Genomic DNA, 55655 nt, shown 5'->3' on the forward strand with positions numbered 1-55655 from the left:
CGCCCAACCCGAAGGCGACGGTGGCGCTGCTGCGCCGGGTGGAGGACGTGCTGGACATCGCGGTGCCGCTCGGCGACCTACCCGCCCAAGCCGAGGCGTGGGAGCGAGAGATCACCGAAATGACAGCCGACGACGAGGAACTCGCTGACTACGTGCAATCGCTGGAACAACATGGCGACGCCGCGCTGGACGTGAACGAGGTGATGGGCAAGATCGACGGCGACGCACTGGCTGCCGAATTCGAGCGCTACCTACGCCGCCGTCCGGGTTTCGGGCGCTAGCGGCGCAGACGAGTGCGCGCCCTACTGCGTGGGCGGTGCGGGTGCCACGGTGGAATAGCCAGGCGCCGGGGACGATGGGGATCCCTGTGCGCAGCCCGCCGCCAGTACGGCGAACGCCGCGATTACCACCGCGCCGAGCGTACGGACCGTCTTCGTTCGCTTGCTTCTGTTTGGACCCATCGGTCGCGCCTTTCCGTTGCCCGTCGTTGGGCTGGCGTACCTGCGCATGCTAACCCCGAACTAGCTCCCCGAACTATCAAATTCCGGCGACCCGCTGCGCAGCATTGCGATCACGGCGGTGGGTTCTCCGATCAACCGCGCATTGATGCGTCGCCTGACCATGGGCAGCCCCGCCAGCCGCAGCGCCGTTCGACGGGTCCACTGCTGCGACGACGATGCGGGGAGAAACAGTTTGGCGGCGTCGCGGCCGGCTTCCTGTTTTTCTTCGACCACCGGACGCCACAGCCGCTCGTAGAAGTCGAGGGCGCGTTCCAGCGACGACGTTCTGCGCAGTTGTTCGGCCAGCACGTAGGCGCCGCCGACCGCGAGCGAAGCGCCCTGCCCGGCGATCAGGGATACCGCCCCGCAGGCGTCGCCGATCAGCACGACTCGTCCCTTGCGCCAGTGGGGCATCTCGACCTGCGCGACCTGGTCGTAGAAGATGTCCGCCGACGGCGGGCACCGTTCGAGCGCCTCGGGCACCAACCAGCCCATGCCCGCGTATCGGTCTTGGATGGCCGCGCGAGCATCCTGCGGCAGCTCCGGATCCGGCGTGCGGTGCACCGCGAACACCGCGACCCGCCCGTCGCGCAGTGCATAGAAGCCCATCTGGCGGTCGATGGTGTCGGTGAGAACGAAACGATCGGCGGCCGCATCGCGGATGCCCGCAGCGGCGAATACGTAAGCGGCGGAATGGAAACCGAGGTAACGCAGATACTGCGACTCGGCGCCGAATACCAACGCACGCACCGTCGAGTGGATCCCGTCGGCGCCAACCAGCAGATCCACGTCAAGTTGCGCACCGCCGTCCAGGGTGACCGTCACCCCATCTTCTCGGTGCGACACGTCGGCGACCGATGTACCGAAGCGCAGGTCCACGTCGCCGGGAAGGTTGTCGCGCAACACCTTTTCCAGGTCGGGCCGCATCAGGCTGCATATTCGGCCATCCAGTGCCTTCGCGATCTGTGTATAGCGCAGACCGGCTCGGCGGCGCCCGCTTTCGTCGACCAGGCTGGCTTCGGTTATGCGATGGGAGACCTTTTCGATTGCGGGCAGGACACCGATCGCTTCGGCGGCGTCGTAGCCGGCGCCGAAGAAGTCGATCATGTAGCCCTGCGCCCGCGGACCCGATGAGCGTTCCAGTAGTACTACCTCGGCGCCCAGCGCCGACAGTCGCTCCGCCAGCGCCAGCCCGGCGATGCCGGCGCCGCAGATGGCTACCTTCACGGGCTAGGACTTCTCCAGGGTCTTGTTGTAGGCGCTGGTGGAACGACCGAGCGCGGCAACCTCGTCGTCCATCTGGGGCACCAGCTGGGCGGCGGCTCGGCGCACGGGCAGTTCGCCGATCCGCAGCGACAGAACCGGCTTCAGCCAGCGAGCCAGGCCCACCCACTCCGGGCAGAACACCCTCGACTTGCGGCCCTCGATGCCGGCGACAAATGCCGCCGCGCATTTGTTCACCGACGTCGTCTTGTTCAACGGCCAGGGCAGCCGGGTTAGGAGTTCGTTGAATGCCGGCACGTCGGCCCTGGTGTCACGGATCAGGGCGGTGTCGATCCAGGACATGTGCGCAGACCCGACGTCGACTCCGTGGTGGGCGACCTCCAAGCGCAGCGCGTTGGCGAAGATTTCGACTCCGGCCTTTGTCGCGTTGTAGGGCGCCAGGCCGGGACATGCGGCGTATGCGGCCAGTGAGGAGACGATCAGCACATAGCCGCGGCGCTCGATCACCGCCGGCATGGTGGCTCGGACGGTGTGGAAGACGCCGAGCACGTTGACGTCGAGCACCCGCTTGAAGGCTTCCGGATCGACTTGCAGCACCGAGCCGTAGCTGGCGATGCCGGCGTTGGCCACCACCACGTCGATGCCGCCGAATCGTGCGACGGCCTGGTCGGCCGCAGCTTGCATGGCGGGTAGATTACGCACGTCGGCAACCACTGTGAGCAAGCGGTCGTCGCCGTCGAGCTCGGCGGCAATCGCGTCCAGCTCGGCCTTGCCCAGATCGGTGAGCACGAGTTTGGCGCCTTTGTTGTGTAGCCGCCGGGCGACCTCAGCGCCGATTCCGCGGGCACCTCCGGTGATGAAGACGACCTTGTCCTGCAGCGATGTCATGGCCGAAACGTACCACCGCGCGCTTACAGGACCACCCCGAGCAAGGCGTCGATCGCGGCGGCCACGGACTTCGGCGCGTACTCGTCATGGCCGCCGTACTCCAGCGCATCGTTGGTCCAACCATCAAGTGCGGCAATAGCTTTGGGCGTATCGAGATCATCTGCCAGGTAGCGGCGCACCCGAGCGATCGCGTCGGCGGCGTCCGGGCCGGCCGGCAGCGCGGTCGCGGTACGCCAACGGTGCAGCCGCTGGGTCGCCTCGTCGAGAACCTGCTGGCTCCAGAAGCGGTCGGCCCGGTAATGGCCGGCAAGTAGACCCAGCCGGACGGCCGACGGCTCGACCCCCTGGGCGCGCAGCGCAGAAACGAGCACCAGATTGCCGCGGCTCTTGGACATCTTGTGGCCCTCCCAGCCGATCATCCCGGCGTGGACGTAGTGGCGGGCGAATCTCCTTTCGCCGCTGACACATTCGGCGTGCGCAGCGGTGAACTCATGATGCGGAAAGATCAGGTCGCTGCCGCCGCCCTGGATGTCCAAGTCGCTGCCGATACGGCTGAGTGCGATTGCCGCGCACTCGATGTGCCAGCCGGGCCGGCCCGGCCCGAACGGCGAAGGCCAGGTGGGTTCTCCGGGTCTTTCGGCGCGCCACAGCAGCGCGTCCAGCTCGTCGGTCTTGCCGGGGCGGTCGGGGTCCCCGCCGCGCTGCTCGGAGAGGCGCAGCATGGTCTCGCGGTCGTAGCCGGACTCGTAGCCGAACTGCAGGGTGGCGTCAGCCCGGTAATAGACGTCCGGGTACTCCCCCACTTCGGGGTCGATGGTGTACGCGGCGCCGGAAGCCAGCACCTTTTCAACCAGCTCCACCATTTCGGCGATTGCCTCGGTAGCGCCGACATAGTCGTGCGGCGGTAGTACCCGCAGTGCCGCCATGTCCTGTCGAAAGAGGGCGGTTTCGCGCTGGGCGAGATCGCGCCAGTCGATGCCGTCGCGATCGGCACGCTCGAACAACGGATCGTCGACGTCGGTGACATTCTGGACGTAGTGCACGTCGTGACCGAGGTCGAGCCACAGCCGATGGATCAGGTCGAAGGCCAAGTAGGTCGCGGCGTGGCCCAGGTGCGTTGCGTCGTACGGCGTGATCCCGCAGACGTACATGGTGGCTTTGGCGCCCGGCGTTACCGGGCGGATCTGCCGGTCGGCAGTGTCGTACAGCCGCAGCTCCGGACCGCGTCCGGGTAGCGCCGGAACCGCGAGGGCAGGCCACGATTTCATGTGCTCGACTTTAGGCGTGGCGACGATGCAGCCCGCGCAGCGGGCTGAGAAGGAGCCGCGCAATCAAGCCCCAGCGTGGCGACGATGCAGCCCGCGCAGCGGGCTGCGGTAAGCAGAACCACGGCAGTGCACACGAGTCACAGCAGTACTGCGAGGGAGCTCCATACCCGACCCGCAAACGCGATACCGCCGGCGGTATCGCGTTTCAAGGTGCATCATGGTCGCTCAAGCTCGCAGGCTTGCAGGCTCACACACTCAGCGCCACGCCCGCCTGATGGCGTCAAGCAGGATCGGCGCCAACTCCGCACGACACATCACGAAGTCGGGTAGATACGGGTCGAGCTGGTTGTAGCGCAGCGGCGAGCCGTCCAGCCGCGACGCGTGCATGCCCGCGGCCAGCACCACCCCGGCCGGCGCGGCCGAGTCCCACTCCCATTGGCCACCGGCGTGCAGGTAGGCGTCGACCTCGCCGTCGATCAACGCCATTGCTTTGGCGCCGGCCGACCCGATTGCCACGGGTTGAATGGCCAGCATCTGCCGGATTCGGTGCAGCACCGCCGGCGGGCGGGTGGCGCTTACCGCGATTCGCAGTGTGCTGGGGATGCCGACTCGCGCTGCGTCGGCAGTAACCGTGTCACTGCGGTAGATCATGTTTCCGCGCGCCGGCAACGCCACCGCGGCGTCGGTGATCTCCGGCCGGCCGTCGCCCCGGCGCTGCCACAGCGCAACGTGCACCGCCCAGTCATCGCGCCCCTGCGTAGAGAATTCGCGGGTCCCGTCCAGCGGGTCGATGATCCACACCCGGTCGGACTGCAGCCGCATCAGGTCGTCGTGGGCCTCTTCGCTCAGCACCGCATCGCCGGGACGTTCGGCGCGCAACCGCCGCAGTATCAGCTCGTTTGCCTGGAAGTCACCCGCGTCTCCGAGCGCCCATGGGTAGCCGAAACCGATCTCTTCGCGAACCTTGAGCAGCAACTCGCCGGCGTCCGCGGCGAGGTCGGCTGCCAGCGCGGCGTCTGTCACGTCGTCGGCGGCCGGGCTCACCGCTTCAGTATCGCGGACGTCAAATTCCCGCCTGGCAGGCCGGCCCTAGAAGGCCGGCCACGGTATGGGACGGTGCCGGTTGGGTCCGGGCATCACCGGATTGTCCAGCAGCGCGACTGCGCGCCCGCGTAGCGCGGCGATTTCGGCCCTGGTGATCTGACCCGTCAACTCGTCAACGAACGGTCCGCGCAGCGCGTCGGCCAACCCCGCGACGTCTGCCAAAGTCTGGTCGTCGACCGGCTTGCCGGCCCAGCCCCACAGCACGGTGCGCAGTTTGTCCTGGACATGTAGACAAACCCCGTGGTCCACCCCGTAGACCTGGCCGTCGAGGGCGCACAGGATGTGTCCGCCTTTACGGTCGGCGTTGTTGACCAGCACATCGAATACCGCCATCCGCCGCAATCGGACATCGTCGGCGTGCATGAGGATGACCTCGTCACCGGCGTAGTCGTAGGCGCGCAGCACCGCGAGATAACCGGGATGAGGCTTACTTTCGGGAAACAGGTCCACGAGGTCGGGCCCGGGCAGGGGATCGGAATCGACGGCGTCACCCGGTTGCTGCACCCACAGCTGCAGCATCCCGGGTCCGGCGGGCCCGTCCCGAATAATGGTGTAGGGCACAATGTTCCAGCCCAACTGTGTTGAAACCAGATACGCACCGCGCTCGCGGCCGGCCAGCGTTCCATCCGGAAAGTCCCACAGCGGCTGCTCCCCCGACACCGGCTTGTAGACGCAGTGCACGCTGCTGTCACCCAGCGTCGCCTCGCACAGAAACGTGGCATTACTGGCCGAGCGAATGCGTCCGAGAACGGTCAGCGCGCCGTCACGCAGCACCTGACGGTCGTCATTCCTCGGCGTCATCGTTGGACCCGAGCAGCGCATCGCGCCGGTACCCGTTGGTGCGTGCGCAGATGTGCCCTTCGGGGTCCAGCGGTTCATCGCACAGCGGGCACGGCGGTCGTCCTGCCGAGATGACGCGGTTGGACCGGGTAGCGAACTGGCGTGCCGACTCCGGCGTCAGAAACACCCGCACCGCGTCGGGACCTTCCTCGGTGTCGTCGAGGACCACGGAGGCATCGAACTCCGCGTCGGTGACGGCCAGCAATTCGACGACGACGGTCTGCGCCTCGGAATCCCAGCCCAATCCCATGGTGCCAACCCGAAACTCGGCATCCACCGGCATGATCAGCGGGTTGAGGTCGTCGACCTCGGTGGGTTCCGGAGGAACCGGGGTACCGAAGCGGCGATTGACCTCGAGCAGCAGCGCTCCAATGCGCTCAGCGAGCACCGCCACCTGCTGCTTCTCCAGGACCACCGAAACGACCCGGGAATCGTGTGCGGCCTGAATGTAAAAGGTGCGATTTCCGGGCTGCCCGACCGTCCCGGCCACGAAGCGGTCGGGTGTGCGGAAGACGTGGATTGCGCGGGCCATGGCACTTCCAAAATACCGTGCGGACGCCATCGCCGTGCGATTGCTAGTTGGTGGAACCGCCGACCACCGCGTCGCTGGACGGCACTTGGTCCTTCGACTCGTCCTTTGATTCCGGCTTCGGCGGCGCGGCGCGCAACCCGGCGGATAACCCTGTGCCGGTGTGATTGACGTGCAGCACGAAAGGGCGCAAGGGCGTGTAGCGAACCACGCTCACCGAGCCGGGATCGGCGGTGACCCGCTGGAAGCTGTCCAGGTGCATGCCGTACGCGTCGGCGATCACCGCCTTGATCACGTCGCCGTGAGTGCAAGCCACCCACAGGGCGTCGCCGCCGTGCTGCTCGGCCAGCCGACCGTCGTGTTCGCGCACCGCCGTCACCGCACGGGCCTGCACCTGGGCCAAACCCTCGCCGCCGGGGAACACCGCCGCGCTGGGATGGCCCTGCACGACCTTCCACAACGGCTCGTTGACCAATTCGGCGATCTTGCGGCCAGTCCATTCGCCGTAGTCGACTTCGGCGATCCGGTCCTCGATGACGGGCGCCAAACACAGCGCCTCGGCCAGCGGTTGGACGGTGTTGCGGCACCGCAACAGCGGCGAACTCACTACCGCCCGGATCGGCAGGGTGCCGATCCGGTCGATCAGGCCCGCCGCTTGCTCGCGCCCTTTGTCGTCGAGGTCGACGCCCTCGGAACGACCGGCCAGGATTCCGGCCGTGTTCGAGCTGGACCGGCCGTGCCGCAGCAGGATTACCGTCACGTCGCCGCCACCGTTCCCGTCGCCAACAGGATCAACACCGCGGCGCCCGCCGCAACCCGATAGCCGACGAACCAATACATGTTGTGCCGCACCAGGAAACGCAGGAACCAGGCAACCGCGGACAAGCCGATGACGAACGCGATCAGGGTGGCCACCAGCAGCTGCGGCCCGGTGGCGCTCATGCCCTCGGTTACCGGATGGAATGCGTCGGGCAGCGAGAACAACCCCGACGCGAATACCGCTGGGATGGCCAGCAGAAAGCCGAATCGGGCGGCCAGTTCGCGTTCGAGTCCGAGGAAAAGTCCGGCGCTGATCGTCGACCCGGAGCGCGAGACGCCGGGAACCAGAGCCAGACACTGAGCGACGCCGACCACCACGGCATCGCGCCAGTTGAGGTGCTCGATGTCGCGGGTCTGTCGACCGAGGTACTCGGCCAGGGCGATCACCCCGGAGAACACCACCAAAGCGGTTGCCACCACCCAAAGATTGCGCACTCCCGAGCGGATCTCGTCTTTGAACAACAAGCCCAGAATGCAGATCGGGATGGTCCCGATGATGACGTACCACCCGAGCCGGTAGTCGGCATTGCGATGCGAGGCGACGAACAGGCCGTTGAACCAGGCTCTAAGGATGCGCACGATGTCGCGCGCGAAGTACACCAGCACGGCGGCCTCGGTGCCCAACTGGGTGACCGCGGTGAACGAGGCCCCGGCATCAGCGCTGAAGAAGACCCGCGACACGATCGCCAGGTGTCCCGAGGACGACACCGGCAGGAACTCGGTCAAACCCTGCACCACAGCGAGCACAATGACTTGCCACCAGGACATGGGCGAGACGGCAGACACGACGACGACCGTACCTAATCGCAGACGGCCGCCACCCAGTGCGACCGGCGCTGTGACTAGCGCGACACCGGAACGGCGCACGCGACCGCATCGCGCACTGCGGCAGTTAGGCTGCGCTCGTCGGTGAGGTCGATGTCGACGAGGCTGCGGACCGCCTTCGCGACGACGTCTTCAGCCTGCGGAACTGGCCCGGCCAGCCGCGGCCGGTAAATTTCAACGACGAGCGAACGGTGCTCGATGTGGAAGGAGAAACTGCGTCCATCACCGACTTGTCCATATCCGCTGGCGCAAATCCCCGCAATCATGTCTTCGACAGCAAACTCGTGGTCTGCGGTAGGACGGTCAGCGGTGACGGTCATGCGGGGAGAATACCTCTCCAGTACCGCGCGACGGAGGCAACATGACCATATTGGGTGCGACAGCGTGCCTTAGAGTTTGATTTGTATATTCTATGTTCGAGGGTTGTCCCGTTGCTGAATCTGCATAAATTGCCAGTACACCACCGGTTTTCCGGGCTATTCGTTTTGCTGACTCTGGCGTTGTCGGCCACGGCATGTTCGTCGATGTCGGTCAACGTTGCACCCCCGACGATCGATCCGGCGCAGCCGGCCGTGTCGCCGCCGGTGTCGCAGCAACCGGCCGGCGCGGTGCGTCCTCTGCCGGGCCACCCCCAGGCGGCGTTCTTCGACGGCCGCACGCACCAGCTGGCGGTGCTCAGCCCGGGCGCCGACCCGGCCGCACCGGCCAGCCTCAGCCTGTTCGGCGCCGGCCAAGCGCCGCCACGCGTCATCACGCTGCCGGTGGCTGCGGCCGCTTTGACCTGCGACGATCGCGGCACCGCCGACCTGGCCACGCGTGGCGGCTACCTCACGGTCGACCTGTCCTCCGGCCACGTCGCCCAGGTGAAGGTGGCCGACGCCGGGCAGACCGACTTCACCGCGATCGCGCGTCGCGCGGACGGCAAGCTGGTGCTGGGCAGCGCCGATGGCGCGGTGTACACGCTGGCCTCCGATGCCGCCTCCGAAGCGAGAGTGGCCAACCGGAATAAGATCTTTGCGCGGGTGGATGCCCTTGCGACACAAGGGAACACCACCGTCGTGCTGGATCGCGGCCAGACTTCGGTGACGACGATCGGCGCCGACGGCAGAGCACAGCAGGCCCTGCGTGCCGGTCAGGGCGCGACAACCCTGGCTGCCGATCCGCTGAACCGGGTGCTGGTCGCCGACACGCGCGGTGGGCAGCTACTGGTTTACGGGATCGATCCGCTGATCCTGCGCCAGGCGTATCCGGTGCGCGGGGCACCGTACGGGCTAGCCGGTTCGCACACGCTTGCCTGGGTATCCCAAACCGCGTCGAACATCGTTATTGGTTACGATCTGTCCACCGGAATACCCGTGGAAAAGGTGCGTTACCCAACTGTGCAGCAACCCAACTCGCTGGCCTTCGACGAAACGACGGACACCTTGTACGTGGTGTCGGGGACCGGCGCCGGGGTGCAGGTAATCGAGCACGCGGCGGGTCGTCCGTGAGTGCGCCGAGGTGGAGCCGGCTGCCCGCGGGCTGGGACACCGACATGTCCGACGAGTACGAGTGGGTGCCGTTGCGCCTACCGCCGGAGGTCACCCGGCTCAGCGCATCCACCCGGTTGTCCATCGAAGCCGAGTACCGGGGCTGGGAGCTGACGCGGGTACGTCTCTACACCGACGGCAGCAGGCGAGTTTTGTTGCGCCGCAAGAAGTCTCGGTTGGAGGACCGGCGGCCAGATCAGCCGGAACTGTGACGGCCCTTGGGCAGTCGGGCCAACACCGTTGGTACGGTCTGCTGCGACGGCTGCTGTTCTTGGTCCCGCCCGAGCGCGTCCACACGTTGGTGTTCGCCGGGCTGCGCGGGGCCACCGCCGGGGCTCCGGTGCGCCGGCGGCTGCGACGAGCGCTCGGGCCGAGGGATCCCGTGCTGGCCAGCACGGTGTTCGGGGTGCGCTTCCCCGCCCCGCTCGGGCTGGCCGCGGGATTCGACAAGGACGGCATCGGACTGGCCACCTGGGGTGCACTGGGTTTCGGCTATGCCGAGATCGGCACCGTCACCGCGCATCCGCAGCCGGGCAACCCGCCGCCGCGCATGTTCCGGCTGGCCGCCGATCGCGCGCTGTTGAACCGGATGGGGTTTAACAACCATGGCGCCGGCGAACTGGCCATCCGGCTCGCGCGGCACACCCCCGACATCCCGATCGGGGTGAACATCGGCAAAACCAAGGCGACCCCGGCCGCGGCGGCGGTCGACGACTACCGGGCCAGCGCCCGGCTGCTCGGTCCGCTGGCGTCGTATCTGGTGGTCAATGTCAGTTCGCCGAACACGCCCGGGCTGCGGGACTTGCAAGCGGTCGAGTCGCTGCGGCCCATTCTGTCGGCGGTCCTGCAGGAGACCTCGACACCGGTGCTGGTTAAGATCGCACCGGATCTCTCTGATGCCGAAGTCGACGAAATCGCAGACCTGGCAGTCGAATTGGGCCTGGCCGGAATCGTCGCCACCAATACCACGGTATCGCGCGACGGGCTGGTCACACCGGGCGTCGACGCGTTGGGCGCCGGCGGCATTTCAGGCCCGCCGGTGGCTCGACGCGCGCTGGAAGTGCTGCGCCGACTGTATGCCCGGGTCGGTGACCGGCTGGTGCTGATCAGCGTGGGCGGTATCGAAACCGTCGACGACGCCTGGGAACGCATAACCGCGGGCGCCTCGCTGCTGCAGGGTTACACCGGCTTCATTTACGGCGGCGGCCTGTGGGCCAAGGACATTCACGACGGCATCGCCCGCCGATTGCATGCCGGCGGTTTCGCGTCGCTGAGCCAGGCGGTCGGTTCAGGGGTCAATCGCTGAATTCGCTGCATCTGTGCCCGGCCATTTGGCACCATGGTCGCGTCGTGGGTCCGACGTTGGTCGGGGGTCTTGAGGGGGCCATGTCATGTCGTTTGTGATCACCGCGCCGGACGCGGTGGGTACCGCGGCCGGGAGTGTCGCGGGTATCGGCTCGACTCTGGCGGAGGCGACGTTGGCGGCCGCGGGCCCGACCACCAGCGTTACGGCCGCGGCCGCCGATGAAGTGTCGACCGCGCTCGCACGCCTTTTCGGCGCGTACGGCCGGGAATTTCAGGCGTTGAGCGCCCACGCGTGGGCCTTTCACGACCAATTCGCCGATTTGATGAAGGCCGGCGCGGCGGCCTATCTCGACACCGAGGTCGCCAATGTCGCCCAAGCCGCCGCCACCGACTCACTTTTGGGCGGCCCCGTCGGCGGCGGTACCCCTACCGGGATCCTCAACGGCGGCGGCCAGCAAATCGGGTCAGTCATTTCCTCACTCATTGGCGGCAACCCCGGCTCGATACTGCCGGGGCTGTTCGGCCCCAGCCCGACCGGCGGTTCGGCGCCTGTCGTCGGCCCGTACCAAGCCCTCTTCGCCAACACCGGCGCCAATCTGCAGACCGTCGTCGGCAACTGGGCCGCGCATCCCTTCCCGGCGCTGCAGCAGGTCATCAGCAACCAGCAGGGCTACGCGCAACAGGTTGCCGCGGCGATGGCAGAGGGTATCGCGACCTTTCCCGCCGGATTGCAAGCTTTGCCGTCGCAAATCCAGGCCGCCATCGACGGCTTCCATCCGGCCGAGGCCGCGCAGTGGTACATCGGCAGACAGTTCGGGTACGGCCAGACTATCGCCGCGTCGCTGGCTAACGCGGCCTATGACCTGCAGAACAACCTGCCCGGGTTGCAGTCCGACTTGGGTATGACCGGCCAAGCAGCGTTGACCGGCGATTATCACGGCGCCGTGGATGGGATGCCGCGCGCCTTGGCGCATCTGTTCCTCGACGGCGTCGAACTGCGCAACGCGTCGAACGTGATGATCCACGGGCCGGCGGGAGACCTGCTGCCGATCATGGATGTCGTTGGTCAGCAGGAGCAGGATCTGCTCAGCCTGTTGCCGCAGGGCACCATTCCTCGACATATGGCGCAGAACCTGTTCAACGCCGTCGGTACGGTCGGGCCCTCGTTGGGCGTTGCGCTCATCGGGCCGCCGATCGCCACCCTAGACGGGTTGGCTACGGGCCTGACGGCATTCGGAACGGCAGTGCAGACCGGCGACGCGATCGGTGCGGTAACCGCAATCGTCGGCATGCCGGCCTACGTGGCAAACGGCTTCCTGAATGGCCAAACCGTTGTCGATCTGACGATTCCGGTGACCGAGACAGTAGTTATTCCACCGCTTCCCACTATCGCCGCAAACACACCGGTCGTGGTCCATCTGCCCTTCTACGGGATTCTTGCTGGGCCACAACCGATTTCAGCGACGATCCACATCCCCGCCGGGTTGACCACGCTCCCGGTCACGCTCAGCTTCGGGGGAACGCAATTCGGCGGCATCGTCCCTGAATTGCTGACCTACATTCCCGAGCAAGTCGCCTCAGCAATCTCGCCCAAGTAGTCGGCGCTCGGCCGGGCGCAAGAATTTCGCAAGAGTTTCGCGACGATCTCGCACGCGGTCTGCGGGAGCATTCCAGAAGATGGGCTTGGTGATCTCGCAGAAGGAATGTCGATGAAAATCACCGCGACGGTTGCGAGGGGATGCTGGGCCTGGCGATCATCAAGCTGGCTAACATCCTCCGCAGACAGCTCAGCCGGTAGGCTTTCAAGTCTCCGAATACCTGGCGGACAGTAAATACTCCGACACGAAATCAGTTGTGAGACAGTGCCATGCGCGCCATCGGCGCAACATGTAATGTCCGGCACCGTCCAGGCCCACCCATTGCGCATCCAGACCGCGAGCGCGAGCACGAAAGGTTTGGCTGCGTGAATCAGCAGGATCTGTCCACGTATCGGCGGTGCCGTGCAGAACCAGCAGTCGGGTACCCACCGGGATCCGGTCGCCAGCTCCTCCACCCCACCACGGGGCCAGCGCAACGATGGCACCCACGTCGCTGCGCGCCGCCAACCGCGCCGCGACCCGGCCGCCCATCGAATGGCCAACCAGGACAACGCTTTCCGGTGCACACCGCCGGCGGAGTTGGTCGAGAACATGTTCGGCGTCGCGGACGGCATCCAATCCGGGACTGTTCCATCCGCGGCGGCGGTACTGCACCCGCCGCACATAGACATGGCGGCCCAGCCGTCGGCGCAGCGCGCGGGCGACGAACATCATCCGCAGGTTGGCCAGCTGCCACCAGTGCGACGCCGCATCGCTTCGCACCTTGCCGCCCGGCAGGACGAGTACACACCCCTGGTTGCGTGGCGCCACGATTGTGATTCGGAGCCGACGGCGGTGCGGTTAGGTCTGCTCGTAGGTTCCGTGAAGGACCGCGCGGGCGATCGCGTGCTGGAACAGGTTGAACCCCAGGAAGGCGGGGCTGGCGTCTTCGGTGAGGTCGAGCTTTTCCACCTTCACCGCATGCACCGCAACGTAGTAGCGGTGTGGTCCGTGGCCCGCCGGCGGCGCGGCCCCCACATAGCGGCGCATGCCTGCGTCGTTGACGAGAGTGAGCGCGCGTCCCGGCAACTCGCCGCCGTCGCCGGCGCCCTCGGGCAATTCGGTGACGTCGGCGGGCAGGTTGGCGACCGCCCAGTGCCAGAAGCCGGACAGCGTCGGCGCGTCCGGGTCATAGACGGTGACCGCGAAACTGCGGGTCTCGGCGGGGAATCCCGACCAGCTCAGCTGCGGGCTGACGTCTTCGCCGCCGGCGCCCATGATTCCGCTGATTTGCGGAGTGGCCAGCGGTTGCCCATCGGTGATCGAGTTGGAGGTCAACGTGAAAGACGGCAGCTTGGGCAGTGCGTCATACGGGTCGGACGGCGATGCCATGGACAGTCCTCTCGGGTAATCGGGCGAAATCTCTAGCAGTTTGTCAGGAAGTGCGCCAGCACGTCGGTGCCGAACCGCAACGCGTCGATGGGTACCCGCTCATCGACGCCGTGGAACAGCGACGAGAAATCCAGATCCGGCGGCAGCCGCAGCGGACTGAAGCCAAAACAGCGAATACCCAAGCGCGCGAACGCTTTTGCGTCAGTACCGCCGGAAAGCATGTACGGAACCGTGCGGCCGTCCGGGTCGATCGCCAGCACGGCGGCGTTCATCGCATCGACCAGCTCGCCGTCGAAACTCGTCTCGTACGACGGCAGATCCCTGACCCATTCCCGGGCCACGTCCGGACCGATCAGCGCATCGATCTCGGCTTCGAACGCCGCCTTACGACCGGGCAGGATGCGACAGTCCACCACCGCTTCGGCTACTGCGGGAACGACGTTGGCCTTGTAGCCGGCCTTGAGCATCGTCGGGTTGGCCGTATCGTGCAGGACGGCCTTGAGCATGCGAGCCATGGGACCGAGCTTTTCGATCAGTCCGTCCAGATCGGGTGATTCGATGTCGAACGGGAGGCCGGTCTCTTCGCTCAGAGCGGCGAGGAAGTTGACCACGGTGTCGGTGCGCACCAGCGGAAACTGATGGCGACCGATCCGGGCGACGGCCTCCGCGACGGCGGTGACCGCGTTGTGGTCATGCACCATCGAGCCGTGGCCGGCCCGGCCCCGCGCGGTCAGCCGCATCCAATTGATGCCCTTCTCGGCCGTCTCGATCAGGTACAACCGGCGCTCGCCCCCGTCGCGGCGCGGCACCGTGAGGGAGAAGCCGCCGACTTCACCGATTGCCTCGGTAATGCCGTCGAAAAGGTCGGGCCGGTGGTCGACCAGCCACTGCGCACCGTAGGTACCGCCGTGCTCCTCGTCGGCGACGAATCCGAACACCAAGTCGCGGGGCGGCACGATGCCCTCGCGGCGAAAGTGGCGGGCCAGCACGACCATCATGCCGACCATGTCCTTCATGTCGACCGCGCCGCGGCCCCACACATACCCGTCTTCGATCGCACCGGCGAAGGGGTGGACGCTCCAATCGGCCGCTTCGGCGGGCACCACGTCGAGGTGGCCGTGGATCAGCAGGGCGCCCCGCGAGCGATCGGCCCCCTCGAGGCGGGCGAACACATTGCCCCGGCCCGGCGCGCCGGACTCGATGTATTCGGTCTGATAACCGACCTCGGCGAGCTGCTCAGCGATCCACTGCGCACACTCGGCTTCTCCCTTGGTCGTCTCGAGTTCACCCGTATTGGAGGTATCGAACCGGATCAGCCTGCTGACAACCTCGGCAACGTCATCGGCGGGGCGGGCTGGCGCCTCTGTCTCACGGGTCACAGTCACCTTTCCTACCACTTGATAGCGGTGCTGGTGTGACCGATGATGATCGCCGAGCCGGGTTGGGCGTGCGCAGGCCCATCCGATAGCCTTAGCTGCCAACTCATGTGGTTGCTTTGTCCGAGTGGCGGAATGGCAGACGCGCTAGCTTGAGGTGCTAGTGCCCTACTAATGGGCGTGGGGGTTCAAGTCCCCCCTCGGACACATCCGGCGACACGACTTAAGTCGGCTGTCGCCTTGACTTGTCGCAGATGCGGATCGTAATCAAGACGCAGTCCGAGGGTCGCGTATACCTGGGCACGCTCCGCCCCGGTGGCCTCACCCAACACCGCTGAAAGCCCGCCCAGTTGCTCAACCAACTCGCTGATCTCTGCCGCAGACATAACCTGGGGCCGCTCCGTGCGCTCAAGACGTGCCCTCAGCTCGTCACGCTCGGCCGTGCGACGACGCAACGCAGCAGCCAAATCCTCAACGGCCACACCGGACTCCACCGCAGCGACCAGGGCGGCGATCTTGCCATTCACCTCGCTGAGCTCACGCTGCAAGGCGGCATATCCATTTCCAGCTGCCGGGTCCACGTCCTGCCCTCGCGCGAGGTCTTCCGGATCGGCCAAGGTGGCGATCCATTTGTCCAGTCGCGCGGTCACCTCGTCTTCCCGGAGATACACCGTCCGCGGGTGATCACTCAGGTCGACCGGTACCGAACGCGACTTGCCGAGCTCGCATCGGTAGAGGATGCGCGTTGTCTGCTTCCCTGGTCGGGCAGCCCCCTGCATCCGCCGGCCACATGCGGCGCAGTACAGCAGCCCACGAAGCGCATAGGGCACGGCCGATTCTCTACTGCAGACGAGCCCGGGCCCTCTGCGCGCCTGTGTCCGAAGACGAACGGCCTGCGCCAGCTCGGCTGTGATCAGCGCTTCGTGGGTACGGCGGTCCGGTGCAATCCAGTCGGCCTCATCCCGCCACCGCATGCGGGTTTCATACCCCGCTGCGACATCGTCGGGGTTGACCAAGACCTCGTACTTCTCCTGTTTGCCCCAAACGCGGACGCCTTGGTATGCCGGGTTGTCGAGGATTGCGCGGACCGCCGAATGAGACCATCCCCGCGGGTCACGGTGTCGATTCCGGGTGGGGTCATATTGGCTAGGTGACGGCACACCATCATCGGTGAGTTGTTGCGCGATGTAGCGGAGGCCGGCGCCTTCGGCATACATACGGTAAATCCGTTCAACGGTTGGAGACGTCGCTGGGTCGGGGTCGAGGCGGTGCAACCGCTGCCCGAGATTTGCCTTGGCAAGGTTTGGGTGCGGTCCGGCATCGACCAGCCGGTAACCGTACGGTGGTCGACCACCGAGATATCTCGTTGTGTCCTGCGCGAGCGCCGACATCGCGGTACGGACTCGCATCTGGATTCGCGCACGCTCGCCCTTGCTCATTCCGCCAAAGAGCGTCATCACAAGGTCGTGCGCCTCGGAGCCAGGGTCGACCGCTCCACCGACCTCAGGTACCCACAAACTAACTCCGTAGTGCGTCAACACAGGGAAAGTAAGCGCGAACTGCGGCCCATAGAACGCGCGGGCGGGCTCCCCGATAACAACGGCATCAAAGCCACGGTCCCGAGAAGCGACATCAGCAAGGAGGCGTGATGCCTCCGGCCTGCGCTTCCACGGCAGCGAACGGCTCTGTCCCACATCGAAGTAGTCAGCGGCGATGACTCCGCCGTGCGGGGCGATCAGGTCCATGGCACGCCGCTTCTGCCAGCTGCGGCTCGCCTCCGGGTCTTGAGCGTCCTCAGTGCTCACTCGGCCATAGAAGGCAAACCTCAGGCTCACGCCACTCCCCTCCCTGATCCGAGCATCCGGTCCCGCACAGCCATTATCACGTGTACCAGCGCGCTGTTGGCCTCGCGCGGAAGTCGATAGTGGTCGGGCACGTCAATTTCAACATCCCCCTCTGACATCGTCGGCGCATCGATTCGAGCGTCGCGCTCGGACCGGGCATGTGCTGTTCGGGGGCTGTCAGCCATCGCTGCCCCCTGGCGAATCCCGTCGTTGGTTGCGAGCTCGGCCACGGACTTCCATCAGTCCGATCCGGCGGGTTTCCATGCCTCGGAGAGCCGCGGAGTTCACGAGCGTGCGGTCGCCGAGGCTGGTGAGGCCGGCACGGTCAAAATCCCACACCACCAGATCATCGTCATCGGTGGAGTTGAAGCCGAAACCATGTTGGTGTGCAGTACTTTTCAGACGCTGTTCACGTGTCCAGGTGGCGCGATGTTCGCGTAGCGCGGTCATCGTCGTGGAGTAGCGGCGGGATTTGCTGGTGATGTGGCCCCGGTAGCCCAAGGTGTGCAGCCACCGGCCGACACCGGCCATTCCCCTATCGGCGAGTTGGCTGATGGTGGTCAGGATCGCCCGGACGTGATCGGACACATCCAGGTCGGCAATGGCTTCGGTGGAGATGCGTCGCGCGCTGATCCCGACGTCAGCTAGGGATTTGGTGACGTATTTCGCGAGGTAGCGAGCTACGCGGCGGCCTGGCAGCACCCGGCCGTGTGGTGAATCCTCCTGCACAGCAAGGCTGTCCGTGCCAGCGTGCCGGTTCTCGATGGGCTGGGTGTCGACTTGTGTGCCGAACCTGATGACGCGTGTCGCGGTATCTGAGGATGAATCGGTGACCGTCACGGCCACGGTTCGAGCCGCCTGTTGGATGATGGTGGCCATTTCGATGGCCGTGAGGGGCGCTTGCCACTCCTGACCACCGCAGTTATCGCTGTCGTGCGGGTCGAGGCGGATCAGGGCATGAATATGCGGGACGAGCCGGGCTTGCAGCTCGACGACTTTGATGAAGCTGACCCGCACCGCATCCGGGTCGGCACCCGAGGCGCGTAGCTGGCGGCGCAGCGTGCGTCGCAGGGTGATGGTGAAGCGTCGCCACAGTTCGGGCATGTTCCAGGTGAACAGCACATGCCCGGTGTAGTCGTAACACTCCGCACAGATCGGCTGTCCCACGTGGACGTCACCTTCTCCGTGGGTTGTGCTGCACCACAGTGGTTTTCCATGAGGGCAGCGGCGGCAGCCGCCAGTCCCTTGGTGGTCGCGGCACACCCGGAGCCGATTGTCGCCTGCACGTGAGGTGGCGTGGACCGGCCCGTAGCTGGGCGCGGTCAGAGTGACGAACACCTGCGGGCGATCCGCCACTTCTTCGGGGATGCCGTGGTGCCCGCCCGCGATGCCAGCGTGCACGAGTTGCCACGTGTCGCGCGCGTACAGGTCTGAGCACGACGGGCAGATCTGGGCGCGGCGGTTATTGCACCGTGTCCACACCACCCGATCGCGGCCGAACTCGTCTGTACCCGTGAGTTGAATGGGGTGGGCGCAGAAGCCAACGGATTCCGCGCGCCGCCACCACGATTCGAATCCCATTGAGGACGCGCGGCGCACCATCTGCTCCACCACGTTGGCGGCGTCGACGGTGTCAGGAACCCCGGGCAGGGCGAGGTGCGTCGGTGTCTCGGCGCTACTCACGGCCGCCCTCACCCGATGCCTGGCCACTGTCATCCTTTCTCGGCTGCCTGTTGGGGCTTGGCCGGCCGGTAGGCCGGCGGAACCGGGTGGCGAGGTTGATGATGTCGCGATCGGTGACATGGAACGCCCGCACCCGTACTGGTTGGGCGCTGCCGTCGATGAGCACATAGCCGACACCGGGGCTGGCGTCAGCGATGCGGTCGCATTCCGCACCGGCGTCGCGTGCACCTTGGCCCAGGACCATGGTGGTTTGGCTGGCTTCGGTCAGACGCAGCCCGATGCGGACGGTGAACAGTTGCCGCACGGGCAGGGTGTCTTTGGCTGGGTCTTGCACCGCGGCAACCACGCTGATTCCGACCGCTCGCCCCTGGGAGAGCAGCAGGGCGAGGAGTTGTTCGATCTCGGTGCGGCTTTTGCGGTCGGTGACGTAGCTTGTGAGCGCGGCGATCTCATCGATAACCACCACGAACAGCGGTTCGGATGGGGTGGGGGTGTGCAGTCGGGTGTGGCCGCGCAGCCGTTTCGCCCGCGCGTGCATCACCTCCACCAGTTGGCGCAACAGGTGCACGGTGGTGTCGGTGGCATCGTGGGTGAACACGGTGAACATGGGTGCGCCGGCGCCCAGTTCCATGCCGCCTTTGGGGTCGATGACACACAGCCGTACGAGGCCGGTTTTCACGGTGGGGGCGATCCCGGCGATCAGTGACCACAACACACTGCCTTTGCCGGCCCCGGTGGCCCCGGCGATCAACACATGGTGGCCCAGCAGGGGCACATGCCACCAGTGGCGGTTTTCGGTGATCCCGACCCGCACCGCCCGTAAATCCACTGCGGTTGTCGATGTGGGCATGGGTAGGTCGACGGGGTCAGCCAGCACGTCGCCGCGCATGAGGGTGATGCGCAGCTCTGCGGGCGCGGTCGAGACGATGGTGATCCGCTCGGCGCGCCAAGCCGCGGCCAGCGCGTCGGCTTGTTTGTGCCAGTCAGTCAGGGATTGGCCGGTTACGATGCGCAGCTGCAGTGCATCGGTTTTCTTGCCAATCTGTACCGACTGCAGGGTCGGCACGAGGGTGCGTTCACCCAGGCGGGCGGTGAGTCCGTGCAGGGTGCACACCGATTCCCAGGTGCGGGTGTAGCGAGACCAGGTCAGCCAGCGGTGTCGCACCGGTTCGCTCACCCAGGCGCGAAACGACCGCGCGTCGAGCCATGCCCACCCCGTATAGGCAGCGCCGCACGCGATGGCAGTGATCAGGCCCGGGCATAGGCCGTGGGTGATGGCGATCGCCAGGCTCGCGACGACGGGGATACTGAGCGCGGGGAACAGAATCGACCACCACAGCAAGTATCCTGCGGCCTTGGCCAGGGATAGCATGAGGTCTTCGAACCAATCGTCATGAGTCGACCCAGAGTTGTTGGTATGCTTATTGTTTGGTGCCATGGCAGGTGCCTTTCATGGGTGATTTGGCCGCTAGCAGACCCGTGCTGGGGCGCGACCGTCCGGGCGCCAAGCCCCAACGCTCGGATTATTTCTGCTGGCGGGCCTGGTCGCTGGGCGCAGCAGCGGGGGCGGTGGGGGTGATGGCATCAGCGCGGAAGGCCACACCGTTGCGGTCACCTTGAGCCCACGGAATGGCTACCAGTCCTGACACCGACACCTGCTGTGTCACACCAATTTTCGGGTCACCGGCTACGGTCACATTGAGTACTTCGCCGCCGGTGTCATCCAACGCCAGCAGCTGGGCGGCGTATAGCGGCACTCCCGTCGCGGTGTCGACTTTCGGGCTGCCGGTCTCGAAATTCAGCCGCGGCTCGGCCGCCCTGGTAACAATGAACCGCGTCCCCGATGTATCAATTCTCAAACGCATTGTCCTGCTGTTCCTTTCGTGATCTGAATGCGCCCGGTGAGGCGCTGGAATCAGTTCACGTGGACACCGCGGACATTGCGAGCGACGTTTGCAGGCGTTGCCGACACGACCCCAGACATTTCGGCACACGACAGGGACATCGCTGCCGACATCACAGACATCACCGCTGCGGGGACGCGCCAGTCCCATGGCAAACTAAGAACCACGCGCTAGTGATGCACAGGATCGACACCGAAGGACATGTGCCGAGACGATGGATGATCAGGACGGTTGCACCGACACCGCAATGATCCCCAACGATCGCCTCACGCAACGGCTCCACGCCAGGGGGCTGTCCCATGGGCGGTTCGCCACTGCGGTGGGCGTGGATGTCAAAACGGTGCGCCGGTGGCTAGCCAACACCGACTACAACGTCCGCGACGATAACGCACGTCGCGCCGCCGACGTGCTCGGCTGCACCCCGCACGACCTGTGGCCCAACCAGTTCCAACCCTTTACCGCACGCGCGCTGGCGACAAACCCGGGCGTGCCATTCACCGCGACGCTGTACGCCAGCCGCACGCAGTTACCGATCACCGCGTGGCAGCAGCATTTCGCCGGCGCCACCACAGGTGTCGACATCCTCGTCTTGGCGGCCACGTTCCTGTTCGACACGCTCGACGGATTTCTCGACACCCTGCTCGACGCCGCCGCCCGTGGTGTTCAGGTCCGATTCCTCATCGGTGACCCCGACGGCGCCACCACGATCCTGCGCGGTGAGGAAGAAGGCATCGGTGAAGCCGTCATCGCACGCTGCCGCACCTCCGTCGAACTACTCACCCCGCACGCCGGCACACCGGGGCTGCACATCCGCACCCACGACACCACGCTGTACACGTCAACCTTCCGGGTCGACGACACCATGATCGTCAACTTCCACATCTACGGCTCACCGGGACGCAACAATCCCGTGCTCGTGCTGTCCCGCCACCACGACCCCAGACTCTGGGCCACCCTCGAACAAGCATTTGCCCGTGTCTGGGACCACGCCACCCCACTGCCCGCGAAAGGCTGACCCCCAATGCGCACCGACTACTACAACGACCCCGACGCTCCCCAGCCCAATAGTGTGGTCCCGTCCGCCTCGGCCATCGTCACCGACGAACAAGGCCGCATTCTGTTGGTCAAACGCCGCGACAACACCTTGTGGGCGTTACCCGGTGGCGGGCACGACATCGGGGAAACCATCGCAGGCACCGCCGTGCGCGAAGTCAAAGAAGAAACCGGTCTCGACGTCGAAGTCACCGCCCTGGTTGGCGTCTACACCAACCCCCATCACGTCGTGGCGTTCACCGACGGCGAAGTCCGCCAACAGTTCTCCCTGTGCTTCACCACCACCCTGCTCGGCGGTGAGCTGGCCATCGACCACGAAAGCACCGACATCGCCTGGGCCCACCCCGACGACATCACCACCCTGGATATGCACCCGTCGATGCGACTGCGCATCGACCACTACCTACAGCACCGCGACAGTCCCTATCTCGGCTGACCCATGTCGGTTAGAGCCAGTTTCGCACTCGCCGGACCGCGGCTAATAGCTCTTCACGCCCCGCGTCGACCGCGCGATGCACCGGATCGTCAGGCCCATAGCGAGCCAACACCTCGCTTAGTCGATCATCAGCCGACACCGGCGACCCGTCCGGCCCGGTCGTCAAATCACAAAACGTCAACGCATCCAAAACGTCGCTGGGCGGATCACCGAACTCCGACAACCCCTGCAGACCGCGCTCGGAAGCCTCCAAATGTGCCCCGCTATGAAACGCCACCAACGACGCAACTAGCTCCCCAAAGCCGGCCGACCGGGCAAACTCCGCGCCGTCAAGCGGATGAAAACCCGTCCGGCGCGCCGACGGCGCGTAGCCGATATCGTGTAACCACGACGCCGCCACCAAACAATCAGCAGTCGCTGCATCGAAATGCCGACCAACCTGCTGCGCTGCTTTCACGACCCCCCGCACATGCGCCAACCGCTGAGGCTGCCCCGCCAGTCGCGCCTCGGCCTCCCGCTGCGCACGCTGCGCCAGAACCTCGCTCACACTCGCCAGCCTACGAGTCGCATCGTCGCGGGGCAGATCCCACATCGGATGCTTAGCGCAGCCCTGACCGCAGAGCCCGCAAAATCCGCCGGCTACCTGCGGGCTTCGCTACGCTCCCTCTGCTTCCGTCCGCTGGCGCTCCCGTCCGCGCCGGTCGCTACGCTTCGCCCGCCATCCACCACCACACCCGCCTGCCCGCTTCAATCAGCGCCGCATCTCGCTGCTCTCAGCACCTCTGCATCACGACAAGGCGAAGCTGCCCTCGCAACGCCGCCGCATCGCGCCACCACGGACAGCAGGCGCATCAACACGCATCCACCGCCTCTGACATGCGATGTGAGAACTTTCTTTACTGGTATCAAGTCCGAGTGGCTCGGCACGACCTTGCGGCTGACGAAAATGGCTGAGCCCCGACGTAAATTGTGGAAAGCAGGGCTAGGCAAAGCGGTAGCCAGGGCCGCTGTGGCGGCAATTGCGTCCCGACATCGAAATCAATTTGCAAGTTAGATCAGCAGGGCGGCGCTGTGCACCCGCCGACGCGATGGGGAGTGGCGGCAGCTCCAGTCGGCGCTATCCGGGCCAGATCTTGGTCCAGGGCGGAGAGTTTATACGTCCTCACGATGCAATCCCGGTTGTGCGGTCGAGGAAGTCGGCGACCGCGGCGGTGAATGCGTCATTGTCGTCGCCGGCGACCATATGACCTGTGCCGCTCACATCAACCGTTTCGGCGTGCGCTACCACTTCTAGGAATTCGTCGACGTTCTGTTGGGAGACGACGTCTGAAAGTGCTCCACGTACTAGAAGCGTTGGCGCGATGATGCGGCGGGCTCCTTCGACGAGAAATTCGCCCATGGCATCGAACTCGTTGTTGCCTGACAGAAGGTCACCCTGAAGAAAATCGAAGTTGGAGCTGATGAAAGCCGGGTCCCAGCGCCAGATCCATCGGCCGTCGCCACGTTGCCGTAGCACCTTGCGTAGGCCGTCGAGGTCATCGGGCCGCGCACGGCGCGGGTTGTACTCGGCGATCGCGTCGGCAGCATCATCGAGCGTGCCGAATCCGTCGGGGTGAGCAGCCATGAATGACACGACGCGACGGGCCCCATGAAATTCAATCCGTGGCGTGATGTCGACCAATACGACAGCCGCCCACAGATCGGGTGGTGCCAGCAGGTGCGAAGCGAGGACAATCATCCCGCCCAACGATGCGCCTACTACGGCGGGGGGACGGTCGGCACTGACGTGTCCTCGAACCGAGATCAGATCGGATACGAACCGTTCTACGTCATACTGTCCGCTTGGGTCCCAGTCGCTGTCGCCGTGGCCCCGTGCATCGTAGGCGACAACGGTGTAGCCGTGGGCATGAAGTCGGCGCGCTGTGGAGGCCCACGCGTGACGGTTCTGACCGCCGCCGTGGAGAAGCAGTACCACGGGTCGGGGTGAGGCGTGCCGGTAGCAATCTGCAGCGAGGGTGACGCCGTCATCGGTGCAGATGCGCTCTCGGGTCAGTGTCATGGGCTGCGGTTCCCAATCGGCGAGTTGTTGTATGGACAGTCGTGTATGACCCTCGTCACGGCCCGTTTCTCTTTGTGCTGGCGACTGTAACCGTGCCGTGGGCGGCGCACACCGCCTTGCCGTCATTGGTGATGTCGGCACGCGCGGCGCCGCTACGGTTGGCCAACGAAATGATGTCGGCCACAGCCACACATAGTCCGCTGGACACTGGCCGCAGCAAGTTCAACTTGAACTCTGTTGTGGCGAACCAAGAACCGGCGGGGATCACCGGAGAGAACAGCACGCCGAGGCAGTGGTCCACCATGGCGGACAGGCATCCGCCGTGCAGATTGCCGAACGGCGTGAGCAGGTCTTCCAGGGCATCCATCTCGGCGACCAATCGGCCTGCGACGAGCTGGGTGTGGCGGAAGTTGAGGTAGCTCGCGAGTCCTCCTGCGGTCGTGGCCGCATTGAGCATCTCTGCGGCGATCCGTTCGTCGACCCGGGCGAATTGCATTTTCACTAACTTACGCAGTTCATCGATGTCGCCGTCGATTTCCGTGTCATGTGCGGTTGGCAGTTATCGGTTTCCGTTGCGGCCACCAGCTTGCTTCGCGCAGTAGTGTGGCGATCGCGGGCACCGTGAGTGTGCGAACGACGAAGGTATCGAGGAGTAGTCCGCAGCCGATGATGAATCCGGCTTGAATCATGATTGCGATTGAGCCGAACATGAGTCCGAACATGCTGGCGGCGAAGATGAGTCCTGCCGAGGTGATCACTGAGCCGGTGTTTGCGACGGTCCGCAGGACGCCGACACGGATGTTGTGGGCAGATTCTTCACGCAGTCGCGAGATGAGCAGCATGTTGTAATCGGCGCCGACCGCTACCAGGATTATGAACGCGAGCAGCGGTACGGGCCAGGCGATTTCATAGCCAAGACCGTATTGGAAGACTAGCGTCCCGAGTCCAAGCGCGGCGGCGTAGTTGAGCACGACCGTGCCCAGCAAGTACAGCGGGGCCACGAGGGCGCGCAGCAGCACAACCAGGATGATGCCGACGATGAGGAGGGTGGCGATGGCTAGTTGACGGAAGTCGCCGGACAGGAGGCGTTGGATGTCGGAGTTGACTGCGGGAAATCCTGCTATCGACACGCTGGCGTTTGCCAGGGAAGTGTTGGGCCGCGCGGCGTTTGCTACATCGGTGATCTTGTGGGCGAGGTTCATCGCTTCGCTGCTGTAAGGGTCATAACTGGACTCGATGGCGAAACGTGCGGTCCTTCCGTCGGGAGACAGAAATTGCTTGGCGACGTCGGCGAATTGGCGGTTCTCGAAGGCGTCGGCGGGTAGGTAGAAGCCGGTGGCGTAGTCGGACCCGGCGCTGGCGCGCGCGGAATTCTGTAGTTGGGCCGCGATTTGACTCATACCGGACAGCATTTGGATGTTGCTATCGGCGAGGGTGTGTACGCCGGTGGCCAGAGCTTGTGCGCCGGAGGCCAGTCGACTGATGCCGCTTTGGAGGCGGCGGATGCTGCCAGCTAAGTCGGTGGGGTCGCCGAGGGCTCCGAAGGCTTTGTCTAGCGAGGTGACCGCATTTTGGACGTCGGTCAGCGTACCTGCGACGGTGCGGTCGCCGCCCGGCTGGTAGAGGTCGCTCAGGCTGGCAAGTTGGCTGAAAAACCCGTTGTTGCGTAGGGTCGCCAGGATCTGCACCTGGTCGCGGATCTGGGTGCATTCGGGTGTGGTGGCACACCACGGGGCGGTGTTGAGCGCACCGACGAGCTGGTCGATTGTCGCGATGGCGTTTTGGGCTTGTTCGGCTTGTGCCCGCAGCCCGGGCCCTGATCGGATGGCCTGGTCTACACCTGGCGCGGTGGCCGAAAGCTGTTGCATTAGAGGCCGTAACCGTTGAAGTTCCGCTCCCGAGGTTTGGGCTTGGGTGAGGATGGCGCTCAGCGGTGTCAAGGCCGTGCGCAAGGTGGTGTCAAGTTGTGCGAGACCACCGGCGAGTTGGTCGGCTCCGTTGGTGAGTTTCGCCAGATCGGCCTTGCGGGCGTCTCCGTCCGCGACGGCGTCGGCCATCTTGTGGCCGATTTGGCCGTTTTGCCAGGACAGCTGGGCTTGGTCGAGCCGTGCTCCGGTCGGGCGGGTGACACCAAGAACTTTTGTGACGCCCGGTAGTTGCGAGACCCGAGAAGCCATTTCATCCAGATCCGCGAGGCTTCGGCTGGTCCGCATATCGTTAGGCGATTCAACCACCATGAATTCGGTGATGACGATGTCTTTAGGAAAGTGCCTGTCCAGCAGGTGATACCCCTCGTTGCTGGCGGTGGTAGACGGCTGTCCTTTGCGGTCGTCGTAGCTGATCCGCATGGTCAGCGCGAGAGCCGCGAGGGCTAGCACGATGGCGAGGCTGGCGGCCAGCAGTGGAGCGGGTCGCCGGGCTACGGCCACCGCGATCCAGTTCCAATAGCGACGGGTGCGGTCGGCTTTGGGTTCACCGATGCCCCGTTTGGCGGCCAGCGCCAGCACGGGGGGAAAGAGCGTCACCGTGGCCGCAACGCCGACGAAAACAGCGATAGCGCATGCGGGGCCCAAGGCGGCGAATACGCTCAGTTTCGCGAACACCATGGCCAGAAAGGCGAATGCTACGGTGGCGGCCGAGGCCAAGATGACCCGTCCGATGGTGGCGGTTGCATGGATCACGGCGGGACCGGCTGGGACGTCTTGCCTTCGCTGCTCGTGATATCGACTGATCAAGAACACCGAATAATCGGTGCCGGCGCCTAGCAGGATCGCCATCATGAACGCGATGGTGAACTCTGATACCGGCATGCCCAGTTCACCGAGCGCCGATAGCACTCCACGCCCCACGGCGAGGCTTATGCCGATCACTAGGAGCGGCAGTAACGCTGTGAACACTGATCGATACACGATCAGCAGGATCACTGCGATCAGGCCTGCGGTCGCGATGGAGATAAAGACTAAATCTTTTTCAGCCGAGTTGATTTGGTCGCTGAACGTCGCTGGGGGACCTGTTACGCGAACGGTAGTGGTGGAGCCGCTGAACTCCTCAGTGGCGATAGCGCGTACTGCTTGCACCGATTCCGCAGCGGCGGGATCGCCGAGCGTTCCCACAACTCCGACCGGCACGTACCAGGCTTTACGGTCCTGGCTGACCGCCTGGGCGGCGGTGACGGGGTCGGCTATCAAATCCTGCACTAGCCGCACGTGCTTGGAGTCGCTACGCAGCCGCGAAATCATCGTGTTATAGCGCTGGCGTACCGGCGGAGTTAGCCCGGCTGGATCCTCCATCGCCACCAACAGCGTCGTCTTAGACCCCTGCTCGTTGAATGCCGCGCTCATGCGGTCCACTGTTTGAAATGACGGAACGTCACGCGGTATCAGATCTACCGACTGTTGTCTAACAACGGTTTCCAGTTGCGGAAAGATTAGCGCCAGGGCGCCAGCCGTGAAGATCCACACGGCGATAACCAGCGCCTTGTGTCGAATCGTGAAACCCGCCAGGGCTGCTAGCCGGTCACTGTAGGCACCCTCGCTGGCCGCGACCTTTAGGGGTCGCTCTCGAACGGGCCGGTGCAAAGTGGCCGTGCCTGCAGAATCCCGCCCCTCGTTCGCCATTTCGCCCCCGCGACGTAAATTTGAGTACCAACGGTATCGCACCGGTACTATCAGTACCCTTTTGTGTGCTCGCCGAAACCTCCGCCGTGACGCGTCGCTGCCGCACGCGCGAGCCCAGTAGAGACTCGCCGGCAATCACCGCGATCGCTGATTCGAGATGATCATTCGTGATTGACCGCGTCCAGTCCCGCACTAGGTGATCCATTTGCGCAGAATTAGTTTGGGCGTTCGGTGTCGCAGGCGTGATGAGGTCCCTGCGTAGTCTTCACGGGCCGCCCCGGGCAAATCAAGGCCGAGAGATTTTGTTGGTCGGCTTATCGCGTGCATGGTCGTACATTTCCCGCTCCATGAGGTCGTTGTCCAGGTACGAGCACGAGCGCGGCGGGTAGTGGCGTGGGCGTACCGAGGTTTGGCCCGCCGCCGTTGTTCCATGCACCAGGCTGGTAACCGTGTGGGTGGCGACCGTGACACGGTGGACGGCGCGGGTCCACCACCATTGGGCCCTGCTCAGTGGAAGTTCTAGCCTCATTTCAGACCCTCCTGATTCGTTGTGACTTCCGGCGACGGCTTGTGGCGCACGTTGCGAAATTTCGTTCGACAAGCACGCGAACCAGCGAGCGCAGACGGCGCGGTGGAGCGACTGCACCACGCTCCATCGATAGGGTGCGTGATTACGATTCCTCCCTTCGTATGCGACGCGGTCTACCCGTAAGTGTACTAATAGTATCGCTGCGATACCAGCAGTATCGTCACGTACAGAGTGGCGGCGAGGCAAATCGACACACGCGTAGGTGCGTCATTTCTTAGGGATCACGCGCCCCCGGGGTTTACCGTGGCGATGTGGAGCGCGAAGCCGTTGAATTCCCGGCCGAAGACGATGACGACGTCGACCCGCGTCGACAGCGGTCGCGGACCCGGCTATTGGACGCGGCCACCAAACTTCTCAGCGCGGGCGGCATCGAAGCCGTCACGATCGACGCGGTCACCAAAGCCTCCAAGGTCGCGCGCACCACACTGTATCGACACTTCAGCAGCTCGACTCAGCTCCTTGCTGCCACGTTTGAGCGGCTGCTGCCACAGGTCACACCCCCGCCGGGGACTGGATCATTGCGGGACCAACTCATTGAGTTGCTCAGCCGGCAAGCCACGCTCTTCCAAGAGGCACCGCTGCAGGTGACCACCTTGGCCTGGGTGGCGCTGGGCCCCACACCGGACAGCACAGCGGACAATTACGACCGTCATGCACTGCGAGCGCGGATCATCGATCACTACCGGCATCCGTTCGATGCCCTTCTGCAGAGTCCTGAGGCCCGTGGCGAACTCGATGAGTTCGACCTCGAGCTGATCCTGTGTCAGCTCGTGGGGCCTGTCGCCTTCGCTCGGCTGACCGGCCTGCGTGCCATCGATCATCAAGACTGCGCGCGCATTGTTGATGACTTCTTGGCTGCCCACACCGCCAAGCCGCCGGACCCACAAAGTAAGCCACATCCGCGAACCGCCGGGACACGGCCCCGCAAACGCGGCTCGGTCTAGTCTTTGGGCAAAATCTAGTCCGCAGACCACATGATCGGCAACGACAGATACCCCCGGATGGGTCCTGAACGCAGTCGCTGCGCGTGTACCAGGTCGACTTCCCAGTTGGGCACGCGGGCCAGCAGGGCGCGCAGCGCTATTCGGGCCTCCATCCGTGCTAACGACGCGCCGAGGCAGAAGTGGACGCCTCTGCCGAACGCCACTTGATGCTCGGGTTTGCGACCGATGTCGAATACGTCGGGATCGCGGAACACCCGCTCGTCGCGGTTAGCCGAGCCGAATAGCAACAGCACCGAATCACCGCTTGACATCGTGACTCCGTGTAGCGCGACGTCCCGGGTCAGGGTTCGTGAAAGTCCTTGCGCCGGTGAGTCGTATCGGAGCAGTTCCTCGACTGCGGGACCGAGCAAGCTGTTGTCGGCTGCCATTCGGTGGCGGATGTGTCGATGGTTGGCCAGTATCACCGCCGCATTGCCGAGCAGATTGGAGGTGGTCTCGTGGCCGGCGATCAGCAGCAAGAGGCAAAACCCCAGGAGTTCATCGTCACTGAGGCGCTTCCCGTCGATCTCGGCGCACACCAATGCCGACATCAAATCGCCGCGCGGTTGGCGGCGCCGTTCAGCGAGGAAGCCGGTGAAATACTCATAGATGCAGGCAGCCGCCGCCAGACCGTCGCCGGTCTCGCCGCGGGCCGGATTGGACTGGACCATGGTATTGGACCACTGGCGGAACTGATCACGGTCCTCGCGGGGCACGCCCAGCAGATCGGCGATCACCATCGCCGGCAGCACGGCTGCGAACTCAGAGACAAAATCGGCCGAACCCGCCCCATGGTCAAGGCAATCCGACAAACGATCGGCCAGGTCCTCAATGCCGCTATTCAGCGCCGCAATCCGACGTGGGGTGAACGCCTTGCTCACCAGCGCGCGCAGCTGATCATGCCGCGGCGGATCCATCAAAATCATCATGGGAAGCAACGATTCGTGAAAAGTAGAGCCCGGCGGAGTCGGAAAAATTCCGTCCACCGACGAGTAGCTGTGATGATCAAGGAGCGCGCCGACGACATCCTCGTGCCGACTAAGGACCCACGTACACGAATCGACCGCGCGATACACCGGGGCTTCGTCGCGCAGCTGACGGTAAATGGGATAGGGGTCGTTCTGGATGCCCGCATCAAAGGGGTCGTAGCGAAGCTGCACCGTCGACATTTCATCTCCTGCCACATTGCAGAACATCAGTTTAGACTCAGAGTTTAAACCGAGGGGAGGGTTTCATGCGGAAGATTCCCGCTCAGATTGCCGACCGGTTGCCGGGCGCAGCCGAACTCTTTGCCGAGCGTGGACTCAACGACACCAAGATCGAGGACGTCGCTGCAGCCACAGGCATCGCCAAAGCCACGCTCTATTACTACTTCGCGGGCAAAGAAGAAATCCTGGCGTTCCTCCTTGAGGACACCCTGCAGCACGTCGCAGACGAGGTCACCACGATCGTCGACGGAGAAGGCAGCGGCGCCGAACGTCTGCACGCCGTGATCAGCGCGCAATTGCGGGTGATGGCCCAGCGGCCCGCGGTCTGCCGTGCACTGATCGGAGAACTCGGCCGTGCTGCCCGCATGCCCGTGATCGCCGACATGATCGGCACTGCCTACTTCGAACCTGTGGAGACGCTGCTTTGTGCGGGCGCTGCCGACGGTTCACTCGTGGCCACCGACAACGCGAGGGCCGCCGCGGTCGCGCTCTTCGGCGCCGTCACCATCAGCGCGCTGACATACCTCGTCACCGCTGATGCGCTCGAAGAAGATTTAATCGCAGGAACTATTCATGACGTCCTATTTTTCGGCTTGCGCCCACGCTAGCTGTTCGCCGGGACCAATTTGGGACCGCACGTTATGAGCGATCGTCAACGACCTCCGCGTCCCTGAACGTCTCCTACAGGAATGCCCCGCCATAAGACTGATGGTGACCTGCAGAAATGAGTTACGCTATTTACTGGACGTCAAGTGGGTTTCTTCTTAGTTTCGAACCGAGATGAACCTTCTGGACGGTTCCCTCGCCTGAAGGGGTGTCAAGGGCAAGGGTGCATCGACATCCTCGATGCGTTGGCCGTCTTGTCGTTTGGCCGGTTGGCGGATGCCCCTAACCAGAATCAGTAATGCATTCTGCGCCAGCGGCTTTCAGCAGCTCATCTCACGCTTCGTGAAGTCTGTCGAGAGCGCTCTTCAAGTCCAGAGCGGCGTCGGCCAATTGCGAGCGGGCTGCAGGATCGCCGTGTGAAGCAAGGCTCGCGGTCGCCGATGTGAGCGCCCTAACGTGGCGCAAAACATCAACGGTGTAACGAGCGGTCCCCATCGCGGTGGCACCCCCAGGACGCTGGAGGTGGTCTCTCATGAGGCCCAGCCAATCATCGATCGCGTATCGATCGAAGTTGTACATCGCGTTGAGCACCCAGCGTTGCCACGCCGGTGGGCGTCGCGATGACGTCCGGAGCGGGACCGGAGGAGTAACCATGGTCGCAACTCTAAGACGCGGAACCGGCATTTCTCGACGGTCAAACGAAAGAATCCATCGGGCGACGAAAACGACTTTCGCCTGATGGGCAATGGTGAGGTTGGCCCTTCACCTACGGAAGAGTCACCGACACTGCCGCGGCAAGATGTCTGCGGGTCCGGTCCGTGTTAGTCATCCAGTGTTTCCGCAGGGCAATCGGGTCGGTCGATTCTATACTCGCCGCAATGACGTTTGCGATCGCCGAGGTCCTCGCTGACGGGGCGGGACGCATCACCATGGTCGCTGACACCAAGGTGACCGTGACCCATAACGAAGCACTAACTCGACAGATCTACACGGAATCGGCGTGCCTCAAGATCGTGATCGTCGATGACGACGTCGTGGTCGCCTTCGCCGGTGACACCCCCGAGTCCGCTCTCCAGCACGTGACAGGGCTCCGCGGCTTGTCCGCGGATGAGGTCCTGGACAGCCTCCGCCGGTACAGCGCCGACCACGACGAGGAGCTGAACGTCTCCAAGTCGTTCCTCATCGGCAAGCGGGCACCGGATCCGCAGCTATGGCGGATCACCCGGGGAACCGTGGAGGACAGCCGAACACTCCAGCGCCTTTGGATAGGCGAGCCGGCCGCGTTCAGGGCTTTCCAGCATCAGTACGAGCACGTTCTTCCGGGCGGGCCGCTGGAACGTCGACTCGTCCACACTATGCAGATCATCGTGCTGTCCGAAGACATCCCCAGCGTCGGTGGCTACGCCACGCGGGTCAGCGGTGACGCGACGAATCCGTTCAGGTTCCACAGCGACCCCGCCGGAAGCGGGCCGTGGATGACAGAGGGCTTCATCGTGGAACAGAATGGTGAGCAAGTGCTGAAGATGCGCGTCCCGCCCGGCGGCGACCCATCGGAACTCCATCGGATCGGTGTGCCCGGTCGCGACGCCACCTTCGGCGCCATGGCGTACTTCATGCCCGAGATCAGCGCCGGATTGCTCTGGACCCACGCCGAGCCCTGGCGAAAGCCGATCAAGATCAGCGGCGTCCGCACCGCGGACGAACTGGTGCTGGCTGGGGAAAAGGACTACGGCCAGCTGCTCGAAGCGTGAAGGGGCACCAGGTCACGCAGCTGGGTGGTGATGCCGCGGGGGCGGCAAACACCTTCCGCCGCAACACCTTCGGATGCAGCTTGGACACAAGGTGACCAGCCACCATGACATCGACCGCCTCGGCGTCGCCAGCACCGCGGATGAATCGGTGTATCGGCCCGTTGCCACCACGCCTCCGGCTTGCGCAGGTCAATCTCTCCGGTCGTCGTTGTCGCGCTCAGTAGTGAAATGTACAAATCATGGTTCGGTGAGTGTACAGTTCACAGTGTGGATGTATCCGTGACCGAGTTGCGCGCGCACCTCAGCGATTGGCTCGAACGAGCTCGGACTGGTGGTGAGATCATCATCACCGACCGCGGGATCCCGGTCGCGCGACTCGCTGCGCTCGACAGCGCAGGCACCTTGGCGCGTCTCACGGCCGAAGGCGTGATTGGCAGGGCCACCGCGCAGCGGCCCGTCGCTGCGGGCCGGTCCGGACCCCGACCGCGGCGGCCGGTGTCTGACCGCGTCAGCGACCAGCGGCGCTGACCGGTGCCGCTCGTCTACTTCGACGCCAGCGCCTTCGTCAAACTTCTCACCACCGAGACCGGGAGCTCGCTGGCGTCCACGCTATGGGACGGCTGCGACGCCGCATTGTCCAGCCGCCTGGCCTACCCCGAAGTGCGCGCCGCACTCGCCGCAGCAGCCCGCAATCACGACCTAACCGAATCCGAGCTCACCGAAACCGAGCGCGACTGGGAGGACTTCTGGGCCGCCACCCGCCCAGTCGAACTCACCGCGACGGTCGAACAGCACGCCGGCCGCCTCGCCCGAGCCCATGCCTTACGCGGAGCCGACGCTGTGCATCTGGCCAGCGCGTTGGCAGTCGGCGTCCCCGGCCTGATCGTCGCCGTTTGGGACCGACGCCTGCACACCGGAGCCCAAGCTGCCGGGTGCCGAGTCGCCCCCGCCCAACTCGACCCCTAGCCCGACCGCCCGATATCTAGAGTGGGTCAGCCCCAGCACGGACGACGATCAGGTACCGATTCGCCAGGTCACAACTCGTGTCGCAGATGGACAAGTCCCCCCTCGGACACAATTTTTTGCGATTCCCGGACCCGGTCACCCGGTCGTAGGCTTGATGAGGCCAGCAGCCGGGAATGCGAGGCTCATGACCCCACCAAATGGCTTTCTTCGGCGAACGCCGACGCGAAGGTTCCGCGACCGGCGCGAAGCCGGCCGGGTGCTCGCCGAAGACCTCGCTCCCTACCGCGGCAAGCAGGGGTTGCTCGTCCTGGGGCTCGCCCGGGGCGGGGTTCCGGTCGGTTGGGAAGTCGCCGCGGCGTTGCACGCCGACCTCGATGTGTTCCTGGTTCGCAAGCTCGGGGTGCCGCAGTGGCCTGAGCTCGCGATGGGCGCGCTGGCCAGCGGCGGCCGGGTGGTGATGAACGAGAACGTGATGTCCAGCCTGCAGATCACCGATGAGCAGGTCCGCGCGGTCATCGAGCGTGAGACAGCCGAGCTCAGCCGTCGCGAGCGGGCGTATCGGGGCGGGCGCCCAGTCGCCGAATCGCGGGGCAAGTGCGTGATCCTGGTCGACGACGGCATCGCCACCGGCGCGAGCATGCTGGCCGCGGTGCGGGCCGTGCGCGCCGCCGGCCCGCGCTGGATCGTCGTCGCCGTTCCGGTGGGTCCGGAGACCGCGTGCCGGGAACTCGCCGCTGAAGCCGACGACGTCGTCTGCGCGACCATGCCGCCCTCGTTTGAGGCCGTCGGCCAGGTCTACGACGACTTTCATCAGGTCAGCGACGACGAGGTACGCGGCTTCCTCGCCGCACCTACCAGTGACGGAGCGCTGAAAGGCGGCTGACGGTCGCTACTTGGCGCTCTCGTCACCGGACACGGTGGATTCCTTGGTCGCCTCGGACTCCGTCTCCTCAGCGGCCGACTCGTCCTCACCCGGAACTTCCTCCGGGTAGTCGACAGCTTCGGCTTCGGTACCGGCTTCGTCCTGGTCCTCTGGCTCGGCCGCTACGCCGCCGACTTCGCGTTGCTGACGTTCGCGCACCGCGTCGATGATGAGCAGCACCACACCCAGCGCGCTGGCGCCGATGCACACCCAAGCCACCAGCTCATTGCTGGTGACCACGGCGAACACCAGCGCGACAAGCCCAATCAGGGCCAATACCAGCGCAATGATCAGCATTCGGTCATCCTCCAGCCCTGAGCAGCGACTGCCAACCTACCAGGGCCGAATCATCGACTCGGGTACCACCGCGTAACGCGGCGCGCGTGTCGGGTCCCCGCGGCGGCTAGTTATTACCCCGATTGAACTGCTCAAACCCGCCGGCATCCGCGCTGGAATCGACCGGCGCAGCAGAACCACGCTGACCGAGTTCCTCGAGCTGAGATTCCAGGTACGTCTTGAGCCTGGTGCGGTACTCGCGCTCGAACGTGCGCAGCTGCTCCAAGCGGCCTTCCAGCACGGTGCGCTGCTGGTTGATGGTTCCCATGATCTCGGAGTGCTTGCGCTCGGCGTCGGCCTGCAGAGCGTCGGCCTTCTCCTGGGCCTGACGCAACTGGCTCTCCGACCGGGATTGTGCGTCGGCGAGCATCGCGTCGGCGCGCTGGCGTGCCTCGGCGACCGTGGTCTCCGCGGTGTGGCGGGCCTCGCTGAGAATCTGGTCGGCGTTGGCGCGGGCGTCGGCCAGCATCTTGTCCGACTCCGCTTTGGCGGTACCGGTGAGCCGGTCGGCGGTGTCTTGCGCCAGGCTCAACACCCGGGCAGCCTTCAGGGCCTGTTCCTCATTCGTGCCGGAGGGAGCCGCAACCGGCGCCGGCTTGACAGGCTCGGGAGGCTCGGGCTCGAAGGTAGGAACCGGCTGGGCAATGGTCGGAGTGGCACCACCGCCGCCCCCGGCGGCTAGTTCCTGGTCCAGTTCATTGATCCGCTGACGCAGATCGGAATTTTCCTCGATGAGGCGCGTCAGCTCGTTCTCCACCAGGTCAAGAAAGGCGTCGACCTCATCTTCGTTGTACCCGCGCTTGCCGATAGGCGGCTTACTGAACGCCACATTGTGGACGTCGGCAGGTGTAAGCGGCATTCTTTGTCCCCTCGAGTTCCTGGACGGTCAAACGATCTGGAAAGTGTAGAACGGACTGGTAGCCGTCGCGCAACTAGCGTCCATCCTGTCACACCAGACTCGGCGGTTGCCGATTGGAGTAATAAATAAGGCCGAAATTCAATGTCTAAGGACATAAAATCACATTCCTTAGATTTGAAATCGCGCCTTAGAAACTGTCGCCAAAACGAAGCCAAATCGTCTCATAACTTCATCGCGCGGTGACCTTAATGCGGCCTATCCGCGGCACCGAACGCCAATTGCATGCCGATGAACGCGACCAGCAACAGCACCATGATGGACAGGTCGAAGCGGACCGCACCGATGGTGAGTTGCGGGATCAGCCGGCGGAGCAACTTCACCGGCGGATCGGTGATCGACATGATGATCTCCAGGATCACCACCGTGAAGCCGGTGGGACGCCAGTCCCGGCTGAACGACCGGATGAACTCCACGACGACCCGGGCGATTAGCAGCAGCCAAAAGACGAACAGCGCGAACCCAAGGATCTCAAAGAACAGCACCAACGAAAGCCCGACCTTACCGATGAGGATGTCAAGAACGTCTGTCGCCGCCATCTAGGCGACGCCTCGCAAGCCTACCGACTCGAACCGGCGGCGCACATCGCGTGGGCGCCGTTAACCCCGTTCCGGCCGGGCCGGGCAGACGCCCGCCCCGGCGATCCACCCTGTGGCGCGCCGGGCCCGGAAGCGGAATTCGGTCTATTGGTAAGCGTAGAAACCGGTTTCGGCGATGCGACGACGCTCCTCCGGGGAGACGTCGACGTCAGCCGGCGACAGCAGGAACACCTTGGTCGCGACCTTGTCGAAGGAGCCGCGCAGTGCGAAGGCCAACCCGGCCGCGAAGTCGACGAGGCGTTTTGCGTCGGCGTTGTCCATCGACACCAGATCCATGATGACGGGCGTGCCGTCGCGGAACCGCTCCCCGATTGTGCGGGCCTCGCTGTAGTCCTTGGGCCGCAGCGTGGTGATCTTCGACAGCGGGTGGCCTTCCTCGAACATCATCGCCATGCGGCGTGGGTCCATCGCCAGGGCGCCGCGAGTGGAGTTGCGCAACCACGAGCCGAAGCGCGGGCGGGCCATGTCAGCCCGGTCGAACTCGCGGGGCTGGAAGCGCGGCTCGTCGTAACCGCCGCGATAACTGCTGGGCGGCGGGTAATCGGCCGGTTCGCCGCGAAGATCACCGCGAAGATCACTGCGAATATCCCCGCGCGGATCGCCGCGCGGATCCCGGCGCGGGTCGTCATAGTCGCGCCCTTCATAGCGACCGTAATCGTCCTCGAAACGGGGACGTGAATAACCGCGAGAAGGAGCACGGTCGTCGTAATACTCGTCGTCGTAGTCCTCCATCGGAGCCATACCGAAGTAGGCCTTGACTTTGTGGAGTGTGCTCATTGCGTGCCCCTTCTAGCCCTGAGAAAGTTGGTGTCTGTGATGAAGGTGTGACTACAGTGACTATTCACGGTGACCGTAACCGCCGCGGACCCAATAGCGCGGTACCGACACGCACACACGTGGAACCATGTTTTACGGCGATTTCGAGGTCGTCGGACATGCCCGCAGACAGTCCCAGCGCGTTCGGAAACGATTCGAGCACCCTGCTGTGCTCCGATTTCAGCCGGTCAAAGGCCTGATCCGGGTCCCAGCCCAGGGGCGGGACGCACATCAATCCGATCAGGTCCAGGCTCTGCGATTCCTCCACCTGAGCATAGATCTGGTCAACTGCCCCCGGGGCCGTCATGTCGACGCCGCCGCGAGACGCATCACCGTCGAGACTGACCTGAACATAGACCCGCATCGGGGCTTCGCGGCGGTGCTCGTCCAGGGCTGCGGCCACCGCCCGATCCAGCGCGGTCACCACCGCGGAACTGTCGGCCGCGTGCACCGTGTGCGCCCATTGCGATACTGAGCGAACTTTGTTGCGCTGGATCCGGCCCACCATGTGCCAGTGCAAATCGCGAGAACCCGCCCACGGTGCGGCGCCTTGCAACCGAGCGACTTCGGCTACCTTCGCCGAAGCTTCCTGTTCTCGCGATTCGCCAACGCAGCGACAACCCAATCGCGACAAAATCGCTACGTCGGTTGCTGGGAAGAATTTGGTAACCGGTAAGAGTTCAATTTCTCCGACATTGCGCCCGGCGGCCTCCGCGGCCGCCGCAAGCCGAGATCGCACCGCGGCCAACGCATGCGTCAATTCCGACTGGCGATCCGCTTGCCCGGAAAGATCCACCGTCATCGCGTTCATTCCATCCACACCAACGACGCCAGCCGCCCGGTGGGCGCACTGCGTCGATGGCTGAACAGGGACCGGTCGGCCACTGTGCAACGCGGATCGACCTCGATGGACGTCACCCCCAAATCGCGTAGCTGGCAAGCGATTCCGGCTCGCAGGTCCAGACCGGGAGTGCCGGCGGCGGTGGTGGTGCGGCTGCCCGGCAATGCGGCCTCGACCTCGTCGGCCATCGCGGTGGGCACCTCGTAGTTGCGACCGCTGACCGCGGGCCCCAACAGCACCGAAATGTCGCCGGCCTGCGCGCCGAGGTCCAGCATCGTCTCCACCGCGCGGGTCACCACCCCGTGCTGGGCACCGACGCGGCCGGCGTGAACCGCACCCACGACACCGGCGCGCGCGTCGGCCAGCAGGACCGGCACGCAGTCGGCGGTCAGAACCGCAAGCGCCAGTCGGCGGGCATTGGTCACCAAGCCGTCGGTGTTGTCGACCACGGCGCTCTGCGGCCCGTCGACCACCTCGATCCGGTCACCGTGGACCTGGTTCATCCACACCACGGAATCGTCGGGCAGGCCAATGGCCGCGGCCAGCCGAGCCCGGTTGGCCTTCACCGCGGCCGGGTCGTCACCGACGTGGTCGCCCAGGTTGAAAGAGTCGAACGGCGCTGCCGACACACCGCCTGCCCGGGTGGTGGTCACCCTGCGGATGTGAACACTCACATAGCCAGTATCCGGAATGTCTTGGCGGCCAGGCCGCAACGCTGTCCGAGCGCGGCCGGTTTGTCGCGCACTGGCAAGCAAATTGAGACCTCAGCGGCGCATGAATGGCGGCACGTCGACGTCGTCGTCATCGCCGCCGATGCTCAAGGTGGCGCCGTTGGTGTGAATCGGCACGCTGACGGCATCGACCGGCTCGAACAGCGTCGAGGTGAGCTTGCCTGCCTTGGCCGTCTCGATCCGGTGCGCACCACCACTGCTGCTGCTTTCGCTGACCAACGGCTTGCGTCCGGGCCCGCTGGCCTCGAAGCCGGCCGCGATCACGGTGACCCGCACCTCATCGCCCAGGGAGTCGTCGATGACGGTGCCGAAGATGATGTTGGCGTCCTGGTGAGCGGCGTCCTGCACCAACGAGGCCGCCTCGTTGATCTCGAAGAGGCCCAGGTCGCTACCGCCGGCGATCGACATCAACACGCCCTGCGCACCCTCCATGGAGGCCTCCAGCAGCGGGGAGTTGATGGCGATCTCGGCGGCTTTGAGCGAGCGGCCTTCGCCGCGGGCCGAGCCGATGCCCATCAGCGCGGTGCCCGCGCCGGACATGATGCCCTTGACGTCGGCGAAGTCGACGTTGATCAGACCCGGCGTGGTGATCAGATCGGTGATGCCCTGCACGCCGTTGAGCAGCACCTCGTCGGCGCTGCGGAAGGCGTCCATCAGCGAAACCGCGGCATCGCCCATCTGCAGCAGCCGGTCGTTGGGGATCACGATCAGCGTGTCGCAGCTCTCCCGAAGCGCGCCGATACCGTTCTCGGCCTGGTTGCTGCGCCGCTTGCCCTCGAAGGAGAACGGCCGGGTGACGACACCGACGGTCAATGCCCCCAGTTTGCGCGCAATGCTGGCGACGACGGGCGCCCCGCCGGTGCCGGTGCCGCCGCCCTCACCGGCGGTGACGAACACCATGTCGGCGCCGCGCAGCAGCTCCTCGATCTCGTCCTTGGCGTCCTCGGCCGCCTTGCGTCCGACTTCCGGGTCGGCGCCGGCGCCCAGGCCGCGGGTGGAGTCGCGGCCGACGTCGAGTTTGACATCGGCATCGCTCATCAACAGCGCTTGCGCGTCGGTGTTGATGGCGATGAACTCCACGCCTTTGAGACCTTGCTCGATCATCCGGTTGACGGCGTTGACGCCGCCGCCGCCAATACCCACGACCTTGATGACTGCCAGATAGTTATGCGGGGGGGTCATCATTCGTCTTCCTCCCTGAGTGGGCTCAGTACTCGCTGCGGTGTGTCTGCTTGCAAAACCCTCAACCTCAACCATAGAGTTAGAGTTATGTCAAGTAGTTCCGCGTAACCAGAACCGTATGGGTACGACGCGGACTTACCGCGCAGGCGCGCCGACGCGCCGGGGGCATTTTTTTCGCGCCTGGCGCCGAGTTCGCGGCGATATCGTCACTTGACGGTCGGCAGGTCGGGGCTGGATACGTCGTAAGTCCGGCCCGGCTGTGTCAACAGCGCCGCCAGCTTCTCGGCTTTCTCCTCGGCGCGGTCGGTGCTCCCCCAGATCACCACCCGGCCGTCGGACAACGTCAGAGTGATCGACGACACCGAAGGCGCCGCGATCCTGCCTACTTGCCCTAAGACCTCCGGACGCAGCGCAGTCAGCACTTGCAGCGCGGCCAGGGTCGTCGGATCGGTCGGCCCGGGATTTTCGACGTCTATGTAAGGCAGTCCCGGCGGCGGCGGATCGGTCGCGAAGTCGACGCCGTCGCGATCAAATAAGTGCGGCCCATCGGGAAAATCCTTGACCACCACCGGAACTCGCTCCACGATGGTGATCCGCAACGCCGACGGGTACTGCCGCTGCACCCGTGCGCTGGCAACCCGGCGGATCGCGGCCACCCGGTCGGCTACCTGGTCGGTATTGATCTGCAGCAGTGGTGTCCCGGGCCGCACCTGCGCCGCGTCGAGGATCTCCTCGCGGCTTACCGCACCTATCCCGGTGACGACGATATTGCGCGCCGACATCACCGGCGTGAAGTACAGAATCAGCGCCAGCCCGACCCCGACGATGGCCAGCACCACCGTCGCCAGCAGCATCTTCAAGCCGCGAACCACGCCCCGCGCGGTGTTTTTGGGAGCGTTCGCCCCGGCGGCGCTTAGCCCTCGGGCTCGCCGCTTGGCCTCGCGGCGCGCCTCCTCGATCGCGGTCGCACGAGCCTGCGCGGCGCGGCGCTCGGCACGTTCCCGGCGGGCGCGCCGCCGCGGCCCCTCGAATTCGTCCTCTTCCGGCTGTTCCGGGGCGTCCTGCGGCTGAGCGGCGATGGGCTCGGTGGTGGCCTCGATTGGGCCGTCGGCCGCGGCCTCGGCTCCGTCTTCCTCAGCCAAGCCCTGGCGGGCCTCGTTCGGCTCGGTCACTGCAATTCTCCCGGACGACCCGGCGCACTGCGGTTGGCCCGCGCCCGCAGCGCGGTCACGATCTCCGGCCCCAGCAGGGTCACGTCGCCGGCGCCCATCGTCACGATGACGTCACCCGGGCCGGCGGCTTCGGCCACTTCCTCGGCGACCGCGGAAAAGTCCGGCATATAGCGCACCGGAACGGTGACGTGCTCAGCGACGCTGGCTCCACTGACACCGGCCAGCGGTTGTTCGCGCGCGCCATAGACGTCCAGTACGAACACTTCGTCGGCGGCGTTCAGAGCATGACCGAACTCGGCGGCGAAAGCCTTTGTCCGCGAATACAAATGGGGTTGAAACACCACCAGCGACCGACCTGCATGAGGGGTCTTCGGGCCCTGCTCGAGCACCTGACGTACCGCGGCCAGCGTGGCGCTGATCTCCGTCGGGTGGTGGGCGTAGTCGTCGAACACCCGCACCGATGCGTCGCCGACTCCCGAGGTGCCGACCAGTTCGAACCGGCGCCGCACACCCTCGAAGCCGGCCAGGCCGTCGAGCACCTCGTCGGCCGGGGCGCCGCAGTCGATGGCCGCCAGCAGCGCACCCAACGCATTGAGCGCCATGTGCCGACCCGGTATCAAGAGCCGCATCACCCGCGGCTGGGTTTCACCGGCCAGCCGGATGTGGGCGACCGCTTCAGTACCCTGCTGCTCCCAGGACAGCAGCGTGCCCGCCAGATTCGCACCGGCAGAGCCATAGCGCAGCACCCGGATTCCCAATTCATCGGTGCGCTGAGCCAGCGCTGCCGCACCGGGGTCATCGGTACACACCACCAGCGCACCGCCGGGCGCGAGGCGCTCGACGAAGGAGTCGAACACGCCGACGTAGGCCTCGGTGCTGCCGTAGAAGTCCAGATGGTCGGACTCGATGTTGGTGACGACCGCGACGTCGGGGGTGTATTCCAGCAGCGAGCCGTCGCTTTCGTCGGCTTCGGCAACGAAATAGTCGCCGCTGCCGTGGTGGGCGTTGGTTGCGGCCTCCCCCAGCTCGCCGCCGACGGCGAAGGACGGATCCCGCCCGCAGTGCTGCAGTGCAACGATGAGCATCGAGGTCGTGGTGGTCTTGCCGTGCGTGCCGGTGACCATCAACGTGGTGCGCCCGGCCATCAGCTTGGCCAGCACCACTGGTCGCAGTATCACCGGGATGCCGCGACGGCGCGCTTCAACCAGCTCGGGGTTGGTTTTGGGAATGGCTGCGTGGGTGGTGATAACGGCTGTGACACCACCGGGCAGCAGGTCCAGCGACGACGCGTCGTGTCCGATCCGGATCTCCGCGCCGCGCGCCCGCAACGCGTGCACACCACGCGATTCCTTGGCATCCGAGCCCGACACCAGGCCGCCGCGATCCAGCAGGATCCGGGCGATGCCCGACATGCCGGCCCCACCGATGCCCACCATGTGCACCCGCTGCAGTTCGGGTGGTAGTTGTTCGGCCGTCATCGGCGCCCTCCCACGGTGCGCGCGATTTCCAGCGCCGCCCAGGCCACCTGCTGTGCCGCATCCCGGTGTCCGACCTGTGCGGCGGCCGCCGTCATTGCCGCCAGTCGCGGCGGATCGGTGAGCAGCCCGGCCACCTGCTGAGTAACGAGGGCCGGTGTCAGAGCGGCGTCGGCCACCACCATGCCACCACCGGCATTGACTACCGGTAGGGCGTTGAGCCGCTGCTCCCCATTGCCGATCGGCAGCGGGACATAGATCGCAGGCAGGCCCACGGCCGACACCTCGGCCACCGTCATCGCCCCGGAGCGACAGATCACCATGTCGGCGGCGGCGTAGGCCAGATCCATCCGGTCCAGGTAGGGCACCGCGACGTACGGAGGGTCACCCGGGCCGGGAGTGCCCAGCTCGAGGGTGTTCTTGGGTCCGTGGGCGTGCAGCACGGATACGCCCGCGGCGGCCAGGCCCGCGGCGGCGCCCGCTACCGCCCGATTGAGCGAGACCGCACCCTGCGAGCCGCCGAACACCAGCAGCACCCGCGCGTCGGGAGCGAACCCGAAATGTGCCCGCGCTTCGGCACGCAGCGCCGCGCGGTCGAGCGAAGTGATGGCCGCGCGAACCGGTACCCCCACCACCTCGGCGTGCCGCAGCCCGGAATCCGGTACCGCCGAAAGCACCCGGTCGGCGGTGCGCGCGCCGACCCGGTTGGCCAGCCCGGCCCGCGCATTCGCTTCGTGGATCACTACGGGAATGCGGCGCCGCCGGCCGAGCCCACGGGCCGCCAGATAGGCCGGCAGGGCCACATAACCGCCGAACCCGATGATCACGTCGGCGTCGACGGTGTCCAGCACCGCCCGGGTTTCCCGGACGGCGCGCCACACTCGTGGTGGCAGCCGCGCCAGATCACCGCTGGGTTTGCGCGGCAACGGCACCGGGGTGATCAGCTCGAGGTGGTAGCCCCGCTCGGGCACCAGCCGGGTCTCCAGCCCGCGCGCGGTGCCCAGCGCGGTGATCCGCACGTGCGGATCCAGCGCGGTCAAGGCGTCGGCGACGGCCATTGCCGGCTCTACATGGCCGGCGGTGCCGCCACCGGCGAGCACAACCGACAACGCGATACCGGCGGGCCGGGGGCTTGCCCCCTGCCCGCCGGCCGGCTCTTTGACCGTGTCGTTCACCCGTAACGTTGACCTTCCAGTGCGCGAACGCGCCGTGTTTGACGCTGACCGGCCGCCTCGGCAACGCGGCGCTGGCCAGATCCATGATGCACTGACCGGCGTGCCGTGCGATCAGCCGTTCGGGGTAATGCCGGTCGCGGGGGCTTCTTCAGCTGGCGGGGAGCTTGCCGTGGGGCTTGCTTGGAAGCCTTGCGGTCGACCGACTGCTTGCCCGGCTGTGGGCGTTTGCGGTCGCGGAACGCCTCGAGCCGCGTCGGCACGTACGGTTCGGGCAGCGGCAACCGCAGCAACCGGTTCACCCTGTCGTCGCGCCCGGCCCGCAGCGCGGCCACCGCTTCGGGTTCGTGGCGCGCGGCGCTGGCAATGATGCCGATCTGGGTAAGTGTTGCGGCAGTGGAGGTTCCACCGGCCGAGATCAGCGGCAACTGCAGACCGGTGACGGGCAGTAGCCCGATGACGTAGCCGATGTTGATGAACGCCTGCCCCAGGACCCACAGCGTGGTGGTGGCCGTCAGCAGCCGCAGGAAGGGGTCGGCCGAGCGGCGGGCGATCCGCATGCCGGTGTAGGCGAACAACCCGAACAGTCCGAGCAGCCCGAGTGCGCCAATCATGCCCAGCTCCTCGCCGATGATGGCGAAGATGAAGTCGTTGTGAGCGTTGGGCAGGTAGTTCCATTTGGCCACGCCCTGGCCCAGCCCGTCGCCGAAGATACCGCCGTGGGCAAGTGCGTACTTTGCCTGCCGGGCCTGGTAGCCGGAGTCCATCGGGTCGTCTTCGGGGTTCAGCCACGACCGCACCCGGTCAGACCGGTAACCCGCGGACACCGCGAGGATCGCCGCGGAGACGACGACGGCGCCCAGCGAGGTGAGGAAGACGCGTAGCGGCAGCCCGGCGTACCAGAGCAGGCCCAGCAAGATGATGCCCAGCGACACCGTCTGCCCGAGGTCGGGCTGCGCCACGATCAGCGCCAGCGCCACGATGGCCGCCGGCACCAGGGGAATCAGCATCTCGCGCAGCGATGCCCGCTCCATCCGCCGCGCGGCCAGCAGGTGTGCGCCCCAGATCGCGAACGCCATCTTGGTCAGCTCAGAGGGCTGCATGGAGAAGCCCGCAACCACGAACCAACCGCGAGACCCGTTGGCCTCCTTGCCGATTCCGGGAACCAGCACCAGCACCAGCAACACGATGGTGATGGCAAAGCCGGTGAAGGCGATGCGTCGCATGAACCGCACCGACATTCGCAACGAGACATAGCAGCCGATCAGCCCGACGACGGTCCACAGCACCTGCTTGCCGAAAATCACCCACGCCGATCCGTCGTCGTCGTAGGACCGCACTCCCGACGCCGACAGCACCATGATCAGGCCCAGCGTGGTCAGCAGCGCAGCCACGGCGATGATCAGGTGAAACGAGGTCATGGGCCGGCCGAGCCAGGCACCGAAGCGAGTACGCGGCCCGTCGACTTTCGGCTGGGCCTTCGCCTCGGCGCGGCCGGCCGCTTCGGTGGCCACCGGTTCAGCCGGGGATATCGAGGACTCCGACGCCTCGTCCTGCTCGGTTTCGCCCTCGCTCATGGCTTGACCCGTGCCCTGGTCCCCCTTGCCCCGGCGTAACAGCCGGGTCAGCGCGCTAGCCACCCGCCTACCGAACCGCGGCGCGCACGGCTGCGGCGAACGCGTCGCCCCGGTCGGCGTAGCCGGTGAACTGGTCAAACGATGCGCCGGCCGGGGCCAGCAGCACGGTGTCGCCGGGCTTGGCCAGCTGGCGGGCAGCGGCCACCGCCACCGTCATCACGCGAGTGCCGATAGTTTCGCCGGCGTTATCATCTTGAGTCACATTAGTAACAAGAACCTCAGCAGTCGCATGCATCCCAACATCCTCGCCTGTCACAACCTGGACCACGGGGACATCGGGGGCGTGTCGCGATAACGCCTCGGCAACCTCTGCTCGATCCTGACCGATCAACACGGCTCCGACCAGGTGAGACGCGATTCGGGCCACCTCTGCGTCCAAGGAGGCACCCTTGAGCAGACCACCGGCCACCCACACCACTCGCGGGTAAGCCAGCACCGAAGCCTCGGCGGCGTGCGGGTTGGTGGCCTTGGAGTCGTCGACGTATCTGATGCCGTCGGCGACGGCCACCACCTCGGCCCGGTGCCGGCCGACCTGGAACGACGCGATCGCCGCGGCAATCGCGTCGGCGGACACCCCAACCGACCGGGCCAGCGCCGCAGCGGCCAGGGCGTCGAGCACGCCGACCGGCCCGGGCACCGGTATCGAGGCGGCCGGCAGCAGTGGCAGGTCGTCGGCGAAGGCGCGGTCGACAAGGATGCCGTCGCGCACGCCGAGTTCGCCGGCGCCGGGCTCGCCGAGCCGGAAACCGGCGCGCACCTGCGCCGGCGCGCTATCCAGCAGCGCGGCTGCCCGGGCGTCGTCCAGCCCCACCACCGCCACCCGGCCGGTCAGTACCCGGGCTTTGGCCGCGCTGTATTCGGCCATTGTGGGATGCCAGTCCAGATGGTCTTCGGCGATGTTGAGCACCGCTCCGGCCTCCGGGCGCAGCGACGGCGCCCAGAACAGCTGGAAGCTCGACAATTCCACGGCAAACAGGTCGACGGGCTCGGCGAGCACCTCCAGCACCGGGTTGCCGATGTTGCCGCACAGCGCGCTGCGCAGGCCGCCCGCGGTCAGCATGGCATGCAGCATCGAGGTTGTGGTGGTCTTGCCATTGGTGCCGGTCACCACCACCCAGCGGCGCGGCGGCCCATAACTACCCGCCGCATCCAGCCGCCAGGCCAGCTCGACGTCGCCCCAGACTGGCACCCCGGCTGCCGCGGCCGCTGCCAGTACAGGGGCCTCGGGACGAAAGCCGGGACTCGTGACGACCAGGGCGTAATCGGCGATCTGCTGGATCGCCGACGAGGTATCGACCGTCGCCACGCCGCGTTCGGCATAGGGGTGCAGCATGGCCGGGTCGTCGTCGCACAGCGTGGGCACCGCTTCGAAGCGGGTCAGCGCATCCAGCACCGCGCGCCCGGTCACCCGGGCACCGGCGATCAATACGGGCGCACCCGCGGCCAGGGGGCCAAGCACGTCAGGCACCGATCGCGCCGAGCCACTCACCGTAGAACAGGGCCACCCCGAGACCGCAGGTGATCGCGGTGAGCAGCCAGAACCGGATGATCACCGTTGTCTCGGCCCAGCCACTCAACTCGAAATGGTGATGAAAGGGCGCCATCCGGAACACCCGGCGCCCCGTGGTGCGGAAGGCCAAGATTTGCAAGACCACCGAGGTGACTTCGGCAACGAACAGCGAACCCAGCACCACCGCGAGGATTTCGGTGCGACTGGTGACCGACAACCCCGCGATGATGCCACCCAGCGCCAGCGAGCCGGTGTCGCCCATGAATATCTTGGCGGGTGCGGCATTCCACCACAGAAAGCCGATGCAGGCGCCGGCGGTCGCGGCCGCGATGAGCGCCAGGTCCAGCGGGTCGCGCACGTTGTAGCAGCCCAGGCCGGGGGCGGTGACGCAGGCGTTGCGGTATTGCCAGAAGGTGATCAGCACGTAGGCGGCGGTCACCATGGCCATGCAGCCCGCGGCAAGTCCGTCCAGGCCGTCGGTGAAGTTGACCGCATTGGACCAGGCGCTGACGACGACCACACAGAACAGCACGAACAACGCGGGAGCCAATGTGACGGTAGCGATTTCACGCACATAGGACAGATCCGCGCTGCCCGGCGTCAACCCGGCGGGATTGCGAAACTGCAGCACCAGCACGGCAAACAGCACGGCCGCGGTGATCTGCCCGACCGTCTTGGCCGTCTTGTTCAGGCCGAGGTTGCGCGACCGGCGGATCTTGATCAGGTCATCGATGAACCCGACGCCACCCAGCGCGGTGGCCAGGCCCAGCACCAACAGCCCCGAAGCGGATACACCTTCACCGTCGAACGCCAAACCCGCCAGGTGAGTACCCAGATACCCGGCCCAGATGCCGGCCAGGATCGCCACGCCGCCCATCGAGGGGGTGCCGCGCTTGGTGTGGTGGCTGGGCGGGCCGTCCTCGCGGATCTGGTGGCCGAATCCCTGTTTGGTGAACAACCGGATCAGCGCCGGGGTCGCCAGGATGGACACGGTCACCGCGATGGCAACGGCGATCAGGATCTGCCTCATGCGGACGCGCCCTCGCTAACCAGGGCGTCGGCCAGCGCCCCCAAGCCGACCGCGTTGGAGGCCTTGACCAGGACCACATCCCCGGGCTGGACCTCGGCCCGCAATAACGCCAGGGCGGCGTCGGCATCGGGGACGCTGACGGCTCCCCTGTCATCCGCCGCCCCCCACGCGCCTTCCAGGACCGCAGCGTGGTGCATGGCGCTCATCGACCTCCCGGTTCCCACGACAACGAGTCGAGACACATCTAAGCGCACCGCGAGCCTGCCGATGCGATCATGCTCGGTTATCGCGTCGTCACCGAGTTCGCCCATCTCGCCCAGCACCGCCCAACTGCGCCGCTGCGCTTCGCCGTGCGCGATCCAGGCCAGCGCCTGCAGCCCGGCCCGCATCGAGTCGGGGTTGGCGTTGTAGGCGTCGTCGATGATCGTCACGCCATCGGGGCGGGTGGTCACCTGCATGCGGTGCCGAGATGTGGGGCCCGCCGCGGCAAGCGCGTCCGCCACCTGTTGCAGGCTGGCGCCGCATTCCAGGGCGACCGCAGCCGCGGTCAGCGCGTTGCCGACCTGATGGTCGCCGTACACCCCGAGTCGAATGTCCACGGTGGCACTGCCGGCGTGCATGGTGAACTGCGGCCGGGCCAGTTCGTCCAGCGACACCGGGCCGGCCCACACGTCAGCGCCCTCGCCACGGCTGACCCGGACCACCCGGGCCGCGGTCACCTGGGCCATCGCGGCCACCGCGGGGTCGTCGGCGTTGAGGATGACCACACCCGATGACGGAACAGCTTGCGGCAGTTCGGATTTGGTTTGCGCGATGACCTCCCGGGAGCCGAACTCCCCCAGGTGCGCGGTACCGACGTTGAGCACCACTCCGATCGATGGCGTCGCGATCTGCGCCAACGCCGCGATATTGCCGGGATGGCGCGCCGACATCTCCAGCACCAGGTAGTCGGTGTCGCGGGTCGCGCGCAGCACGGTCCAGGGATGGCCCAGCTCGTTGTTGAAGGATCCGGGTGGGGCCACCACCTGGCCCAGCGGCTTCAGGACGGCGGCGACGAGGTCCTTGGTCGACGTCTTACCCGACGAGCCGGTGATCCCGACGATGGCCAGCCCGCCCGCCACCAATTCCGTGGCCACCGCCCTGGCCAGCTTGGCCAGCGCGGCCAGCACCGCCGCACCCGATCCGTCAGCGTCGTGTTCGAGCACACCGGAGAGCGCGTCTCCGGCCGAATTTTGTTGCGGCGCAACGACTATCGCGGGAACACCGACGGGCCGCGCGGCCAGCACCGCGACCGCCCCAGCGGCCACCGCCGACGCCGCGTGATCGTGGCCGTCGGCGCGCGCGCCGGGTAGCGCCAGGAACAGCCCGCCCGCGCCCACCGCGCGCGAGTCGAATTCCACGGTGCCGGTGACGTGGCGTCGCGCGGCGTCTTGCGGCGAGATGTCGGCCAGTTGGCCCCCGACGATCTCGGCGATCTGGGCGACGGTCAGGTCGATCATTCGCGGGCCTCCAGCGCCCGGGCGAGCTCCTCTCGGTCGTCGAACGGGCGCACCTGGTCGCCCGCCCGCTGACCCGTTTCGTGGCCTTTGCCGGCGATGAGTACCACGTCGCCTGGTCCCGCCCAGGCCACCGCATGCCGGATCGCCTCGCGACGATCGCCGATCTCGACCACCTTCGCCGCGCCGCTTTCGGCCGCGCCGGACAGTATTTCGCGACGGATCGCCGCGGGATCCTCACTGCGCGGGTTGTCGTCGGTGACGACGACGAGATCGGCGAGTTCTGCGGCGATCTTGCCCATTTGGGCACGTTTGCCCGGGTCGCGATCGCCGCCGGCGCCGAAAACCACCGCGAGCCGGCGGTCCGCGTGCAGTAAGGTACTCAGCACCGCGCGCAACGCCTCGGGCTTGTGGGCGTAGTCGACGAGCGCCAGGAAATCCTGCCCGCGGTCGACCCGCTCCAGGCGCCCCGGTACCCGGATGTCGCGCAGGCCCACTGCGGCCTGCTCCGGCGATATCCCGACCGAATCCAGAATGGCAAGCGCCACAAGGCAATTGGCGATGTTGTAGCGCCCCGGTAACGGGATGCCGACCCGGTGTTGCACGCCGGCGGGATCGACGACGCTGAATTCTTGTCCGCCGGCACCCAGTGGTGCGATCTCGGCGGCACGCCAGTGTGCGGGCTGGTCTGCGGTGCTGACGGTGATCGCGTCGCCGGCCCGGGCGGCCATCGCGCGCCCGGCCTCGTCGTCGACGCATACCACCGCCCGGCGGGCACGCAGCGCCGAGCCCGGATCGAACAGCAGTGCCTTGGCCTCGAAGTAGTCGGCCATCGTGGGGTGAAAGTCGAGATGGTCGCGCGACAGGTTGGTGAAGCCGCCGACCGCGAAGTCGGTGCCGTCCACCCGGCCCAGCGTCAGGGCGTGGCTGGACACCTCCATGACCACCGTGTCCACCCCGCGTTCGGACATCGCCGCCAGCATCGCCTGCAGGGCGGGGGCCTCGGGGGTGGTGAGCGCGCTGGGAATATCGGCTCCGTCGATGCGCACGCCGATCGTGCCCACCAGCCCGGCGACCCGGCCGGCGGTGCGTAATCCGGCCTCGACCATATAAGTGGTGGTCGTCTTGCCCGAGGTCCCGGTGATTCCGATCACCGTCACGCGCTCGGACGGATGTCCATACACGGTGGCGGCCAGAGCACCCAGCACGGTTCGGGGTGCGGGGTGCACCAACACCGGCACCGCGTCCGCGCGTGCACCCAGCTCGGCCACCCCGGCGACGTCGGTGAGCACCGCGACGGCGCCACGGTCAATCGCGTCGCCGGCGTAGCGGGCGCCGTGGGTAGCCGCGCCGGCCAGCGCGGCGAACAAATCGCCGGGCCGCACCGCCTGCGCGCGCAGCGTCACACCGGTGATCGGCACGTCCGGAACGGTTGTGCGCGCGGCCGCGGTGTCGGCCAGGACCGCCCCCACCTGGTCGGCCAGCGTCGCCAGCTGTACGCCCGCGCCGGGGTTGGGGCGCAGGTCAGCGGGGGTCGACTCCACGTCTGCCAGCACCTCCATCCGACTCGACCCGATCTGGCAGAACCGCCAAGATCGGCCCTGACACCCTACCTAGCCCCGCGGGGGTGAGGCGTTCAGACGCGGCTGGCGGCCGCTTGAGCTAGTTGGACGCGAGAGGTGAGGCCGAGTTTGGTGTACACGTGCGTCAGGTGAGTTTGCACGGTTCGCGGTGAGACGAAAAGCCTAGTGGCGATGTCCTTGTTGGCCAGTCCTTCGGTTACCAGTCGCACCACATCGATCTCGGTCGGTGTGAGCGACTCCCAACCGGTGGCCGGTCGTTTACGCCAACCATGCCCGCGCTTGGCATAGGAGATCGCCTCCTCGGTGGTCAACGCCGCACCCTCGGCCCAGCCGGCGTCGAAAGCGTTCTGGTCCATGGCGTTTCGCAGTGCTGTCAGCGCCGCCTCATACTCCGCCTGATAGATCATGAAGCGGACCACCCCGAGGCGCTTGCGGATAGCGTCCGCCGCGCCGTAAAGCCGCGCCGCACCCGTGTGCATGGTGTCCTCGACGGCCATACCGGCCAGGCATTCGAGCACGTCGGGCAGATCCACATACGCTTCGCTGTCGGCAGCGCAGCACAATGCGTTCTGGGCGTCGGTTTCGGCCTCTTCCCGCTTACCTTCGGCTTTCGCGATCCTGGCGCGCGTCGCCAGCGCCCTCATCAGGTGGCGGCCGGTCATCGACTCCACCGCGTCGTCGCACCAGCGGCGCGCCGCGGCCACATCCCCGGCCGCCAGGGCCACCTGCGCGTTGAATGCCCGCTGCGGCGCAGCGATCTGCGGCACCACCGAGCCCAGGTTCGTCCAGGCCGCCTCGCTGGAGCTTTTCGCGGTTTCAACGTCACCGGCGGCAAGGGCCGCGGTGGCCAACGCCGAATAGCCCATACCGGCGAAGTATTCGCCCAACTCCGCCGCATCGAGGGCCACGTCGGCCGCGGCTCGAGCCGCACTGACATCGCCCTGGTACGCAAGGGCAATGGCCAGGCCCTGCACGCTATTGGCTCTCTGCATGATCTCCTGCGCCGCCTCGGCCTCTTCCACGACCTCGCCGAACTGGGCGACCGCGTCGGCGAGATCGCCGTGCATCAACTGGGCGAACCCGAGACACCAACGGCACCACAGCGAATCCGACCGGCTACCCATCGCGTCGGCCAGCTGGCGGCCCTCTTGGGCGGCGGCGCGCGCCGCGACCGGGAAACCGGCCACCACCGCGTCCACCGCTTGGTAGGTGAGGATCTGGGCCAGCCGCCAGCGATCGTCGACGGCGCGCGCCAGGTCGATGGCCTCAGCGAAGTAACCCGCCGCAACCTGGGCCTGCGCCACCGCTACCGCGATCAGACCGCAGGTCGTCAGCGTCCGGGCCAGCAGCGCAGGGTCGCCGACGGCACGCGCCATCTGCAGCGCCTGTTGGGCCTGATCCATGCCGGTGGCCGCGTCGACGAACATATCGAGCAGGGCCTTGTCGGCCAGCGCCCGCGCCCGCACCGCGGCCGACACCTCGATCTGTTGGGAACTGACGGCTTGCAGGACGATGTCGAACCACGCCCGACCCTCCCGGATCCGGCCGCGCGTCATCCACACCGGCAGCAGCGAAGACGCCAGCGCCAGCGCCGTTTCGGTATCGGACTGCTCAAGGCTCCACGCGAAGGCGGTTCGCATGTTGTCGATCTCTGCCTCGGCCTGGTCGAGACGCAGGGCGTAGTCGGTGCGGCCGGGGTCGTCGAGCAGGGTGCCCAGCGCCGTGTAGTGGTCGCGGTGGCGGGCCCCCACGACGTCGACTTCGCCGGCCTCAGCCAGCTTCTCCTGTGCGTACTGACGCATCGTCTCGAGCAACCGATAGCGCGTCCGGCCGCCGGTTTCGCTGGCTACCACCAGCGACTTCTCCACCAGTAGGGTGAGGTCGTCGAGGACCTGGTAACGGGGCAGGCCACCACCGCTGACGGCGTGCGCGTCATCGAGAGAAAAGGCGCCGACGAACACTGCCAGCCGGCGGAACAACGCGCGTTCGTGATCGGTCAACATGTCGTAGGACCACTCCACCGAGCCCCACAGCGTTTGCTGACGGCGCGATAGGGTGCGCGCCCCACCGGTCAACAGCTGGAACCGGTCCCGCAACCCGTCCAAGATCTCGTCCAGCGACAGCGCCCGCACCCGCGCGGCCGCCAGCTCGATCGCCAGCGGCAAACCGTCGAGCCGGTCACAGATCTCGGTCACCAGGGCACGGTTGTCATCGGTCAGACCGAACTCGGGACGAACGCGCTGCGCGCGGAAGCTGAACATCTGAATGGCTTCATCCGTGAGCGACAGCGACGGCACCCGGTAGCTCACCTCGCCGGGAACCCGGATCGGCTCCCGGCTGGTCGCCAGCACGCGCACCCCCGGGCACGTTTCCACCAGCGCCACCACCAGGGCTGCGGCCGCGTCCATCACATGCTCGCAGTTGTCCAGGACCACCAGAGCCCGACGCGCACCGAGGAAACGCAGCACGGTGTCGGTCGTGGAGCGGCCGGGCTGGTCGTGCAGTCCCAGGGTTCGCGCCACTGTGATCGGCACCAGATCGGGGTGGGTGATCGGCGCCAGATCCACAAACCACGCCCCGCCGAAATCCCCCGCCGTCTGGGCGGCGAGCTGTGCCGACATCCGCGTCTTGCCCACGCCGCCGGGGCCCGTCAACGTCACCAGCCGGTTTTCAGTGAGTAGCCGGTGCACTTCGCTGATCTGCGCGCCGCGCCCAACGAAGCGTGTCAGGTGTACCGGAATACCATGGGCGACAACCTCATTGGTAGTCCGCAGCGGCGGGAACTCGGTACGCAGATCGGGATGACAAAGCTGTACCACCCGCTCGGGACGCGGCAGGTCACGCAGTTGGTGGGTGCCGAGATCGATCAGCCACGCCCCCTCCGGCAGCCCATCGGCGATCAGGCTCTCGGCCGAGCCCGAGAGCACCGTCTGTCCCCCGTGCGCCAGGTCACGCAGGCGCGCGGTCCGGTTGATGGTCGGACCAGCGTAGTTGCCCTCATCGCGCAGCCGCACTTCGCCGGTATGCACACCGATGCGTAACCGGATCGGAGCCAGCGGCGCTCGTTGCAAGTCCAGCGCGGCCGACACCGCATCAGAGGCACGCGTGAACGCCACGACAAAGCTGTCGCCCTCGCCCTGCTCGACCGGCCGGACTCCGTCGTGGGCGGCGATCACGTCGGAGACCACGGTATCGAGGCGCTGCATCGCCGCGGCCATTTCGTCGGGCTGGGCCTCCCACAGCCGTGTGGAGCCCTCGACATCGGCCAACAGCAATGTCACCGTGCCCTGCGGCAGCAACTCGCTCACGCCTAGATCGCTCCTCGGTCGCACTCATGCTAGCCAGCGTCCAGCCACCGTGAAACATAAAATAATGGCGACCGAGCAAAAGGCGTTATCGGCGCGCCCGCAAAGTCTCTAAGTCAGTAGCAACGCCCATCGCAGCCATACCTGGACTACGGAGCTATGGCGACCCGTTCACCCCGTTTGCACCCAACAGCAGGCCGCCGGTACCGCCAGCGCCGCCGGCTCCACCGTTGAAGCCGTTGCCGCCGTTGCCGCCGAAGCCGAAAAGCGTCTGCATGAAAGAGCCGTTGACGGTTGCCCCGACGTTTCCGCCGGCCCCGCCGGCAGAGGTCGGAACGTTGTTGTTGCTCGTGCCGGCATTGCCGCCGTCGCCGCCGAAGCCGAGGGTGAGAAGGCCGCCGGAGTTACCGCCGGAACCGCCATTGCCGCCGGCTGCCGTGACGCTGCCGCCACCTGCACCGCCGACACCGCCGACGCCCACGCCGGCGACCAGGATGCCCTCGCCGCCCGTGCCGCCGGTGCCGCCGGCGCCGTCGAGACTGACGCCACCGACTCCGCCGGCGCCGCCGGCCCCGATGCCCACGATCGCGGCCCCGATGCCGCCCACACCGCCCGCACCGCCGGGCGCACCGACGATTTCCCCGACGCCACCGGCGCCGCCGACACCTCCGATGCCCGCACCCGCGACCACGGCCCCGATGCCGCCCGCACCGCCCGCACCGCCGCCGGCGACACCGAAGCCACCCGTACCGCCGCCACCGCCCTGCGCGAAGCCCAGCAACCCACCGGCGATACCACCGGCACCTCCCCCACCGCCGACACCCGCGATGGGATCAAAGGCCACACCCCCGGCCCCTCCCGCACCGCCGAGATTGAACAGATAACTCCCGGCGGCGCCCCCGGCCCCACCGGCACCCGCTACCGTAAAGCCCGTTCCACCGGCGCCGCCGGCACCGCCCAAGCCGAAAAGAATGCCGTTGCCTTCGCCGCCGGTCCCCCCGGCGCCGCCGCCGATAAAGCCGTACCCGCCCGCCCCGCCAGTGCCGCCTATCGCCGC

Annotated in this window: 49 protein-coding genes, 1 tRNA gene and 2 pseudogenes; 14 read left to right on the forward strand and 38 right to left on the reverse strand. The window is 66.2% G+C overall.

Annotated elements, in window-relative coordinates; genetic code table 11:
• A partial coding sequence (locus BST12_RS18355) for a PAC2 family protein (protein WP_083114564.1) occupies window positions 1-281 on the forward strand: 281 nt, incomplete at its 5' end.
• A 240-nt stretch (window positions 282-521) separates the two neighbouring features.
• On the opposite strand, the gene BST12_RS18360 is transcribed toward BST12_RS18355, so the two are convergent.
• The 9 genes from BST12_RS18360 to BST12_RS18400 form a co-directional block, all read right to left on the reverse strand.
• Window positions 522-1727 carry an FAD-dependent monooxygenase gene (locus tag BST12_RS18360; RefSeq protein ID WP_083114565.1) on the reverse strand — a complete coding sequence of 402 codons (1206 nt, stop codon included), beginning with the start codon at window positions 1725-1727 and terminating at the stop codon, window positions 522-524.
• Between the two features lie 3 nt (window positions 1728-1730).
• Window positions 1731-2612, reverse strand: a complete 882-nt coding sequence (locus tag BST12_RS18365; protein ID WP_083114566.1) for an SDR family oxidoreductase — start codon at window positions 2610-2612, stop codon at window positions 1731-1733.
• A 23-nt stretch (window positions 2613-2635) separates the two neighbouring features.
• Entirely contained in the window at window positions 2636-3880 is a 1245-nt protein-coding gene (mshC, locus tag BST12_RS18370) for a cysteine--1-D-myo-inosityl 2-amino-2-deoxy-alpha-D-glucopyranoside ligase (RefSeq protein ID WP_083114567.1), read from the reverse strand.
• Between the two features lie 255 nt (window positions 3881-4135).
• Window positions 4136-4924 carry a 3'(2'),5'-bisphosphate nucleotidase CysQ gene (locus BST12_RS18375; RefSeq protein WP_083114568.1) on the reverse strand — a complete coding sequence of 263 codons (789 nt, stop codon included), beginning with the start codon at window positions 4922-4924 and terminating at the stop codon, window positions 4136-4138.
• Window positions 4925-4969: 45 nt separating this feature from the next.
• Window positions 4970-5785: an SCO1664 family protein gene (locus tag BST12_RS18380; RefSeq protein ID WP_083114569.1), complete on the reverse strand. Its 816-nt coding sequence runs from the start codon at window positions 5783-5785 to the stop codon at window positions 4970-4972.
• Window positions 5769-6356: a DUF3090 domain-containing protein gene (locus BST12_RS18385; RefSeq protein ID WP_083114570.1), complete on the reverse strand. Its 588-nt coding sequence runs from the start codon at window positions 6354-6356 to the stop codon at window positions 5769-5771. The genes BST12_RS18380 and BST12_RS18385 overlap by 17 nt, the downstream gene beginning before the upstream one ends.
• Window positions 6357-6399: 43 nt before the next feature.
• Window positions 6400-7113, reverse strand: coding sequence for a histidine phosphatase family protein (locus tag BST12_RS18390; protein WP_083114571.1), 714 nt, complete (start codon window positions 7111-7113; stop codon window positions 6400-6402).
• Window positions 7110-7940, reverse strand: a complete 831-nt coding sequence (locus BST12_RS18395) for an undecaprenyl-diphosphate phosphatase (RefSeq protein ID WP_083114572.1) — start codon at window positions 7938-7940, stop codon at window positions 7110-7112. The genes BST12_RS18390 and BST12_RS18395 overlap by 4 nt, the downstream gene beginning before the upstream one ends.
• A 74-nt stretch (window positions 7941-8014) precedes the next feature.
• Window positions 8015-8317: a hypothetical protein gene (locus BST12_RS18400; RefSeq protein ID WP_083114573.1), complete on the reverse strand. Its 303-nt coding sequence runs from the start codon at window positions 8315-8317 to the stop codon at window positions 8015-8017.
• A gap of 111 nt (window positions 8318-8428) precedes the next feature.
• Between BST12_RS18400 and BST12_RS18405 the strand changes: the two genes are divergently transcribed.
• From BST12_RS18405 to BST12_RS18420, 4 genes are all read left to right on the forward strand, one after another.
• Window positions 8429-9487, forward strand: coding sequence for a YncE family protein (locus BST12_RS18405; RefSeq protein WP_083114574.1), 1059 nt, complete (start codon window positions 8429-8431; stop codon window positions 9485-9487).
• Between the two features lie 44 nt (window positions 9488-9531).
• Window positions 9532-9738, forward strand: coding sequence for a DUF5703 family protein (locus tag BST12_RS18410; RefSeq protein ID WP_276028972.1), 207 nt, complete (start codon window positions 9532-9534; stop codon window positions 9736-9738).
• The gene (locus BST12_RS18415; protein WP_083114576.1) at window positions 9735-10832 is read left to right on the forward strand and encodes a quinone-dependent dihydroorotate dehydrogenase; all 1098 of its coding nucleotides are present in this window, start codon (window positions 9735-9737) and stop codon (window positions 10830-10832) included. The genes BST12_RS18410 and BST12_RS18415 overlap by 4 nt, the downstream gene beginning before the upstream one ends.
• An 85-nt stretch (window positions 10833-10917) precedes the next feature.
• On the forward strand, window positions 10918-12429 hold the full coding sequence (locus tag BST12_RS18420) for a PE family protein (RefSeq protein WP_083114577.1): 1512 nt from the start codon (window positions 10918-10920) through the stop codon (window positions 12427-12429).
• A 204-nt stretch (window positions 12430-12633) separates the two neighbouring features.
• On the opposite strand, the gene BST12_RS18425 is transcribed toward BST12_RS18420, so the two are convergent.
• The 3 genes from BST12_RS18425 to BST12_RS18435 are packed head-to-tail and all read right to left on the reverse strand — an operon-like array spanning window position 12634 to window position 15179.
• Window positions 12634-13239: an alpha/beta hydrolase gene (locus BST12_RS18425; protein WP_245850422.1), complete on the reverse strand. Its 606-nt coding sequence runs from the start codon at window positions 13237-13239 to the stop codon at window positions 12634-12636.
• A 30-nt stretch (window positions 13240-13269) separates the two neighbouring features.
• Window positions 13270-13800 (reverse strand): YbhB/YbcL family Raf kinase inhibitor-like protein, encoded by a 531-nt coding sequence (locus BST12_RS18430; protein ID WP_083114579.1) that lies wholly within the window; start codon window positions 13798-13800, stop codon window positions 13270-13272.
• A 32-nt stretch (window positions 13801-13832) separates the two neighbouring features.
• Entirely contained in the window at window positions 13833-15179 is a 1347-nt protein-coding gene (locus BST12_RS18435) for a M20/M25/M40 family metallo-hydrolase (protein ID WP_139801761.1), read from the reverse strand.
• Between the two features lie 118 nt (window positions 15180-15297).
• Here BST12_RS18435 and BST12_RS18440 point away from each other — a divergent pair.
• Window positions 15298-15383, forward strand: a tRNA-Leu gene (locus tag BST12_RS18440).
• On the opposite strand, the gene BST12_RS18445 is transcribed toward BST12_RS18440, so the two are convergent.
• The 4 genes from BST12_RS18445 to BST12_RS18460 form a co-directional block, all read right to left on the reverse strand.
• Window positions 15365-17011 carry a recombinase family protein gene (locus tag BST12_RS18445; protein WP_083114581.1) on the reverse strand — a complete coding sequence of 549 codons (1647 nt, stop codon included), beginning with the start codon at window positions 17009-17011 and terminating at the stop codon, window positions 15365-15367. The two genes, BST12_RS18440 and BST12_RS18445, sit on opposite strands and share 19 nt — an antisense overlap.
• Window positions 17012-17197: 186 nt before the next feature.
• Window positions 17198-18736 (reverse strand): replication initiator, encoded by a 1539-nt coding sequence (locus BST12_RS18450; RefSeq protein ID WP_211281299.1) that lies wholly within the window; start codon window positions 18734-18736, stop codon window positions 17198-17200.
• Complete coding sequence (locus BST12_RS18455) at window positions 18696-20141, reverse strand: FtsK/SpoIIIE domain-containing protein (RefSeq protein ID WP_083114583.1); 1446 nt, start codon at window positions 20139-20141, stop codon at window positions 18696-18698. Before BST12_RS18455 ends, BST12_RS18450 begins: the two co-directional genes overlap by 41 nt.
• 85 nt (window positions 20142-20226) lie before the next feature.
• Window positions 20227-20568, reverse strand: a complete 342-nt coding sequence (locus BST12_RS18460) for a hypothetical protein (protein ID WP_083114584.1) — start codon at window positions 20566-20568, stop codon at window positions 20227-20229.
• 253 nt (window positions 20569-20821) lie between these two features.
• Between BST12_RS18460 and BST12_RS18465 the strand changes: the two genes are divergently transcribed.
• Entirely contained in the window at window positions 20822-21622 is an 801-nt protein-coding gene (locus BST12_RS18465; RefSeq protein WP_083114585.1) for a helix-turn-helix domain-containing protein, read from the forward strand.
• Window positions 21623-21628: 6 nt separating this feature from the next.
• Window positions 21629-22096 carry an NUDIX hydrolase gene (locus BST12_RS18470; RefSeq protein ID WP_083114586.1) on the forward strand — a complete coding sequence of 156 codons (468 nt, stop codon included), beginning with the start codon at window positions 21629-21631 and terminating at the stop codon, window positions 22094-22096.
• Between the two features lie 10 nt (window positions 22097-22106).
• On the opposite strand, the gene BST12_RS18475 is transcribed toward BST12_RS18470, so the two are convergent.
• The 4 genes from BST12_RS18475 to BST12_RS18490 all read right to left on the reverse strand — a co-directional run bounded on the left by BST12_RS18475 (window position 22107) and on the right by BST12_RS18490 (window position 27772).
• The gene (locus BST12_RS18475) at window positions 22107-22643 is read right to left on the reverse strand and encodes an HD domain-containing protein (protein WP_083114610.1); all 537 of its coding nucleotides are present in this window, start codon (window positions 22641-22643) and stop codon (window positions 22107-22109) included.
• 615 nt (window positions 22644-23258) lie between these two features.
• On the reverse strand, window positions 23259-24155 hold the full coding sequence (locus tag BST12_RS18480) for an alpha/beta fold hydrolase (protein ID WP_083114587.1): 897 nt from the start codon (window positions 24153-24155) through the stop codon (window positions 23259-23261).
• A gap of 55 nt (window positions 24156-24210) precedes the next feature.
• Complete coding sequence (locus BST12_RS18485) at window positions 24211-24651, reverse strand: PaaI family thioesterase (RefSeq protein ID WP_083114588.1); 441 nt, start codon at window positions 24649-24651, stop codon at window positions 24211-24213.
• Window positions 24652-24697: 46 nt separating this feature from the next.
• Window positions 24698-27772, reverse strand: coding sequence for an MMPL/RND family transporter (locus BST12_RS18490; RefSeq protein WP_083114589.1), 3075 nt, complete (start codon window positions 27770-27772; stop codon window positions 24698-24700).
• An 840-nt stretch (window positions 27773-28612) separates the two neighbouring features.
• Here BST12_RS18490 and BST12_RS18495 point away from each other — a divergent pair.
• Window positions 28613-29305 carry a TetR/AcrR family transcriptional regulator gene (locus tag BST12_RS18495; RefSeq protein WP_083114590.1) on the forward strand — a complete coding sequence of 231 codons (693 nt, stop codon included), beginning with the start codon at window positions 28613-28615 and terminating at the stop codon, window positions 29303-29305.
• Between the two features lie 14 nt (window positions 29306-29319).
• Here BST12_RS18495 and BST12_RS18500 read toward each other — a convergent pair whose 3' ends face one another.
• The gene (locus tag BST12_RS18500) at window positions 29320-30513 is read right to left on the reverse strand and encodes a cytochrome P450 (RefSeq protein WP_083114591.1); all 1194 of its coding nucleotides are present in this window, start codon (window positions 30511-30513) and stop codon (window positions 29320-29322) included.
• 65 nt (window positions 30514-30578) lie between these two features.
• Between BST12_RS18500 and BST12_RS18505 the strand changes: the two genes are divergently transcribed.
• The 5 genes and pseudogenes from BST12_RS18505 to BST12_RS18530 all read left to right on the forward strand — a co-directional run.
• Complete coding sequence (locus BST12_RS18505; protein WP_083114592.1) at window positions 30579-31160, forward strand: TetR/AcrR family transcriptional regulator; 582 nt, start codon at window positions 30579-30581, stop codon at window positions 31158-31160.
• 876 nt (window positions 31161-32036) lie between these two features.
• On the forward strand, window positions 32037-32909 hold the full coding sequence (locus BST12_RS18515) for a hypothetical protein (RefSeq protein WP_083114594.1): 873 nt from the start codon (window positions 32037-32039) through the stop codon (window positions 32907-32909).
• Between the two features lie 73 nt (window positions 32910-32982).
• Window positions 32983-33437: pseudogene (locus tag BST12_RS33525) on the forward strand (type II toxin-antitoxin system Phd/YefM family antitoxin).
• Between the two features lie 3 nt (window positions 33438-33440).
• On the forward strand, window positions 33441-33875 hold the full coding sequence (locus BST12_RS18525) for a type II toxin-antitoxin system VapC family toxin (RefSeq protein ID WP_083114595.1): 435 nt from the start codon (window positions 33441-33443) through the stop codon (window positions 33873-33875).
• A gap of 139 nt (window positions 33876-34014) precedes the next feature.
• Window positions 34015-34758, forward strand: a pseudogene (locus tag BST12_RS18530) (phosphoribosyltransferase); the annotation flags it as partial.
• Window positions 34759-34764: 6 nt separating this feature from the next.
• Here BST12_RS18530 and BST12_RS18535 read toward each other — a convergent pair.
• The 17 genes from BST12_RS18535 to BST12_RS32060 all read right to left on the reverse strand — a co-directional run.
• Window positions 34765-35094 (reverse strand): SUR7/PalI family protein, encoded by a 330-nt coding sequence (locus BST12_RS18535; protein WP_083114597.1) that lies wholly within the window; start codon window positions 35092-35094, stop codon window positions 34765-34767.
• Between the two features lie 106 nt (window positions 35095-35200).
• Window positions 35201-35992, reverse strand: a complete 792-nt coding sequence (wag31, locus tag BST12_RS18540; RefSeq protein ID WP_083114598.1) for a DivIVA-like cell division protein Wag31 — start codon at window positions 35990-35992, stop codon at window positions 35201-35203.
• Window positions 35993-36237: 245 nt separating this feature from the next.
• A complete protein-coding gene (locus tag BST12_RS18545) occupies window positions 36238-36537 on the reverse strand; it encodes a YggT family protein (protein ID WP_083114612.1) in 300 nt (99 codons plus the stop codon).
• Between the two features lie 195 nt (window positions 36538-36732).
• The gene (locus BST12_RS18550) at window positions 36733-37425 is read right to left on the reverse strand and encodes a cell division protein SepF (protein WP_083114599.1); all 693 of its coding nucleotides are present in this window, start codon (window positions 37423-37425) and stop codon (window positions 36733-36735) included.
• Between the two features lie 64 nt (window positions 37426-37489).
• Window positions 37490-38266, reverse strand: a complete 777-nt coding sequence (locus BST12_RS18555; RefSeq protein ID WP_083114614.1) for a YggS family pyridoxal phosphate-dependent enzyme — start codon at window positions 38264-38266, stop codon at window positions 37490-37492.
• A 5-nt stretch (window positions 38267-38271) separates the two neighbouring features.
• Window positions 38272-38979, reverse strand: coding sequence for a peptidoglycan editing factor PgeF (gene pgeF, locus BST12_RS18560; RefSeq protein WP_083114600.1), 708 nt, complete (start codon window positions 38977-38979; stop codon window positions 38272-38274).
• Between the two features lie 90 nt (window positions 38980-39069).
• Window positions 39070-40218, reverse strand: a complete 1149-nt coding sequence (ftsZ, locus tag BST12_RS18565) for a cell division protein FtsZ (RefSeq protein ID WP_083114613.1) — start codon at window positions 40216-40218, stop codon at window positions 39070-39072.
• Between the two features lie 206 nt (window positions 40219-40424).
• Window positions 40425-41390, reverse strand: a complete 966-nt coding sequence (locus BST12_RS18570) for a cell division protein FtsQ/DivIB (protein WP_083114601.1) — start codon at window positions 41388-41390, stop codon at window positions 40425-40427.
• Window positions 41387-42868 (reverse strand): UDP-N-acetylmuramate--L-alanine ligase, encoded by a 1482-nt coding sequence (murC, locus tag BST12_RS18575; RefSeq protein ID WP_083114602.1) that lies wholly within the window; start codon window positions 42866-42868, stop codon window positions 41387-41389. Before murC ends, BST12_RS18570 begins: the two co-directional genes overlap by 4 nt.
• The gene (murG, locus tag BST12_RS18580) at window positions 42865-44040 is read right to left on the reverse strand and encodes an undecaprenyldiphospho-muramoylpentapeptide beta-N-acetylglucosaminyltransferase (protein WP_083114603.1); all 1176 of its coding nucleotides are present in this window, start codon (window positions 44038-44040) and stop codon (window positions 42865-42867) included. The genes murC and murG overlap by 4 nt, the downstream gene beginning before the upstream one ends.
• Entirely contained in the window at window positions 44037-45614 is a 1578-nt protein-coding gene (gene ftsW, locus BST12_RS18585; RefSeq protein WP_276028977.1) for a putative lipid II flippase FtsW, read from the reverse strand. The genes murG and ftsW overlap by 4 nt, the downstream gene beginning before the upstream one ends.
• 67 nt (window positions 45615-45681) lie before the next feature.
• Window positions 45682-47133, reverse strand: a complete 1452-nt coding sequence (gene murD / locus BST12_RS18590; RefSeq protein WP_083114605.1) for a UDP-N-acetylmuramoyl-L-alanine--D-glutamate ligase — start codon at window positions 47131-47133, stop codon at window positions 45682-45684.
• 1 nt (window position 47134) lies between these two features.
• On the reverse strand, window positions 47135-48214 hold the full coding sequence (gene mraY / locus BST12_RS18595; RefSeq protein WP_083114606.1) for a phospho-N-acetylmuramoyl-pentapeptide-transferase: 1080 nt from the start codon (window positions 48212-48214) through the stop codon (window positions 47135-47137).
• The gene (locus BST12_RS18600; protein ID WP_083114607.1) at window positions 48211-49713 is read right to left on the reverse strand and encodes a UDP-N-acetylmuramoyl-tripeptide--D-alanyl-D-alanine ligase; all 1503 of its coding nucleotides are present in this window, start codon (window positions 49711-49713) and stop codon (window positions 48211-48213) included. The genes mraY and BST12_RS18600 overlap by 4 nt, the downstream gene beginning before the upstream one ends.
• Window positions 49710-51272, reverse strand: a complete 1563-nt coding sequence (locus BST12_RS18605; RefSeq protein ID WP_083114608.1) for a UDP-N-acetylmuramoyl-L-alanyl-D-glutamate--2,6-diaminopimelate ligase — start codon at window positions 51270-51272, stop codon at window positions 49710-49712. The genes BST12_RS18600 and BST12_RS18605 overlap by 4 nt, the downstream gene beginning before the upstream one ends.
• A gap of 74 nt (window positions 51273-51346) precedes the next feature.
• On the reverse strand, window positions 51347-54601 hold the full coding sequence (locus BST12_RS18610) for a helix-turn-helix transcriptional regulator (protein ID WP_083114609.1): 3255 nt from the start codon (window positions 54599-54601) through the stop codon (window positions 51347-51349).
• Window positions 54602-54755: 154 nt separating this feature from the next.
• Window positions 54756-55655 (reverse strand): PE-PGRS family protein (locus BST12_RS32060; protein ID WP_170062149.1); only part of this gene is annotated, 900 nt, incomplete at its 5' end.

The sequence above is a fragment of the Mycobacterium angelicum genome (assembly GCF_002086155.1).
Lineage (GTDB): Bacteria > Actinomycetota > Actinomycetes > Mycobacteriales > Mycobacteriaceae > Mycobacterium > Mycobacterium angelicum.

Excerpts from the sequence above, each read along its gene's own strand:
- BST12_RS18365 (WP_083114566.1), bottom strand. The coding sequence starts at position 2,612 with ATGACATCGCTGCAGGACAAGGTCGTCTTCATCACCGGAGGTGCCCGC.
- mshC (WP_083114567.1), bottom strand. The coding sequence starts at position 3,880 with ATGAAATCGTGGCCTGCCCTCGCGGTTCCGGCGCTACCCGGACGCGGT.
- BST12_RS18380 (WP_083114569.1), bottom strand. The coding sequence starts at position 5,785 with ATGACGCCGAGGAATGACGACCGTCAGGTGCTGCGTGACGGCGCGCTG.
- BST12_RS18385 (WP_083114570.1), bottom strand. The coding sequence starts at position 6,356 with ATGGCCCGCGCAATCCACGTCTTCCGCACACCCGACCGCTTCGTGGCC.
- BST12_RS18395 (WP_083114572.1), bottom strand. The coding sequence starts at position 7,940 with ATGTCCTGGTGGCAAGTCATTGTGCTCGCTGTGGTGCAGGGTTTGACC.
- BST12_RS18400 (WP_083114573.1), bottom strand. The coding sequence starts at position 8,317 with ATGACCGTCACCGCTGACCGTCCTACCGCAGACCACGAGTTTGCTGTC.
- BST12_RS18410 (WP_276028972.1), top strand. The coding sequence starts at position 9,532 with ATGTCCGACGAGTACGAGTGGGTGCCGTTGCGCCTACCGCCGGAGGTC.
- BST12_RS18420 (WP_083114577.1), top strand. The coding sequence starts at position 10,918 with ATGTCGTTTGTGATCACCGCGCCGGACGCGGTGGGTACCGCGGCCGGG.
- BST12_RS18430 (WP_083114579.1), bottom strand. The coding sequence starts at position 13,800 with ATGGCATCGCCGTCCGACCCGTATGACGCACTGCCCAAGCTGCCGTCT.
- BST12_RS18450 (WP_211281299.1), bottom strand. The coding sequence starts at position 18,736 with ATGACAGTGGCCAGGCATCGGGTGAGGGCGGCCGTGAGTAGCGCCGAG.
- BST12_RS18455 (WP_083114583.1), bottom strand. The coding sequence starts at position 20,141 with ATGGCACCAAACAATAAGCATACCAACAACTCTGGGTCGACTCATGAC.
- BST12_RS18460 (WP_083114584.1), bottom strand. The coding sequence starts at position 20,568 with ATGCGTTTGAGAATTGATACATCGGGGACGCGGTTCATTGTTACCAGG.
- BST12_RS18465 (WP_083114585.1), top strand. The coding sequence starts at position 20,822 with ATGGATGATCAGGACGGTTGCACCGACACCGCAATGATCCCCAACGAT.
- BST12_RS18470 (WP_083114586.1), top strand. The coding sequence starts at position 21,629 with ATGCGCACCGACTACTACAACGACCCCGACGCTCCCCAGCCCAATAGT.
- BST12_RS18480 (WP_083114587.1), bottom strand. The coding sequence starts at position 24,155 with ATGACACTGACCCGAGAGCGCATCTGCACCGATGACGGCGTCACCCTC.
- BST12_RS18485 (WP_083114588.1), bottom strand. The coding sequence starts at position 24,651 with ATGCAATTCGCCCGGGTCGACGAACGGATCGCCGCAGAGATGCTCAAT.
- BST12_RS18490 (WP_083114589.1), bottom strand. The coding sequence starts at position 27,772 with ATGGCGAACGAGGGGCGGGATTCTGCAGGCACGGCCACTTTGCACCGG.
- BST12_RS18500 (WP_083114591.1), bottom strand. The coding sequence starts at position 30,513 with ATGTCGACGGTGCAGCTTCGCTACGACCCCTTTGATGCGGGCATCCAG.
- BST12_RS18505 (WP_083114592.1), top strand. The coding sequence starts at position 30,579 with ATGCGGAAGATTCCCGCTCAGATTGCCGACCGGTTGCCGGGCGCAGCC.
- BST12_RS18515 (WP_083114594.1), top strand. The coding sequence starts at position 32,037 with ATGACGTTTGCGATCGCCGAGGTCCTCGCTGACGGGGCGGGACGCATC.
- BST12_RS18535 (WP_083114597.1), bottom strand. The coding sequence starts at position 35,094 with ATGCTGATCATTGCGCTGGTATTGGCCCTGATTGGGCTTGTCGCGCTG.
- wag31 (WP_083114598.1), bottom strand. The coding sequence starts at position 35,992 with ATGCCGCTTACACCTGCCGACGTCCACAATGTGGCGTTCAGTAAGCCG.
- BST12_RS18550 (WP_083114599.1), bottom strand. The coding sequence starts at position 37,425 with ATGAGCACACTCCACAAAGTCAAGGCCTACTTCGGTATGGCTCCGATG.
- BST12_RS18555 (WP_083114614.1), bottom strand. The coding sequence starts at position 38,266 with ATGACGGTGGATCTTTCCGGGCAAGCGGATCGCCAGTCGGAATTGACG.
- ftsZ (WP_083114613.1), bottom strand. The coding sequence starts at position 40,218 with ATGACCCCCCCGCATAACTATCTGGCAGTCATCAAGGTCGTGGGTATT.
- murC (WP_083114602.1), bottom strand. The coding sequence starts at position 42,868 with ATGACGGCCGAACAACTACCACCCGAACTGCAGCGGGTGCACATGGTG.
- ftsW (WP_276028977.1), bottom strand. The coding sequence starts at position 45,614 with ATGAGCGAGGGCGAAACCGAGCAGGACGAGGCGTCGGAGTCCTCGATA.
- mraY (WP_083114606.1), bottom strand. The coding sequence starts at position 48,214 with ATGAGGCAGATCCTGATCGCCGTTGCCATCGCGGTGACCGTGTCCATC.
- BST12_RS18600 (WP_083114607.1), bottom strand. The coding sequence starts at position 49,713 with ATGATCGACCTGACCGTCGCCCAGATCGCCGAGATCGTCGGGGGCCAA.
- BST12_RS18605 (WP_083114608.1), bottom strand. The coding sequence starts at position 51,272 with ATGGAGGTGCTGGCAGACGTGGAGTCGACCCCCGCTGACCTGCGCCCC.